The organism is Paenibacillus sp. J2TS4, from assembly GCF_018403245.1.
Classification (GTDB): domain Bacteria; phylum Bacillota; class Bacilli; order Paenibacillales; family NBRC-103111; genus Paenibacillus_L.
Genome location: NZ_BOSH01000013.1, coordinates 57,672 through 115,342 on the forward strand (window position 1 = coordinate 57,672; position 57,671 = coordinate 115,342).

At 49.5% G+C, this 57,671-nt stretch carries 39 protein-coding genes and 2 pseudogenes (2 of these 41 cut by a window edge); 30 read left to right on the top strand and 11 right to left on the bottom strand.

Annotated features, from left to right (window positions below; all coding sequences use genetic code 11):
- From KJS69_RS22600 to arcC, 4 genes and pseudogenes are all read left to right on the top strand, one after another.
- Positions 1-40, top strand: a pseudogene (locus tag KJS69_RS22600) (RtcB family protein); its annotated part reaches 107 nt to the left of the window's first position; the annotation flags it as partial.
- 2 nt (positions 41-42) lie between these two features.
- Complete coding sequence (locus KJS69_RS22605; RefSeq protein ID WP_249730670.1) at positions 43-1,362, top strand: AAA family ATPase; 1,320 nt, start codon at positions 43-45, stop codon at positions 1,360-1,362.
- 317 nt (positions 1,363-1,679) lie between these two features.
- Entirely contained in the window at positions 1,680-2,498 is an 819-nt protein-coding gene (locus KJS69_RS22610) for a glycerophosphodiester phosphodiesterase (RefSeq protein ID WP_213586065.1), read from the top strand.
- Positions 2,499-2,620: 122 nt separating this feature from the next.
- Positions 2,621-3,574, top strand: coding sequence for a carbamate kinase (arcC, locus tag KJS69_RS22615; RefSeq protein ID WP_213586066.1), 954 nt, complete (start codon positions 2,621-2,623; stop codon positions 3,572-3,574).
- Positions 3,575-3,693: 119 nt separating this feature from the next.
- On the opposite strand, the gene KJS69_RS22620 is transcribed toward arcC, so the two are convergent.
- Positions 3,694-4,386 carry a GTP pyrophosphokinase gene (locus KJS69_RS22620; protein ID WP_213586170.1) on the bottom strand — a complete coding sequence of 231 codons (693 nt, stop codon included), beginning with the start codon at positions 4,384-4,386 and terminating at the stop codon, positions 3,694-3,696.
- Positions 4,387-4,573: 187 nt separating this feature from the next.
- Here KJS69_RS22620 and KJS69_RS22625 point away from each other — a divergent pair, with 187 nt between their 5' ends.
- Both KJS69_RS22625 and KJS69_RS22630 read left to right on the top strand, forming a co-directional pair.
- Positions 4,574-4,720, top strand: coding sequence for a hypothetical protein (locus KJS69_RS22625; RefSeq protein WP_213586067.1), 147 nt, complete (start codon positions 4,574-4,576; stop codon positions 4,718-4,720).
- A gap of 83 nt (positions 4,721-4,803) precedes the next feature.
- Positions 4,804-5,715 (top strand): dienelactone hydrolase family protein, encoded by a 912-nt coding sequence (locus KJS69_RS22630; protein ID WP_213586068.1) that lies wholly within the window; start codon positions 4,804-4,806, stop codon positions 5,713-5,715.
- A gap of 325 nt (positions 5,716-6,040) precedes the next feature.
- On the opposite strand, the gene KJS69_RS22635 is transcribed toward KJS69_RS22630, so the two are convergent.
- The gene (locus KJS69_RS22635) at positions 6,041-6,820 is read right to left on the bottom strand and encodes a class I SAM-dependent methyltransferase (RefSeq protein WP_213586069.1); all 780 of its coding nucleotides are present in this window, start codon (positions 6,818-6,820) and stop codon (positions 6,041-6,043) included.
- Positions 6,821-7,309: 489 nt separating this feature from the next.
- On the opposite strand from KJS69_RS22635, the gene KJS69_RS22640 reads away from it, so the two are divergent.
- The 8 genes from KJS69_RS22640 (at position 7,310) to KJS69_RS22675 (ending at position 19,247) form a co-directional block, all read left to right on the top strand.
- The gene (locus tag KJS69_RS22640) at positions 7,310-8,353 is read left to right on the top strand and encodes a LacI family DNA-binding transcriptional regulator (RefSeq protein WP_213586070.1); all 1,044 of its coding nucleotides are present in this window, start codon (positions 7,310-7,312) and stop codon (positions 8,351-8,353) included.
- A gap of 109 nt (positions 8,354-8,462) precedes the next feature.
- On the top strand, positions 8,463-9,635 hold the full coding sequence (locus tag KJS69_RS22645; protein ID WP_213586071.1) for a Gfo/Idh/MocA family protein: 1,173 nt from the start codon (positions 8,463-8,465) through the stop codon (positions 9,633-9,635).
- A gap of 43 nt (positions 9,636-9,678) precedes the next feature.
- Positions 9,679-10,638 (top strand): ABC transporter permease, encoded by a 960-nt coding sequence (locus KJS69_RS22650; RefSeq protein WP_213586072.1) that lies wholly within the window; start codon positions 9,679-9,681, stop codon positions 10,636-10,638.
- A 12-nt stretch (positions 10,639-10,650) separates the two neighbouring features.
- Complete coding sequence (locus KJS69_RS22655; RefSeq protein ID WP_213586073.1) at positions 10,651-11,532, top strand: carbohydrate ABC transporter permease; 882 nt, start codon at positions 10,651-10,653, stop codon at positions 11,530-11,532.
- Between the two features lie 52 nt (positions 11,533-11,584).
- Positions 11,585-13,183, top strand: a complete 1,599-nt coding sequence (locus KJS69_RS22660; protein WP_213586074.1) for an extracellular solute-binding protein — start codon at positions 11,585-11,587, stop codon at positions 13,181-13,183.
- Positions 13,184-13,267: 84 nt separating this feature from the next.
- Positions 13,268-15,643, top strand: coding sequence for a DUF4091 domain-containing protein (locus KJS69_RS22665; RefSeq protein WP_213586075.1), 2,376 nt, complete (start codon positions 13,268-13,270; stop codon positions 15,641-15,643).
- Between the two features lie 62 nt (positions 15,644-15,705).
- On the top strand, positions 15,706-16,545 hold the full coding sequence (locus KJS69_RS22670) for an MBL fold metallo-hydrolase (RefSeq protein ID WP_213586076.1): 840 nt from the start codon (positions 15,706-15,708) through the stop codon (positions 16,543-16,545).
- A 1,319-nt stretch (positions 16,546-17,864) separates the two neighbouring features.
- On the top strand, positions 17,865-19,247 hold the full coding sequence (locus KJS69_RS22675; RefSeq protein ID WP_213586077.1) for an L-cystine transporter: 1,383 nt from the start codon (positions 17,865-17,867) through the stop codon (positions 19,245-19,247).
- A gap of 227 nt (positions 19,248-19,474) precedes the next feature.
- Here KJS69_RS22675 and KJS69_RS22680 read toward each other — a convergent pair whose 3' ends face one another.
- The 7 genes from KJS69_RS22680 to KJS69_RS22710 all read right to left on the bottom strand — a co-directional run bounded on the left by KJS69_RS22680 (position 19,475) and on the right by KJS69_RS22710 (position 27,380).
- Positions 19,475-20,308, bottom strand: a complete 834-nt coding sequence (locus tag KJS69_RS22680) for a carbohydrate ABC transporter permease (RefSeq protein ID WP_213586078.1) — start codon at positions 20,306-20,308, stop codon at positions 19,475-19,477.
- 13 nt (positions 20,309-20,321) lie between these two features.
- Positions 20,322-21,254: a carbohydrate ABC transporter permease gene (locus KJS69_RS22685; protein WP_306434426.1), complete on the bottom strand. Its 933-nt coding sequence runs from the start codon at positions 21,252-21,254 to the stop codon at positions 20,322-20,324.
- Between the two features lie 78 nt (positions 21,255-21,332).
- On the bottom strand, positions 21,333-22,646 hold the full coding sequence (locus tag KJS69_RS22690; RefSeq protein WP_249730671.1) for an ABC transporter substrate-binding protein: 1,314 nt from the start codon (positions 22,644-22,646) through the stop codon (positions 21,333-21,335).
- Positions 22,647-22,913: 267 nt separating this feature from the next.
- Entirely contained in the window at positions 22,914-24,047 is a 1,134-nt protein-coding gene (locus KJS69_RS22695) for a GntR family transcriptional regulator (protein ID WP_213586079.1), read from the bottom strand.
- A 275-nt stretch (positions 24,048-24,322) separates the two neighbouring features.
- Positions 24,323-25,072 (bottom strand): YebC/PmpR family DNA-binding transcriptional regulator, encoded by a 750-nt coding sequence (locus KJS69_RS22700; RefSeq protein ID WP_213586080.1) that lies wholly within the window; start codon positions 25,070-25,072, stop codon positions 24,323-24,325.
- A gap of 216 nt (positions 25,073-25,288) precedes the next feature.
- Positions 25,289-26,584, bottom strand: a complete 1,296-nt coding sequence (gene murA, locus KJS69_RS22705; protein WP_213586081.1) for a UDP-N-acetylglucosamine 1-carboxyvinyltransferase — start codon at positions 26,582-26,584, stop codon at positions 25,289-25,291.
- Entirely contained in the window at positions 26,571-27,380 is an 810-nt protein-coding gene (locus KJS69_RS22710) for a DeoR/GlpR family DNA-binding transcription regulator (RefSeq protein WP_213586173.1), read from the bottom strand. Before KJS69_RS22710 ends, murA begins: the two co-directional genes overlap by 14 nt.
- Positions 27,381-27,780: 400 nt before the next feature.
- Between KJS69_RS22710 and KJS69_RS22715 the strand changes: the two genes are divergently transcribed.
- Complete coding sequence (locus KJS69_RS22715) at positions 27,781-29,052, top strand: copper amine oxidase N-terminal domain-containing protein (protein ID WP_213586082.1); 1,272 nt, start codon at positions 27,781-27,783, stop codon at positions 29,050-29,052.
- Between the two features lie 117 nt (positions 29,053-29,169).
- On the opposite strand, the gene KJS69_RS22720 is transcribed toward KJS69_RS22715, so the two are convergent.
- Positions 29,170-35,637 (bottom strand): S8 family serine peptidase, encoded by a 6,468-nt coding sequence (locus KJS69_RS22720; protein WP_213586083.1) that lies wholly within the window; start codon positions 35,635-35,637, stop codon positions 29,170-29,172.
- Positions 35,638-36,548: 911 nt separating this feature from the next.
- Between KJS69_RS22720 and KJS69_RS22725 the strand changes: the two genes are divergently transcribed.
- The 11 genes and pseudogenes from KJS69_RS22725 (at position 36,549) to KJS69_RS30325 (ending at position 52,730) form a co-directional block, all read left to right on the top strand.
- Positions 36,549-37,097 carry a YdcF family protein gene (locus KJS69_RS22725; protein WP_213586084.1) on the top strand — a complete coding sequence of 183 codons (549 nt, stop codon included), beginning with the start codon at positions 36,549-36,551 and terminating at the stop codon, positions 37,095-37,097.
- 106 nt (positions 37,098-37,203) lie between these two features.
- Positions 37,204-38,376 carry an ROK family transcriptional regulator gene (locus tag KJS69_RS22730; protein WP_213586085.1) on the top strand — a complete coding sequence of 391 codons (1,173 nt, stop codon included), beginning with the start codon at positions 37,204-37,206 and terminating at the stop codon, positions 38,374-38,376.
- Positions 38,377-38,503: 127 nt separating this feature from the next.
- Positions 38,504-39,265: a Cof-type HAD-IIB family hydrolase gene (locus KJS69_RS22735; protein ID WP_213586086.1), complete on the top strand. Its 762-nt coding sequence runs from the start codon at positions 38,504-38,506 to the stop codon at positions 39,263-39,265.
- A 610-nt stretch (positions 39,266-39,875) separates the two neighbouring features.
- Positions 39,876-42,590: a phosphodiester glycosidase family protein gene (locus tag KJS69_RS22740; RefSeq protein WP_213586087.1), complete on the top strand. Its 2,715-nt coding sequence runs from the start codon at positions 39,876-39,878 to the stop codon at positions 42,588-42,590.
- Between the two features lie 196 nt (positions 42,591-42,786).
- The gene (locus KJS69_RS22745) at positions 42,787-43,671 is read left to right on the top strand and encodes an ABC transporter permease (RefSeq protein ID WP_374706708.1); all 885 of its coding nucleotides are present in this window, start codon (positions 42,787-42,789) and stop codon (positions 43,669-43,671) included.
- Positions 43,672-43,684: 13 nt separating this feature from the next.
- On the top strand, positions 43,685-44,569 hold the full coding sequence (locus KJS69_RS22750) for a carbohydrate ABC transporter permease (protein ID WP_213586088.1): 885 nt from the start codon (positions 43,685-43,687) through the stop codon (positions 44,567-44,569).
- Positions 44,570-44,892: 323 nt separating this feature from the next.
- Positions 44,893-46,524 carry an extracellular solute-binding protein gene (locus KJS69_RS22755; protein ID WP_213586089.1) on the top strand — a complete coding sequence of 544 codons (1,632 nt, stop codon included), beginning with the start codon at positions 44,893-44,895 and terminating at the stop codon, positions 46,522-46,524.
- A 136-nt stretch (positions 46,525-46,660) separates the two neighbouring features.
- Positions 46,661-48,985 (top strand): phosphodiester glycosidase family protein, encoded by a 2,325-nt coding sequence (locus KJS69_RS22760; RefSeq protein ID WP_213586090.1) that lies wholly within the window; start codon positions 46,661-46,663, stop codon positions 48,983-48,985.
- Positions 48,986-49,885: 900 nt separating this feature from the next.
- Complete coding sequence (locus KJS69_RS22765; RefSeq protein WP_374706706.1) at positions 49,886-50,653, top strand: YHYH domain-containing protein; 768 nt, start codon at positions 49,886-49,888, stop codon at positions 50,651-50,653.
- A 307-nt stretch (positions 50,654-50,960) separates the two neighbouring features.
- Positions 50,961-51,458: pseudogene (gene pduL / locus KJS69_RS30320) on the top strand (phosphate propanoyltransferase); the annotation flags it as partial.
- Between the two features lie 171 nt (positions 51,459-51,629).
- Entirely contained in the window at positions 51,630-52,730 is a 1,101-nt protein-coding gene (locus KJS69_RS30325) for an acetate/propionate family kinase (RefSeq protein ID WP_249730677.1), read from the top strand.
- Between the two features lie 84 nt (positions 52,731-52,814).
- On the opposite strand, the gene KJS69_RS22775 is transcribed toward KJS69_RS30325, so the two are convergent.
- Positions 52,815-54,113: a DUF6612 family protein gene (locus KJS69_RS22775; protein WP_213586092.1), complete on the bottom strand. Its 1,299-nt coding sequence runs from the start codon at positions 54,111-54,113 to the stop codon at positions 52,815-52,817.
- Positions 54,114-54,629: 516 nt separating this feature from the next.
- Here KJS69_RS22775 and KJS69_RS22780 point away from each other — a divergent pair.
- The 4 genes from KJS69_RS22780 to KJS69_RS22795 form a co-directional block, all read left to right on the top strand.
- Positions 54,630-55,649, top strand: coding sequence for a DUF7309 domain-containing protein (locus KJS69_RS22780; protein WP_213586093.1), 1,020 nt, complete (start codon positions 54,630-54,632; stop codon positions 55,647-55,649).
- A 199-nt stretch (positions 55,650-55,848) separates the two neighbouring features.
- Positions 55,849-56,211, top strand: a complete 363-nt coding sequence (locus KJS69_RS22785) for a GntR family transcriptional regulator (protein WP_213586094.1) — start codon at positions 55,849-55,851, stop codon at positions 56,209-56,211.
- A gap of 6 nt (positions 56,212-56,217) precedes the next feature.
- A complete protein-coding gene (locus KJS69_RS22790) occupies positions 56,218-57,114 on the top strand; it encodes an ABC transporter ATP-binding protein (RefSeq protein ID WP_213586095.1) in 897 nt (298 codons plus the stop codon).
- A protein-coding gene (locus tag KJS69_RS22795; protein ID WP_213586096.1) for a hypothetical protein crosses the window boundary here: on the top strand, positions 57,111-57,671 show its 5' portion. Its footprint extends 120 nt past the window's final position; the window shows 561 of its 681 coding nt (coding positions 1-561); it begins with the start codon at positions 57,111-57,113; its stop codon lies beyond the right edge, outside the window. The genes KJS69_RS22790 and KJS69_RS22795 overlap by 4 nt, the downstream gene beginning before the upstream one ends.

Sequence of the window (57,671 nt, forward strand, 5' to 3'; positions counted from 1 at the left end):
GGCCAAATGCAAGCCGCTGGCGACGGTTAAAGGAGCTTAATATTGAATAGAAAAGATCATATTATTATTGCCGATACACTGCCGCACCGCCAGGAGCCTTCCCTAGTTGCCTTTTCGGCAGACAACAGCCGGGCTTCGTCATACTACACCGATTATGCTTATGTCATTCAGGGAATTGAACAATGGCTGGCAGACAGGTACGGATGGGAGGTTCGTTCCTACATAAGTGATGACGGGAACGAAGAATACTGGGCCCTGCTGGAGCAAGATATCCGCTCCAATCACCCGGAAGCAGAGCGGGTTGCACAAATTTACGAACAAGTGGAAGCCAAGGCATTTGCTTATCATTCTGATGGCCCGGAGGCCGGCTATCAGATTTTCCCTTCTGTCCGGAACAATGTGTTCGCTTATCCCGAATGGCGAGTGGCTGTCGCGCGGGTGCCGATGTTCGGAAATCACGGAATGTATACGGAGGACTTCATCTTTGCCGAGAGTGACCTCGATCTTCGCCGATTTCTGGACTACACCCGGCAACGGCGCAGAGAGCTGGACCGACGTCAGGTGACCGTATTCACGGATGGCCGTCACGGGATCGAAACCGGGCTGGAGCCTATCACCAGATTGGTCGATCGGGAGGAGGTCGTCATGAATCCGGAATGGAAGAAGCAGATTTTTCGTTCCATTGACCAATTCTTCTCCGAGGACCGCGGTTTCTTCCAAACCTTTGAAATTCCGTACAAGAGGGGAATTTTGCTCTATGGGAAGCCCGGGAACGGGAAGACGACGCTAGTTAAATCGATTGCCGGAAGCGTTCAGGCCCCGGTTGCCTATTGGCAAATTACGGAGCATACTTGCAGCGATTCGATTCAAGAGGTTTTTCAAGCTGCTGCGGTCATGGCTCCCATGATCCTGATCATTGAAGATATCGATTCGATGCCCGAGCAGGTGAGGTCATTCTTCTTGAATACGCTGGATGGGGCCACCTCCAAGGAAGGCATCTTCCTGATCGGGACGACCAATTATCCGGAACGGATCGACCCGGCCTTAATGAACCGCGCCGGACGATTCGACCGGGCCTATGAGATTAAACCGCCGAATACCGAACTGAGACAGGCTTATTTGAAGCGTAAAGGAATGCAGAAGCTGTTGGGAGAGGAAGGACTGCAAGAAGCAGCCCGGCTTGCGGAAGGCTTCTCGTTTGCACAGCTGAATGAATTGTACGTGTCCGCTGCGCTAGAATGGTACTATGAGAAGAAGGTCGATATTGGTGAATTGATCGGCAATATGAAGTCGGAGCTTCATAAAGGACGCACGCAAGGATGGCTGCGGGACGCGGAAGCGAAGGTGGGCTTTCACACTTAAATCAGGAGAAAAGGGGCTGCTCTACAGGTCACAGAAGACCGTGGGACAGTCCCTTCTTGTCATTATAAGGATTTATAAGATTCACACTTATAATCATGCTTATAGTCATCGCGAAACGTCAATCCACCGTTAAAAGGACTGCGGCAGCCGTTTACGCTTGCTACTTGACAAGTTTGTTTAGGTAGGTAAAGATGAGCATTAGGAAATGGATACCATCATAATAAATTCACTTAAAGTGAATGTTCACAAAGCCAACTTTCGGATCGAAAGTAGCCTTTGTGAGCGGCCTCTATATTTAACCAATGGGAGTGACGAGAATGGGGAAAAGAGACAGCAACATTTATTGGCAAGCGCACCGCGGAGGCGGAGCCTATGAAGCGCCGGACAATACGATGGCCGCGAACCGGTACGCCTGGGAACTGGGCGGTATTCCCGAGGCGGATGTGCGTACGACGAAGGACGGCGTCATCATTTGCTTGCACGATGCAACGCTGGAACGGACGACTACGGCGCCGGATGAAATCAAAGAGCTTCCTGCTTCGCAGCTGACTTTTGAAGAAATTCGCCAATGGGATGCCGGAGTCAGATTCGCCGAGAAATTCAAAGGGGAAAAAGTACCGTCGTTAGAAGAATTGTTCGTTGAAATGCAAGGTCATCCGGAACGTATGGCTTACCTTGATCTAAAAGAGGTGGATCTGCGCCAGCTTGGCGCTTTAATCGATCAGTATGACGTTAATCGACAAGTGATCTTTACACATAAGCTTCAGGAAAACTGCAAGAAAATGAAGAGCATCGCTCAAGGAGTCCAAAGCATGCAGTGGATTGGGGGCAGTGCGGAGAAAATTCGCGAGACATTTGAAACGGCTCTGGCTTCCGGCTTTGACGGATTGGATCAAGTCCAGCTTCATTTGCACAATAATAGCGAAGCGGGCGGCTGGCCTTATGCCATTGACGCTCAGTTTTTGCAGTACGCGTTGGAGAAAACAGACCAAGCCGGGATAGACCTGGAGGTGCTTCCTTTTGAGATTGACGGGCTTGCCATTGAAGGACTGCTCGACCTGGGCATACGTTGGTTTGCAACGGACGAGCCTGCAAAGTTCCTGGAATGCGTGAACGGATGGAAGGCTAAGCAATAGTCGGATTTTGTCGACGGAAATCAGATTTTTGTTTGTATGTGAGCGTCCGGCAGGTATAATGAGATAGAGATTAAAGCTAAGTCTAGAGATATAGTTTGGATAGTTTTGGAGGGAGAGAATCTTTGAATAGCAAGACGATACTGGTCGCGCTTGGGGGAAACGCCATTTTACGGCCAAAACAAGAGGCAACTTTTGAGAATCAGCTGGCCAACGTGTCCGCAAGCTGCAGGATTCTAGCCCGCTTAATCGAGATGGGCTATCGGCTGATCATTACACACGGCAATGGACCGCAGGTTGGGAACATTCTGCGCCAGAATGAGGAAGCACGGAAAGTGGTTCCGCAAATGCCGTTAGATGTATGCAATGCCGAAAGTCAAGGATTAATAGGCTATATGGTTCAACAATCGTTGCGCAATGAACTGGAATTAATCGGGGTAAGCAAGTCGGTGGTCAGCCTGGTGACCCGTGTGGAAGTTTCGCCAGACGATCAGGCGTTTCAGAATCCGACGAAACCGATCGGGGCTTTTTACAGTGAAGAAGAAGCCAAGGAATTGATGAAAGACAAGGGTTGGATATTAAAAGAGGACGCCAATCGAGGTTGGCGCAGAGTCGTTCCATCCCCGCAGCCGATCCGCATTCTGGAAGCGGATATCATCAAGAGAATGGTAGACCAGGACCAGATTGTCATAGCCTGTGGCGGTGGCGGGATTCCGGTCGTACGCAAGACCGACGGAACGCATCGCGGAATCGAAGCCGTGATCGACAAGGATCACAGTGGATGCAAGCTTGCCCAGGAAGTAGGGGCGGATGTGATGCTGATTCTGACGGATGTGGAGAATGCTTATATCCATTACGGCCGTCCGGAACAAAAGGCCCTGACCCGGGTTACGATTGCTGAGCTGGAGAAGTTCAAGCAAGAAGGTCATTTCAGCGAAGGAAGCATGAAGCCTAAAATCGATGCGGCCGCCCGCTTTGCTGACTCGGGAGGAACCTCGATTATTTGCTCGCTGAATCACGCCGACCTTGCTCTACAAGGAGAAAAAGGAACGCTTATTGTGAAAGAAGCTAAAGTTTGATTAACGATCACAATAGACCGGCAAGATCATATTATAAAGCGGACAACGCCCTCTTGGGTGTGTCCGCTTTATTTTTTTGCCTGGTTCCAGCAACAGTCCGATCCGCTGGCAGCGCCGGGCTAGGATAGAAATTTCGAGGAAAGAGCAAGGGTTAACGTTTGCTGCTCCTCTTCCGCTTCGGCCGGGTCGTTAATTTTATATTGCTGAATTTCTTCATTAATGGCGAGCATCTGCTTATCCAATAAATTCACGAGAGAGGCGGATTCCCGCAATTGGTCAGTCAATTCCTGGGGAATTTCACGCTGAAACTTGTAGAAAATTTTATGCTCCAGGCTCGCCCAGAAATCCATCGCAATCGTTCGAATCTGAACCTCTACCTTTACTTGCTTTGTCTGATTGGCAAGGAAAACCGGAATTTCAATAATGAGGTGAAGGCTCCGGTACCCATTCGGTTTGGGGTATCTAATGTAATCCTTGACCTCGAGGACGTGTACATCGCTCTGCTGGCTCAGGATGTCCACAATTTTGTAAATATCCGTGGAGAAGGAACAGATAATCCGGATTCCGGCAATGTCGTGGATGTGCCGGGAAGCGCTCTCCAGCGAGATCTCCAGTTCTTTCCTTTGCAGCTTTTTAACGATGCTCTTAGGTGATTTAAGACGAGATTTAAGATGCTCGATCGGATTGTAGTTATGAATAAACAGAAACTCTTCATTTAAAATCTTTAACTTCGTATTGACTTCGTCCAGTGCGAATTTATAAATTAATAAAAAATTTTTCCACTGGTTCAAATCCTGGATGTCCAAATTAATCACTCCAAAGCTAGGTCCATTTTACTGACTCCCGTTATTATACATCAAATCGATTAAATAGAAATGAACAGAAAATGAAAAGAGCCTTAAATTTGCCGGAAATTCGCTTGGATGCCAAGTTTGACGTACAGCTCAGGATAGTTAATGTCCAGGTCGAGTCGACGCCTGGCCTGGTGCCGTCGTGCGCATGAATCGTCAGACGGTGGGACGGGCCGATGACCAAGGGAGCTTTACTTGGCAGCTGCAGGCCAAAAAGGGAGTTAACCGGGTTATCGTAGAAGCAGAGCATCATCAGCGAAGGACTCGCCAAGAAATTATTTCTGTGCTAGATTGATCATAATACCTTATTTTCCCTTTTTGGTGCCTCTCGGAGGTCAATAGGGCGGTGGAGATGATCAATTATGAGGAGGTCCCTTCATGAACCCGTCACAGGAAGAGCTTAGAGAACAGCTTTACCGGCTGCTAGGAGATTTGCCGGATCGAAATTTTCCCATCGAGGTGCAAAGAATAGCGGAAGAAACGAGAGAAAAGTATGACCTGGAGAAACTGCTCCTGCATTGGAACGGGCTGGAGCCGATTCCGGCTTATTTTGTCCGGCCCAAGGAGGCTCGCGGCAAGCTGCCGACGATTCTGTTCAACCATTCCCACGGAGGAAATTATGCCCTTGGCAAGGACGAACTGCTTCAAGGAAACAGCTATCTGCAGAATCCGCCCTATGCCGAGCAGTTGACCCGTATGGGGTATGCGGTTCTAAGTATAGACACCTGGGGCTTTGGCGAAAGAAGGGGCCGCACGGAGAGTGAATTGTTTAAAGAAATGCTCTGGAAAGGGCAGGTTCTTTGGGGGATGATGGTGTACGACAGCCTGCGGGCGATCGATTATTTGGTCACTCGCGAAGATGTAGATGAGGAGAGGCTGGGGACGCTGGGGATGTCTATGGGAAGCACTATGTCCTGGTGGACGGCTGCTCTGGACAGCCGCATCCGGGTATGCGTCGACCTTTGTGGTCTGACCGACTATCAGGAGCTGATTCGTGCCCGCGGGCTGGACGGCCACGGAATTTATTATTACGTTCCCGGGCTGTTAAAGTCCTTTACCACCTCCGAGATCAATGCGCTAATAGCTCCTCGTCCCCATCTGGGACTTGCCGGCAACTATGACAAGCTGACTCCGGCGGCAGGTCTGGATCGGATCGATGCCCATCTGCGCAGAGTCTATCGGGAACAAGGGCATCCCGATGCGTGGAGGATGGTTCGCAGTCCGGGAGGGCATCTCGAAACGGCAGAGATGCGCGCAGAAGTCATTGCCTTTTTAGAGCAATGGTTGTAAGAACTCGGCTCCAGCTTGCAATCAGGTGCTTGATGTTCAATCTCCTTCTAAGCAAATGGAGGAGGATTGAAGTGCAAAAATGCCTCTTAAATTATAACTTTTCCCGAAAATGGAGATTAAAGCGCAAAAGTACCCTCTAAATGGGTGAAATCATCGTTTTTTTTAAATCGGGGAATATAAAGAGCATTTTTACACCTTAATCTCCAAAATGGCTAAATTGGCAGAATTGAGGTGTACAATTGCACCTTATTTTGGTTACTTCCCAATGCAGATAGGGAGCAGCCCCTCCCGCTGAGCCCGAAACTCTAATTTGAGTTGCTGCGGCTTATTTTTTGACTGCTTTCCACAGGGTCCATCTGTCCTTTTCCGTAATCGGCAGGTGTTCGTCGGCTATATGCTCCCTTATATAAGCCACAAGGTCAGTCAGCTGATGGTCGTCCAGCTCGTGCAGAATGGAGCGGCCTGTTCGGTTTAATAGATCCGCTGCAAGCCTGTCAAAATTTGAATGAGTTTTTCTGGATTCCCACAGTTGGAATTCTTCTATGGGCTGGAACCCGGCCTTTTCCAAGGCAGCTACAACTTCAAAGCTGGAGTGTCTGCGCGAATTTTCGAAGGAGGCCAGCTCCGGAAACTTGGAGAAAAAAAATCCTCGAATATGGGTGGAGCTCCCCTCCACAAGGCAGTCCTCAGGTGTTCGGTCCTGAACAATCAAACATCCCCCTGGTTTTAAAATTCTATAGGCTTCCATAAAGCACGAAGACAAATCATCCACATGATGAATGAGGGCCCTTTCCAACACCACATCGAAATGCTCGCTTGCTAAAGTGGTTTCGAGCGCATTCCCTGACACAAAGCTTATATTATTATAGTCCCGGCAATTTTGCTTGGCTGAAGACAGGATCTGTTCTGAAAAGTCTACTCCCACAACATGGTTCGCCCCCAAATCCGCCAAAGCCTTGGAATAGATTCCGCCGCCGCAGCCCACATCAACAACCTGCTTGTCTTTAACATTAATCATTATTTGGATTTGATGGATCCATGTGACATCGGCTTCTCGCATGGAATAACTGGAGCGGTTTTTCTCCGCCTGAAAGTCCATAGGCAAACTAATCCTCCTCCTTTTAATCTAGTTTCATTATACGAAACTAGGTTTCGTCATTCGGTATCCATTATATATCAATCTCCATAAAGTTCCAAGGCTTTAATGCCAAAAATATGGCTTTGGCCTTCTACGGCTATCTTTACAAAAGCTTAGTACCTGTCTGACACTCCGTTAACAAAAGGCTTGTATATTGAACTTGTATACAAAAAGAAGATTTTTGGGCCCAAACTCTTTGCGTCAAAATCGGAAAAGGACAGCACAATGAAAGGGCCTGTTGAAGCAATGTTATTAAGTAAAATTCAGATAAGACTTGCCGAATTCTTCTGACACTTTAAATGGATTTAAATAAAAAAACCTTTGACTTTGGGGCAAAACGCTGATATTATTGCTTTGTATTATTGAATTTGGCCCAAATTTGTGCAAAATAAGAGAGAAAAGATAGCGTTTTCATTGGCGGGTTAAGACTAAACGGATAAAGGAGAGTAGGGAAAGATGCCTACTTTAAAAGAGATTGCTCAGCATGCCGGTTTTTCTATTTCCACAGTTTCCCGTGTCCTGAACAACGACACGAGCCGGCACATCAGCATAGAAACAAAGACGAAAATTTGGAAAGTAGCCAAGGATTTGGGTTATGTTGCGAGTCAAACAACCAAAGCTTCCACGCGTAAAACAGCCACGGGCGGGAGAACGGACTTTCGGCAAGTAGGCTGCATAGTATCGGTCCCTCAGAACAAATATAATCATCCTTACTTTTCACCTATTCTGGAAGGAATTGAAAAGAAGCTGTCCGAGCTGAACTGCTCCCTCGCTTACGTCATTACGATGAATGAGATTGAAGGAGAGAAGGCGATGCGCAGGCTGCTTCAGGACACGAAACTGGATGGCCTTATTATTGTCGAAGGGATTAACCAGGAGCTTTATGAAACTATTAAAAAGCTTGTTCCGGCTATCGTTGGCATTGATATAGCCGATCCCACCGTTCCTGTCATCTCCTATGATCGGGTGCAAGCGGCCAAAGCGGCCGTACGGCATCTGATGGGCCAAGGGCATCGGCGAATCGGATTTATTGGAGGAGCAGGGATGACTGGAGACCTGGAACGCGAGAAAAGATATCGCGGTTATCGGGAGGCCTTGCAGGAAGCGGGGATGGAAGTGGATGCACGCTGGGTCATCAATGCGGGCTGGGATGTCAACGTAAGCTATTCGCGTATGGTTGAATTGCTGGATACGGAGGCCGAGCTTCCGACAGCGATTTTTGCCGCGAGTGACATGATGGCGATCTCGGCCATGCGGGCTGTGACGGAGCGGGGCATGCGCATCCCGCAGGATATGGCCTTTGTCGGATTGGATAATATTGAGGTGTCTCAATATACTTCCCCGCCTCTGTCGACGATTCATATTCCTAAAAGCGAGATAGGCATGATGGCAGCCAAAGTCCTGGTCGATCAGCTGGATGGGAACAATCCTTTGCCCTTCCGATTGCTTATGCCTTTTCAACTGCTTGTCCGGTCATCGTCCGATTTTATGAAAATTTAGGAGATAACAGATAGAGATTACCCATTTCATACTATATTTTTTTTCGTTGTTAGCCAAAAGGAATTGTTTTTGGGCCCAAATTATTTAACGTTGAAAGAAGGGAATCCACTTGAAGCAAATACGAATAGGGGTTATTGGACTAGGGTGGCGAGCAGGGGTCACCAAATATTGGCATCGGCCGGATGGCCGATCGGTCGTAGTCGCAGGCGCAGATCATGATCCGGCGCGGCTCGGCAAATTTCGCGAAAGAATCAATCCTGACGCGGATGTGATGCTGGATTATCGAGAACTGATCGAACGTAAAGATATCGATGCAATCGTCGTCATGACTCCTGATCATTGTCATGACGAGCATGCGGTGGCCGCACTTCGGGCGGGCAAGCATGTATACTGCGAGAAGCCTCTGGCGGTTACAGTGGAGGGCTGCGATCGCATATTGGAAGCCTGGCGGGAATCCGGCAAACATTTCATGATCGGCTTCAATATGCGTTACATGAATATGTACCGCACCATGAAGGAGATCGTCGCTTCCGGTGATATTGGGGAGGTGAAGGCGGTCTGGGTGCGCCACTTCGTAGGTCTTGGAAGCGATTACTATTATCACAGCTGGCACGGCAGCTCCAAGAATACGACCTCGCTGCTGCTGCAGAAAGCGTCTCACGATATCGACATCATCCATTGGATTACCGGCCGCTACACGAAGAAAGTGGCTGCATTTGGCGGGGTCGATTATTTCGGAGGCAGCAAGCCGAATGATTTAACCTGCCCGGAATGCGCGGAGAAGGAGACTTGCCCGGAAGCTCGCTTCGGCCCGCTGACCCAATGTGCTTTTCGCGAGGAAGTCGACGTGGAGGACAACAGCATGGTCTTGATGGAGCTGGAGGGCGGAATCAAAGCCTCCTACATGCAGTGCCACTTTACGCCGGATTATGAGCGGAGCTATACCATTATCGGAACGGAAGGGAGGATTGAAAATTTCGAGTCGAATAATCAGGTCATTGTGAAAGCAAGAAAATCGAACACATGGCGGGATTTATCGGATAAAGTTTACAACATCCGCAAAGCGGAAGGCTCTCATAACGGTGCCGATGAGAAAATTTGTGAAGATTTTCTGGACATGATTCTGCAAGGCAAGGCCCCGGTCGCTCAGCCGATCGCCGGCCGGATGAGTGTAGCGGTCGGATGTGCCGCAACCGAATCGATGAGATCAGGCGGCAGAGTGATTCCGGTCAAGGAGCCGCAGCCGTGGATGCTTGGCTATAACGAATCGTTGGTTCGATGAACCCGGGCAGACGCACAAAGAACGGAGTAAGGGGGGCGCGTTTTTGGATAATACGGCGGTTTACACGAAGACCGATGTACCACGACGTCCAACGAAATGGAAGGCATTCAAAAAAACGATACAAAAAAACTGGGATCTGTACCTGCTTATCTCTCCCGTCATTATCTACTTTTTCATCTTTGACTACATACCGATGTACGGGGTGCAAATCGCGTTCAAAAACTTTATTGCAGCCAAAGGGATATGGGCCAGCGATTGGATCGGATTTGTTCACTTTAAACGCTTCTTTGACAGCTATTATTTTTGGCGCCTGATCTGGAATACATTAGGCATCAGCTTGTACCAGTTGGCTATCGCATTTCCCATTCCGCTGCTGCTTGCTCTGCTTATTAACGAGGTGGGCAACAGGTCTTTCAAGCGTATTGTACAAACCGTTACCTATGCGCCGCACTTTTTGTCCACGGTTGTCATGGTCGGGCTCATATTTATCTTCCTGTCGCCGCAAAACGGAATCATCAATCATCTCATCGTCTTCTTTGGCGGCGAACCGATCTCTTTTATGACCGAATCCAAATGGTTTAAAACGATCTATGTGTTTTCCGGAGTCTGGCAGGGGATGGGATGGAGCTCCATCATATATTTGGCGGCGCTTTCAGGAATTGATCCATCTCTCCATGAGGCGGCCCGGGTAGACGGGGCAAGCCGGCTGCGCCGTATATGGCATATTAACCTGCCGGGGATTATGCCGACGGTTGTTATTCTGCTGATTCTGAATGTCGGTCAGATTATGGGAGTCGGCTTTGAAAAAATCTATTTGATGCAAAACAATTTGAATATCGAGAGCTCGGACGTTATTTCCACCTATGTGTATACACAAGGGATTGTCGGGGCGCAGTACAGCTTTGCCGCGGCCGTAGGATTGTTCAACTCCGTTATCAACGTCATTCTGCTCGTAACTGTCAACAAAATTGCCAAAAAAGTGAATGAAACCAGCTTGTGGTAGGGAGGGATAACGGTGAAAGAAACCTTTGCGGATCGTCTGGTAGGGATCATCATCTATGCAGTGCTTGCCATCATTCTCCTGATCGTCCTCTATCCGCTCGTTTTTGTAGTCAGCGCATCGATCAGTGATCCGTTGTCGGTGACTAAGGGAGAGATGTGGTTATTCCCGAAGAACTTGTCCTTTATAGGGTATGAGCTTATTTTTGCCAATAAAGAAATCTGGATTGGATACAGGAACACGATTATCTATACGGTGGTCGGAACAACGGTCAATCTGGTCATGACGATTATGGCGGCCTATCCGTTATCTCGTAAAGACTTCACCGGCCGCAATGTCATTACGGCTTACATTGTGTTCACCATGTTTTTCAGCGGCGGACTGATCCCGACTTACCTGCTGATCAAAAATCTCGGCATGATCAATTCGATGTGGGCGCTGATCATTCCCGGAGCCGTTTCTGTCTGGAACATCATCATCATGAGAACCTTCTTCCAGACCAGCATTCCGAATGAAATTCAGGAATCGGCCTCCATCGATGGTTGTTCCAATTTACAGACTCTGTGGAAAATAGTGCTTCCGCTTTCCATGCCGGTCATTGCTGTCATGATCTTGTTTTACAGCGTCGGTCATTGGAACGCCTATTTTAACGGTCTCATTTATTTGAATGATCGTGATAAATATCCGCTTCAGCTGTTCCTGAGGGAAATTCTCATTAAATCGGAAGTGGATAATATGGCAGGCGGCATGGACCTGTCGGTGCAGAAGCATTTGATGGAAGCGGAAGCGATCAAATATGCGATTGTCATCGTCGCCAATTTGCCGGTTCTGATGGTCTATCCGTTCTTGCAAAAATATTTTACCAAAGGATTTATGGTCGGTGCTATCAAGGGCTAGCTAGACGTCCTTGTTCACAAATAGACATTCAATCAGGGAGGTTAATATGGTTATGCAGAGGTTGAAACGACTGACTTCAGTAATGCTTGCGGGTGTCATGACCGCAGGACTGGTCTCGGCTTGCGGGGATAAAGGGGGAGGCGGAGCAGTGTCTCCGGAGGGAGACAAGAACAAAGGAGTGGCCGAGCAGCCGGCTGTCAAAACGGAAGGATTTCCGATTGTAGAGGACCCGATCAAGCTGACCTTCTTTGCCGGCAAAGCGCCATCCGCTCCGGCCAACTGGAATGATCTTCCCGTCTGGAAGAAATACGCCGAAATGACGAATGTCGAGGTCAATTTCCAGCTGACCCCGACGGAGAGTCTCGCGGAGAAACGCAACCTTGTCCTGTCCGGAGGAGATTATCCGGATGCGTTCCATACCGCCAGGCTATCGCCGGTGGATGTAATGAACTATGGCTCTCAAGGCATTTTTATTCCTCTTAATGATTTAATAGACGAGTATGCTCCCCATTTCAAGAAACTGCTGGAACAGTACCCGGAGGTGAAAAAAGGCCTGACGATGCCGCACGGCAATATCTATTCCTTCCCGACGTTCTACGATCCGGATTTCAAATCCGTCATCATTGGGCAGAAGCTGTGGTATAACCAAAGCTTCCTGGATCAGCTCGGGATGAAGGAGCCGGAAACGACCGATGAATTTTATGAATACCTGAAGGCGGTCAAAACGCTGAATCCGAGTTATATTCCCTATGCGGCCAGCAACTATGGCTCCCTGCTGGATGAAGTCAAAGGAGCCTGGGGGCTTGGCAACCGCGGAACGGCCCATCGGATGGATATCGATCCGGAAACGAAGGAGCTGCGGTATATTCCGGCTTCCCCGCAATTCAAGGAAGTGCTGGAGTACATGAATAAGTTGTACACAGAAGGCTTGTTCGTCGATAATCTGCTGACGATCAAAGGTCCGGAAGTGAATGCCCTGATGGATGAAGGGATCGTCGGCTCCTCGGTAACGAACAGTCCGCACGCCATCAGCGGAGTGAATATCGAACACTTTGTAGGCGCACCGGTTCTTAAAGGACCTCATGGCGATCAAGTTTTCTCAAGAGCCCGCCCATCGCTTATTGATCTCGGAGCCTTCGTCATTACGGATAAGAACAAGCATCCGGAAGCAACGGTGCGCTGGATCGATTACTTCTACAGCGAAGAGGGCAGCAAGCTGTTCTTTATGGGAATCAAAGATGAGAGTTATGTGGAGAAGCCCGACGGTACGCTCGAATATACGGAAGAGTACTTGAAGGAACCGTCGAAATACGTTTCCTTTGCGGGCGGATTCTATCCTGCGATGCTAACCTCCAACACGTATAAGGGGGGAGAGTCCACGCCGGAGAGTATGGAAGCCGCAGCCAGGGTCGAGGCTTACTGGCCGGAAGAAGTATGGCCCGCCTTTACTTTGACCCAGGATGAGCTGAACCGGTACACTCCTCTGCACACCGACATCAACAAGTACGTGGATGAAATGACGGCCAAATTTATAACCGGAGATGTTTCTTTTTCCGAGTGGGATAAATATATCCAGACGATCGAGAAGATGGGATTAAAGGAGTACAAGGAAATATATACCGCTGCTTACGAACGATACAAAAACAACTGATAGCGCTAGATTCTTTCCCGGATCGTTCCCCTCGGTCCGGGAAGGACTTCATCTAATACAAAAGCCTACAAGGGAGGAATAGTTATGTTTCGAAGACGTAAATCGATTTCTGTTTTGCTGGCTATTGTACTTCTGTTGTCTTGTCTTCCGGTCGCTTATGCGAAGACGGAGCCGTTATTCGACGTATGGGTACCGACCAACACGCATAAAATGATGCTGGATGAGCCGTTTCCCGCTAATGCGGACCAGGTAATGAAGCTTGAGGCTGCCCGCAATGAGTTCGAAAGCGGTCAAGTGATCATCAAGGCGGGGAATGAGCCGCTCAGCAAGCTGCAGGTTTCCATTAGTGATCTGAAGCTGCAGGGCGGCCCGGCCAAAATAGGGAAGGAGCATATTGAACTGTTCCGGCAGCATTATATCGAGGTAACGACCTCGACGACTACTGCATACCCCAAGGGATGGTACCCGGATGCTCTCATTCCGCTGGATGGCAAGCTGGAGGTAGCCGCAGGACAGAATCAGGGAATTTGGGTCAAGGTATACGTGCCTAAGGGGACACCGGCCGGAATATATACCGGAGAAATCCAACTGCATGAAACGGGAAATCCGGTACGGATTCCGGTTGAATTGACGGTGTGGGATTTCGAATTGACGGATGAAAGCCATTCCAAAACGGCATTTGGCGTCTGGGGCGGTCCCGTCCAAGAGGCTCACGGAAATGTGCAGGGGGAAGAAGCCTGGCGCTATATCGAGAAGTATTACTGGGCTTCGGTCGAGCAGCGTCTTACACCGGGATACTTGCCCATTCCGGATAGAGATATTGATGACTACGTAGAGCGCGCATCCCGATTCATTAATGATCCTAGAATATCTGCTTACCGCTTGCCTTATTATAAAGATGCGCAAGGGGAGCCGGACACACAGAAGATCAAAGAGCTTATCGATAAGCTAAGGGAAAGAGGCCTGCTGGATAAAGGATATTTTTATATAAGCGAAATCGACGAACCGGTACCGCACCCGAATGCTTCGAATAATTACGATCGGGTGAAGGTCATTAACGACGCCTTGAAGCAGGCGGCCCCGGATGTCCCGCATCTGGTTACGATTCAACCGCTGGATGAGCTATTGGGGGAGGTGGATATCTGGTCTCCCGAAATAGATAAATATGATTATGATTTCGCCCGGGAAAGACAAGCCGCCGGTGAAGAAATATGGTGGTATACGAGCGTCTTCCCGAAGCACCCGTTCCCATCCTACCATTTGGATGATGATCTGGTGGGAGCCCGTCTTCTTCCCTGGGTGCAGCACGATTATGGCGTAGAGGGCACATTGTATTGGGCTACTACGCAGTTTCAGAAATATGATGCCGCACAGAAAAAATATGTGAGCCGGGATGTATGGACCGATCCGCTCGCTTTTCCAGGGGCGAACGGGGATGGGTATTTGTTCTATCCCGGAACGGAGCTCGGCATCGACGGTCCGATTGGAACGATTCGTCTGGAAGTGCTCCGGGAGAGCATGGAGGACTATGAATACTTATGGCATTATGAGCAGAGGCTGCATGAAATCGCGGCAAAGCTTGGGATAGAGGATACTTTCTCTTATCGCGATGCGATCCGGCCATTCTATGACCGGTTGTATGAGAACATCAAAACCTTCGAAGAAAATCCTGAACTCGTCATGCAGGTTCGCAGAGAAATTGCCCGGGAGATCGCAGCTCCGGAAACAATCCCGGTATTGGTCGCAGTCGAATCGACCACCGTAGGCAGCCGAACAGTGACGGTGTATGCGGCCCAAGACTCCCAGGTGACATTGAACGGCACACCGATGCCCCTGACCAAGCAAGAGACCGGGCATGACCAATTCTCCCAGACGCTTGCCCTGGAGCCGGGTCTTCATAATATAGATATAGTCGTCACTCAAGACGGTGTCACCAAGCAGGTTCATCGTGAACTGGCGGTATATGAATTTGACACCCCTTATACGATACCGCTGAATGATGTGGAGACCGAGGAAGCCGTCAAGCGATTCACTTCATCGACAGTTAGCCTGAGCTTGTCGGACGAATATGTGACGGAAGGGAATCATTCGATGAAGGCCGTTTTCCCGGCCGATGTGAACTTTCCCAATTTCCGCCTGCTCGAAGCAGGTAAAGGGTTTCGCAGTGCAGACTGGTCATCATTCGATGCGCTGGAGTTCGATGTTTTCAATCCGGGCGGCACCACTCAATTTTATGTCAAGTTCCATCAGTTGAACGGCAAGACGGATGATGCTTTTATCCAAACGGTGAGAAGCAATCATGGAAAAACGGTGCGTATTCCATTGAGCAAGGTCGATCTGGATATTACTCAAATGAAGGGGATTGAAATCTGGGTCTGGCGGCATACCCTTCCGCAAACCTTGTATTTCGACAACTTCCGATTTGTATCCACCCAGCCTGGGGAGTCGATGGCTCCTTGAGCTAAATAACCGGTTAAGATAAATTTAGATAACCATGTCAAACGAAAGGAGTGTGGCAGATCATGAAGCTTACTTTTCTGGGAACCGGGGCGGCCGAGGGCATCCCTTCCCCGTTCTGCGATTGCGACACATGCGAGCATGCCAGGGCGAATGCAGGGCGCAACATTCGGAGAAGGCAAAGTGTCGTTATCAACGACCATCTGCTCATCGATCTTGGTCCGGACCTCTTCGCCTCTTGTGCGCAGTTAGGGCTGTCTCTGTGCCAGATCGAAACGATATTGATTACGCACAGTCATCTGGACCATTTCGATCCGAGCAATTTAATTATGCGTGCCAAGGCGTTCCGGTTGTCTACAGAACTCCCCGAGATCCCGGTGATCGCAGGCCCCTCGGTATGGATGAAATGGGACGAATCCGGAGGCAGCGACCAGAAAGCGCAAATTCGCAGAACCCCGATATTGCCGGGACGGTCTGTGGAGGCCTCCGGATATTCGATCCGCTCTATTGAGGCATCCCATAACTCCCGGATCGGAGATGCGATGAATTACATCATCGATGATGGCAAGGTTACGCTTCTGTACGCCTCAGACAGCGGCATGTATTCGGAGACGGTCTGGAAGGAGCTGGACGGGTATCGGTTCGATGCCGTTGTGCTGGAAGGTACGATCTGGGGCCGCCCGTCCGCCAGAGAGCATCTGAATGAGGAGGATTTCCGAAAGATGCTGGAGCGCATGCGGGAAATCGGAGCGGTTACCGATCAGACGATGGTGATCGCGACCCATTTTTCTCATCAAGGATGGGCCGGCCCGCATGAGGAAATCGAGGCCAAGGCGCAGCGGTTAGGCGCCCTGTGCGCTTATGATGGATTAACTCTTCATATCGATCCAACCGAAGAGAGTTAGAGAAAGCCATTTATTAAAGAAATAATGTGAGCCGAGTGCGGGAATTCGCACTCGGCTCATGGCGCTTGGAGGCACTTGGAGGCACCTGGCACAATGGTTGCGCACCAGAGCTATCGCTTGGTGAATTTATAAATTTTCGAGGTAGGAACAGCCTTGTACACATTCGGAAAAAGTGTCAATTACCTACAAAACTGCATGTCTTTTGGCCGATTTAATTGAAATAAGCTAAAGACATGCCAATCTGCAGGTCAATTTACCCATTTGGCCGATTTTTGATTTTTGTCGGGAAATCACATGTATTTCTGCACGTCTTCTTTGTTATTTATCGATTTCTCTCTATTGACATGCAGATCTGCATGTCCATTTGTGCTGTCAGCGATTGCCGCAATCGTGAGGGGAAGAAAATCCGGAACAGCAATGGCGTCCTGCAAAGGAACGGTCATCCGATTATATTTTCCAGCGAGCTGAGGTAATTAAATAATTAACGGATTATGGGTAGCCTAATAAAAATATACATATAAAAATGGTTCAACCTAATAATCAGTGCTTGATTTTCTTTCGCCACCAAACAGACTGGATTTTATACAGCTAAATAAGCCAGATCAGACGATTTTTGGCAATCTAACTGGAAATCATACAGCTAATTCGGTCCCAATCTATCCAATCCCTCTTTAACCCCATTTCTAACGGTAGGTTTTACATTTAGTCCGGAGATCTAGCGAGATTTAGCGAGAATTAACTACATCAATTACATTTAATCGGACCATCTGGAAGGCCAATCTATCAAGTGAAATTCTAATAAGATAAATCTGTCAAGGATGGCCTGTTAAAGTCAAGGACTGATTATGGTTTTGAGCCATAAAAATGGCTCAAAATAGAAATAAGCGCTTGACGAAAAAGTCTAACGAATCGTAGTATGCTTAATCCGCGAAAAACGGGCGGGTTTCGAACCTAACGAAACAGAGCAACGCTAATGTGACGAAAAAAGAGGAAGTGAAGCAAATTTCGGGAAATAACGATACAGACATTCGTTAGTGATCCAAACCCTTAAATTTAGCCCCTATAACGTTACCAGAGTTCGTTAGATGGGTCTGCATCCTGTCAAGCACTGATTTTGAGGTTGAGCCATAAAAATTACCAGCATTTATAGTAAAATTTGCTGCTTCACGATAACAACAAGAGGTTGAAGCAGCGGGGCACTTTATTGGGAAACGAAATAAAAAACAAAATCCAACTTGACAGGTAGGAATAATTGTAATATAACTGTTTACATCGGAATATGATTATAGTGCGCCGATTAAAAAGTGGGAGTGGTCAACATGGTATGGACAATTGTCAATATTATTGTCATGCTTTTGCTCATTGCAGGATTATATGTTATGCAAAGGAAGCATGTTTCGTTTTCCAAACGGGTGTTTGCCGGTTTGGGGGTAGGGGTCATATTTGGACTTGTGCTGCAATTTATATACGGAACCCAGTCCGATGCGCTGAATACATCGTTGGAATGGTTTAATATTGTAGGCCGGGGCTATGTTAAATTTTTGCAAATGGTTGTTATGCCTCTCGTATTTATTTCTATTCTAACGGCTTTTACCAAAATGAAGGTTACGAAAAATTTTGGGAAGATAGGGCTGCTGATTATCGGGATTCTTGTCGGTACAACGGCGGTAGCCGCTGCGGTGGGGATTACTACCACAACCGTATTCAATCTGGAAGCCATTCAAATTGAAAGTGGAGATGCTGAAGTTTCTCGTGGAGAGCAATTGGAGAATCGATTAGGCGATCTTCAGAAAATGACCTTCCCGCAAAAAGTACTTGAGCTGCTGCCGGAAAATCCGTTCCGCGACTTTACGGGAGCCCGTGCCACCTCGACGATAGCGGTCGTTGTGTTTGCGGCATTTATCGGCTTTGCTTTCCTCGGAATCCGACGAAAACAACCGGAGCAGGCGGAGCTTTTTCAGAAAATTATCGAAGCTTTCTATGCGATTATTATGAGGGTCGTAACGCTTGTGCTCCGATTAACTCCATATGGAGTTCTGGCGTTGATGACCCGAGTAACAGCGACGACTGACTATGAAGGAATCTGGAGGCTGGGCAAATTCGTCGGCGCTTCTTACGTAGCTCTGATCATTATGTTTCTCATTCATTTGCTGCTGCTTGCTCTGGCTAAGCTTAACCCGATTACTTATGTCAGAAAGGCCATCCCCGTGCTTACGTTTGCCTTTACTTCCAGAACGAGCGCCGGGGCTCTGCCTTTGAATGTCAAAACCCAAACCCATTCCTACGGGGTTTCGGAAGGCATTGCGAACTTCTCGGGCTCGCTTGGGCTCTCGATCGGGCAGAATGGATGTGCCGGGATCTATCCGGCTATGCTGGCCGTTATGATTGCGCCGACGGTCGGAATCAATCCGCTGACGCCTTCCTTCATTATTACGTTGATTGCCGTTGTGGCGATCAGTTCGTTCGGAGTAGCGGGTGTGGGCGGGGGAGCCACTTTTGCCGCGCTGCTCGTCTTGTCCGCATTGGATCTGCCGGTAGCTTTGGCCGGGCTGCTCATCTCCGTTGAACCGCTCATCGATATGGGGCGTACAGCGCTCAATGTCAGCGGCAGCATGGTCGCCGGAATTCTTACCGGCAAGGCGACGAAGGAACTGGATTTGAACATATATAATGATGGCGGCAAGCAGCAATTGGAAGCTTGACCCGGCATTCCAATTTGGCTACGGAAGGCGGAAAGTCTTTCCGGCTATCTGAAAGCTTCGCTAACTATTGGAAAATTCATATTATGAGGCCCGCATGAATCTTTCATGCCGGGCCTTTACTTTTTCGAAGGCCTTTTGGCTGCTATCCCTTTCGCTCAGTTTTTGTGGGAGCGAGCTCCGGGTTTATATTGGTTTGAAAGTTAACCGGATGGGTGGAATTGAATTCCCTATCCTTTGATTCCCGTGAACGTAATTCCTTGGATAAACGTTTTTTGCAGGAAGAAAAAGAGAATGACAACCGGCATCGTCATCATCGTCGCGACGGCCATCATCAGCCCCCATTCCGTTCCTTTCTGATTCTGGAATTGCTGCAGGCCGAGTGACAGGGTGTAAGAATGCTCATTCGTTAAATACAGCAAGGGTCCGATAAAATCAGTCCAGCTGTTCATGAATTGGAACAGGCCGACGGCCAGCACGGCCGGCTTGGCCAGAGGCAGCATGATGTTCCAGTAGATGCGGAACTCTCCGGCCCCGTCGATGCGGGAAGCATCCAGAAGGTCATTCGGCAGTCCGAGGAAGAACTGACGCAGCAGAAAGATGAAAAAAGGAGCCCCGAAAAACAAGGGGACAATCAGCGGCAGCGGAGTCCCGACCCATCCCAATTTATTAAACAAAATAAACAAGGGAATCATCGTAACCTGACCGGGAATCATCATGACGGCCACCGTTATGGCAAACAGCAGATTTCTTCCCTTCCATCTCAGCTTGGCGAAGCTGTAAGCGACCAGAGGGCAAGAGAGAATCGCCCCCAAAGTGCTGAATACTGTAATGATGAGAGTATTTCTGAGATAAGTGAAGAAGGGGATGTAGTCCACGGCATCGATATAATTTCGCCAAGTAAACGGTCTGGGAATCCATTCGGGAGGCCAAGTGTAGATTTGGGTCGGAGGTTTAAGGGAGGTCGAGACCAGCCAAATGAACGGAATTATGAAAAAAATGGAGGCTGCCAACAGAACGGCATGAGCCAGTATTCGCTTCATATGCTTTGTTTTTTTGTTCATCCTTGAGCCCCTCCTACTTGCCTTGATAGTGTACCCAGCGCTTCGAGGTTGCAAAAATCAAGACGGTCAGCCCCATGATAACGATAAATAGAATCCAGGCCATGGCCGAAGCATAGCCCATCTTGAAATATTTAAACCCGTTATCGTATAGATGCATGACATAGAACATCATCGAGTTCGCCGGAGTCCCTTGCCCTTTTGTTAATGTGTAGGGCAGGGTGAACTGTTGGAATGCCCCAATGACTCCCATAATCAGGTTGAAGAAAATAACGGGGGTCAGCAGCGGAACGGTAATGGTTCTGATTTTCTGGAGCCAGTTGGCCCCATCCACATCAGCCGCATCATAGTAATCTTGTGGAATATCGTGCAATCCCGCCAAATAAATGATGACCGACTGACCTATTCCCCATAGTGACATCAGAATAAGCGACGGCTTGGACCAGGCCTCGCTCCCGAGCCAGGCGGGTCCTTCGATGCCTATCGAGTTCAGCACTCCGTTGACTAGGCCGAATTGAGGATTGAGCAGCCACATCCATAGGACAGCCAGGGCCACTTGGGGCACCAGGGTGGGCAGGAAATAGAGAGTGCGGTAGACGGCCATGCCCTTTACTTTAATGTTTAAAAAGAGAGCGAGCGCTACTCCGAACAGGATGCTCAGGGGAACAAAGAATACGGCAAAATAGAGGGTGTTATAGACAGCTGCCCAGAACACGTCGTCCTGAAAAAGCTGCCGGTAATTTTGCCAACCGACAAATTCCCCGGGCTCCAGAATACTGTAGCTCGTAAAGCTGAAATAAATGGAGGACAAGAGCGGAAATGAGAAAAAAAGCAGCAGTCCGATCAGCCAGGGTATAGCAAATAACCAACCGTACAGGTTTTCCCTTCTCGTCACCCGATTCCGGGTAACCGGCTTTGGAGTAATGGTGATAATATCCGTTTTCGACACAGGCAACGGCCTCCTTCTCGGCTAAAGATAAGGACGGGCAAAGAACGGCTTTCTAGCGACTTTCCCCGTCCTCCTCATTTACTTATTGATTTCGTCATTCACTTTCTTGCTGACGGCTTCGAGAAGCTCCTGAGGGGTGCCTTTTTCATGAATGGCCATATCTCTGGCGCGCGCCAGTTCATTCCATAGCAGCGATCCTGCCGAAATAACCGGACGGTGATGAGCATTGGGGAGGATGTCTTTAAATGGCTTCATGATTGGATCGTCTTTATGGAGCTCGTCGTTCACTGATTTAATCGAGGCGAGATTTCCGGTGGTCTCACTATAGATTTTCTGGCCTTCCTTCCCTGCAGCAAATTTAATAAATTCCCAAGCGGCGTCTTCATTCTTGGCTCCTTTGGGAATAATAAAGCTCCAGCCTCCGGCCCAAGTTGTGAAGTTATCTCCCGTAGGGGTCGGAATCGGGGCCACGCCGTAATTGAGATCCGGCTTATACAGCTTGATTCCGGAGGTGCGCCAAGGGCCGCTTACCGTCATGCTCAGCTGTCCCGTCAGAAAAGGATTCTCGGCCGCCGATCCAGCCGAATCCGTGAAGGCCGCAACGTCCTCTATGTTGTATTTCTTCGCGAAATCCACCATCCACTGCAAAGATTCCACAACCTGCGGATCCTCTGCGGTCACCTTGCCGCTATTCTTGTCGTAGAAATCTCCTCCGAAGGACCAGCCCCATGTATAAATCCAACCTTGATCATACCAAGGGATGAAGCCAATCCGTTCAAATCGCCTCCCTTCCTTTTTAGTTAATTTTTCCGCCGCTTCTTCCAGTTCTTTAATGGTCTTGGGCGGATTTTCCGGATCGAGTCCGACTTCCTTGAACTGATCTTTGTTATAGAAAAGCAGGCGGGAATCTGTATCCATAGGCAGGCCATACAGCCTGTCTTTATAAGTAGCCTCATCTTTGGCAAAAGGATAGTAATCAAAGGAGTCGATATTGTCTGCATTCGCTCTGTCCGTCAAATCGGTAAGGGAACCGCGTGCGGCCCAGGAACCGATTTCAAAACGGTCAAAAAAAGCAACGTCCGGGGGATTGCCTCCGGCAATGGCGGCGAGCAGCTTTTCGTTCTGCCCTTGGCCTTGCTGTGCAATATAGGTGGCCTCTACTTTAATGTCGGGGTTTTGCTCGTTGAACGCTTTCATAATTTTATCCAGTCCGTCTTTCTCGGTATCTGTAGTTCCATGCCAGAAAGTAATGGTTGTTGTTTGGCCTTCGGATTTCCCGGGGGCGGGGTCTCCGGGTTTCTCCGCCTGTTGGGAGGAGCATGCGGCAAGTGCTCCAGCTATGGCCAATACACTAAGCAGTGATCCTGCGGTCCGTTGAATGCTCATCTTCATTGAATAACCTCCTGTTTTTGTAATCGCTAACATAAAACAGTGGAATTCTGCTGGTCCTGGAAGTAATCTTAAGAAATATTTATCTTAATCCAGATTGTCATGCCCTCCTTATCACGTTGATATACCTTATATACTACTTTCCTATAAATGGTATGTCAACATATTAATTAGTATAAGAACCAGCGTTTTCTATAAGATGAGCTGTTTGAAATGAGAAAAAGAGAAGCCGCCGGCTAATGCAGCTTCTCTTCCCAAATGCTTCTCGAATTACATGAGAGGGGGGAGTCTTTCGACAATTTGGAAGTCTACCGTCGTATGCGGAGGGACGGTTAATCCGTCCAGTTGGGCAATAAGGTGCTCAACCGCCAATTCGCCGATTTTTTTTTCGTCCTGGCGAATATGGGTGAATAGAGGCTGCCCTAAATAATTATTGGCCGAATCGAAGCAGACGACCTCGTATTGATCCAGCGGCTTCCCTAAAGAATGAAGCACCTGCATCAGGTATGAAGCGATGCTGAATTCCGCAGTGACGAACGCTTTAACATCGGGATTTCGTGCAATAAATTTCGTTAACAACTCGTTATCTTTGTTAGAATCGTTCTCGTAAAGATTGCTGGGAAGCGTACTGGTCAGACTGGTCAGGCAGTAGTCCGGATTGAATTTCAAGCCTTGCCGTGTAATCGCCATCGTATATCCCTGCAGTCTTTCCTCGAGGGCGGATGTGTTTTTTTCGGGTGGGGACAGGAAGGCGATCCGTTCATGGCCTTTGTTGATCAAATAGGCCGTTAACTCCTGAGCGGCTCTTTTATTATCGGTATAGACAGCGCATACCGGGATGCCTTTCCAATAACGGTCAGCCAGTACGACCGGGAAGCCGTCCAGTACAAGACGCAGCAGCTCTGTGTTATAATGCTCGCCGTGAATAGGAATGACGATCAGGCCGTCTACGCCAAGATTGACCAGCAATCGGATGGCGCGCTGTTCTTCCTCGCGGCTTCCGGTTGTTCTGGTGATGAGCAAGTGGCACTTTTGCTCTCTGCATTTTTTCTCAATCGTGCGCAGCAGAGTGGCTCCGTATTCATCGGAAAAATTGGGAGTAATAAATCCGATCATCCGCCAATCCTCTTCGGTTGAGGGAGGCGCCTTTATAGCCTCGGCGGCTTGATTATGAATGACCCAGTCGGGCAAAAGATCGGACACGAACGAGCCTTTTCCTCTTATTCGCTTAATGACTCCCTCCTGATTTAATTTTTCCAACGCTTTTTTGGAGGTGATGCGGCTGACGTTGAACTGGTCCGCCATTTCCTTCTCCGAGGGGACGCGGTCACCGCTATTCAATCTCTTAGTGCGGATTTCCTGCAAAATATAATTGTATAACTGTTCATACAATGGAATGTCCATAAAAACCACCCTGCCCGTTATAGTTGGTATATCAAGTATATAATCCACTTTTAATTATAGCAAACTAATATGGGTAAGCGGTCGATCCATTAGATGATATTCACTAATGGGAGAGGCTTCCTTGCTCTAATTGCAGGGGGGATGAACCAAGAAGGGAATAACGGGAGGGGAGAAGTCAGATGCCAAAGAAGGGGGATCTCTGTCGTTCCAAATGAAAGAGCAGCGTGCCGTTCGTATGTCGGCTACGTTGCTCTGTGCCCCACCATGGTATCTGATTACAGCTTAGCCATCACTTCTTCGTCCATGTCGAAATTAGAATGGACATCCTGAACATCATCATTATCCTCCAGCGCATCCATCAATTTCATCATCTTAATTGCATCTTCCTCTTCAAGCTTCACCGTAGTAGCCGGGATGAGGCTGAGCTCCGCTTGCTGAAACGTATAGCCGTTCGCCTCCATGGCTTGCTTGACGCTGTCAAAGCTTTCGGGCTCGGTCGTGATCTCCGCGACTCCGTCTTCTACGCGAATGTCTTCAGCGCCGGCCTCCAGCGCCTCCATCATTAGAGTATCTTCATCCGGACCGCCTTCCTCTAATGGGAGAGAGAGCATTCCTTTACGGCTGAACAAGTAGGAGACGCATCCGCTTTCCCCCAGATTCCCGCCGTATTTCGAGAAGATGTGGCGGACATCCGCCGCTGTCCGGTTGCGGTTATCGGTGAGGCATTCCACCATGACGGCTACGCCCGCGGGGCCGTACCCTTCATATATAATTTCTTCGTAGGTTACACCCTCCACATTCCCGGAGGCTTTCTTGATCGTATTCTCTATGTTGCTGTTAGGCATGTTGTTCTGTCTTGCTTTTTGCAGCGCGGTTTTGAGTCGGAGATTCGTGTTCGGGTCGTCTCCTCCGCTACGGATGGCTGCGTATATTTCTTTCGAGATTTTAGTGAATGTTTTCCCGCGAAGGGCATCCTGGCGTCCTTTGCGATGTTGAATGTTTTTCCATTTGGAATGTCCGGCCATCCCGGGTCGCTCCTTTCTTAATTGAACCTCTGTCGTATACACGTTGGATATGATAATTGCTACTCTTTATCGTATCCAACCCGAAAGGGAAACGCAAGAAACAACCGGGAAGAACTTAAATTTCCGTCCATTTACGCGAAGGCGGGTTTTGGTTCATCCTATTTGGTATACCTGCTTAAAGTGGAAGCGCGAATAACCGTTCCTGCTGTTGACTTACTACTTGGCGTCACAAAGCTCCCTGCCGTCATGATCATGGGTGGAATCGTGCAAGGTTATCTTGGCGCCGAGTGAGGTGAAGGAATGGACTACGTCTTCATATCCCCGCTCAATATGTTGGACTCCTGTTATCGTTGTGCAGCCTTCGGCCATCATGCCGGCCAGGATCAGGCTTATGCCTGCCCGAATATCGGAAGCATGAACCAAGGTGCCCCGCAAAGTATGGCCGCCTTTAATAAAGGCGATGCCGGAACGAACATCAATATCTGCCCCCATTCTTTTTAACTGCTGCACATGATGAAATCGATGCGGGAAAATCTTTTCATGGATGATGCTTTTCCCGGGCGCTTTTAAGAGGAGGGAAGTTAACGGCTGCTGTAAGTCCGTTGCAAACCCTGGATACATAGCCGTGCGGATTCTTGCAGCCTTGATATTTCCATCCAGGTGAGCGGTAATGGCATCGTCTTGAATGTCGAAGCTCAGGCCGATTTCTGTTAATTTGGCCATACAGGAACGGAGGTGCTCGGGAATGACATTACGCAAGGTAATGGCACCGCCCGTAATGCCCGCAGCCATCAGGAAAGCTCCGGCTACGAGCCGATCTGGAATGACGGTATGCGTACAGGCGTGCAAATAAGGGACGCCTTCAACCTGGATCGTATCCGTTCCGGCACCGGTAATCCGGGCTCCCATTTGGATTAGGAAGTTGGCCGTATCCGTTACTTCCGGGTCCCGCGCCGCATTATGCAGGACGGTACGCCCTTTCGCGCGGACTGCGGCTAATAGACTGTTGATGGTTGCCCCCGAAGAGATCGTGTCGAAATAGATGGTCGCCCCTTTAAGCTCGCGTGCTTCCACTTCATAATAATCCGGATGGAGCGTCAGCTTCGCTCCCATCATTTGCAATGCTTTATAATGCTGATCGATCGGGCGGCTGACAAAATCATCCCCGCCGGGATAGCCCACCGAAACTTTGCCAAACTTGGCGAGCAGGGCGCCCACAAAATAATACGCCGTTCTGAACATGGAAGACTTCTTCGGATCGATAACAGCATGTTGGATGCGACCGGGGTCAATCGTGACGAATCCGGCAGAATCGCGGGTGATTTGCAATCCGATCTCTTCGGCAATTTCGGAGATCACCTGAAAATCGGCAAGATTCGGTATGCCCTGCAACGTTACCGGTTCATCCGCCAGGCAAGAGGCTGCGAGCAGCGACAAGGAGCTGTTCTTGGATCCGGGTATCGCAATACACCCTTGCAACCGTGCTGTTTGTTCTACTTTAAGGTACCTCATCTCGATCACACTCCATGTCTTCATCCTTGTCGGCGTAGATGACCCGGACATCCCGGCTTTCGATTTCGCGAATCACTTGTCTCGGGGCTTCAAGATCCGTAATGAGCGTATCAATTCGTTCAATTGGAATCGAGGTTACGAACATTCTGACCCCGATTTTCTCATGCGGGGCTAAACAAATTTTCCTTCGTGAAACTTCTGAAAGAGCATGAGTGAATGCCGCTCCTTCGGGGGTGGCCGTACTAATTCCATTCGCCGCAATCCCTCCGCCAGTTATAAAGCATATGTCCAGTGTGAACTTGCGGATCATTTCGATGGCAAGCGTATCGATCATAGTCCCGGCTGAAGGCTCCGGCCTCAATTTACCGCCAATCAGATAGCAATCGATGTTGCGCAGGCTCCTTATACGGTCAGCGATTTTTAATGAATTCGTGACGACCGTAAACGGAATCTCCTTGGGGAGGTACTTCAGCATTCCATATTGAATGCCGGCACCGCCGATAAAGACCGTATCATTAGCATGAATAATTGAGGCTGCATGTCGGGATATCGCGTTCTGATGCGGCGCTCCTTCGCCATACCGCAAGGATTCGGGTTGGGGAAGGGTTCGCACCTGAAGCAGAGGAACAGCGCCTCCATAAGTTTTTTGAAGCAAGCCTTGCTCCTCCATAATCGTCAAATCTCTGCGCACGGAGTCGATAGAGATGCCGAACATTTCCGCTAAATCTTTAGCAATGACTCTTTTGTTTGCCTGAAGCAGGTCTACAATTTTTTGACGGCGTTCTTCCGCTAACATCAACGTGGTTTCACATCCTCAATACTTGTGGTAGAAAAGAAAAAGTTAAAATATACCCCATTTTATTCATTATGTTTCATTATTGTCAATGTTATTATTCATTATTTTTCATTATTTTGGGTTATATTTACATTTATGCCGGAGAGTCAAATAATTACATTGTAAGATTGGAAAATAAGCATCATGAGTGGGGCTAATCCGCTCTCTAAAGCCATCTTCTCATACAGAGAGAGTTCGGACTGGGAGTAGATCTTTAGTCCTTGCGAGCACAACGATTTGCATCTTAAGACTTGGTCGGAGTAAGTAGAAAGTTTCATTTTCGCTATTGGAAAAAGGGAAATTTTATGCGACGTCGAAACCTGAGGTTATTATCAGACAAATGGAGGGAACAGGCTTAATTATGAATTTAATGTGGACAAAAAGGACTAACGCAGTTTTATCGGTCATTCTATCCTTGGCCGTATTGTTAGGGGGCGCTTTACTTCCTGCAGAACGGGCTTATGCCGATGCATTCATCGACGAAATGGATGGGATGTATCAAAGGCTGTTGGATCATTATTCCAACCAATATGAAGCTGATAAAGAGCAGGTGACTAATGAATATAATTGGCTGCTCGCCATCTTATCAGAGGAACAAGAGAAAATGGCGCAAATAGTGGATGCGGATCTGAAGTATCTGACGGATATATTCGAGGATGATTATAACAGTTTAAATAAGCAGTACGGAAATCAGCGGGACTATCGCGACAAACTGGCCGAGTACAAAAGACAAATTAATCCTAACTATTCGTCCGGAGCCATGTGGAACTACAACAAAACGATTAACCGAAATTATTCCTCCAGCGCGCATTGGACTTTCGATAAAGAGACCAACCCGAACTATAGTTCCAGTACGATGTGGACTTATAGCAAGACGACCAACCCTCATTATTCAAGCAGTACGATGTGGGAGTATACCAATACGGTCAATCCGAATTACTCTTCCAGTCTTATGTGGGGACTCAAAAATGAAAGCAACTCCAACTACTCCTCGAGTACGATGTGGAGCTATAAACATGGCAATCTTACGTTGGCCGATGCCCGTAAGAAAATGGATACTATTTTGACCCAGGGAGCGGATGATTTGCAGGAGGCGAGGGATAAGGCCATGACCTCCATAACCAAGACCCGCCAAAAAACGGTCGATACTCTATTCGACCTTCGGGATAAGACGGCCCGCACATTTCTGCAAACACGCTCGGAATCATTGGAGACCATCCTTTCGATCCGGGAGAAGCATTTTGGCAGCCGCTTGGAAGTAGAGCCGATCGTCATTAAGTTCGATCCTATTAAGGTTCTGATTGATCAAAAATTGATCTCATTCGAGCAGCCCCCGGTAATTATTGAAGGAAACACGCTGGTGCCGATGAGAGCTATCTTTGAAATTCTTGGTGCGACGATTAAATGGGATCAGGAAAATTACTCGGTGACAGCGACCAAGGGAATTCAGACGATTGAATTGAAAATCGGTGATAATAAGGCCCTGCTTAATGGAGAGACGATAGAGCTGGAGGTTCCGGCTCAATTGTTCAATTCCAACACGATGGTTCCGGTCCGCTTTATCAGCGAATCGTTGGGAGCCGATGTGAAATGGGACGGCATGACCCAGACTGTCGTTATCTCGACGAAATAATACAATATATCTGTCCATTATGACTTTCGTCAGGAATGGAAAGATGACGCCCTTGCTGGGCGTATATCAGAAGAGGTCCTGCGGAGAACAATCCGCAGGACTCTTTTGAAGATTATATTATTTCCGCTCCAGGGCGCGCATCAGGACGACTACAGCTTCCGCACGCGTCGCCTCAGCTTCCGGGAAGAAGAGATTCCCGCCGCGGCCATTCATAATGCCTTGCTTTTGCACAGCATCCACCGCCGCTCTGGCCCACTCGGGAACCGCGTCCTTATCCGCAAAGCCGGGGGTCGGCTCAGTAGGGGCGACCAGTTCAAATCCTCTGGCTATTATGACAGCCATCTCCGCACGGGAAATTGGAGCGTTCAGCCGGAAGCTTCCGTCGTCATAGCCTTCGATAATGCCTGCCTCTACAGCCCTTGCAACAGCTTGATGCGACCATGCACCCAGCTCATCAAGGTCGGTGAAAGCGAGTTTGTGACCCGTACCTTCCAGCTTCAACGTCCTAGCTACCATGACAACAAATTCAACGCGGGAGACCGCTCTGTCAGGTTTAAAGCTGCCGTCGGGATATCCGTCGACCATCCCCAGGACCGAGGCCTGCTTCACTTGATGTTCCGCCCAATGTCCGGCCAAATCTTTGTAATTAATACCATTATCAAAGCTTTTATCCTTGTCTTGTTCTTCCTCGGGTTTTTGCCGCTTAACGTTTAGTTGATAGCTTTTCGTCGTTCCGTTCTCTGCCCGCACAATCAGCTCAAACGGATTATCGCCCTGCTGCAGACTGACCTTAATTCCGCTGCCGATGGCTTGATCGTTTAGCATAACCTTGGCCGCTGCGTGAGCTGCGCTTGCTCTGAGCTCGACCTCAGCCGCTTCTGTCACCGCCGTATAGACCGTATGATCGGCTGCAAACGCAGGAACAAGGTCTATCGTCTTGTCGTTTGCCCGCACATTAAGTTCTTTGAGGTCAGCATTGGCCGATAACAATATACCGTTCCCGATCCAACCGCTTCCGGTCGATGCCGGAGTCTCCGTAGTTACGCGAGCGCTAAGCCCGTCACTTTCATTGCCGGCTTCATCATAGGCTCTGACCTCTAAAGAATAGGTCGTTCCAGCCCGGAGCCCCGAGAGCTCCCATTGGTTCACATTTCCCGCTACCTCGGCATATACCTTATCGTCTACATAGATTCGGTATGCCGCCACAGCAACATTGTCTGTCGCCGACGGCCACGAGAGCTTCATGCCGGTTTGGGTAATCTGTGAAATCGTCAGCTTGCTGCCCTCAGGCCATTGCGGCGCTTCCGTATCTTCGGACGGCAACTCAGGCGCAACGACTACAGGAATCTCTTGCTGATGACGAGCGTATTGAACGATGATCTTCCCTTCGCCTTCACCGATCGCTGTCACTTGCCCATGTTCGTTAATGGCAGCCACCTTGTCATTGACGGAAATAAATGCGGATTGTTCCGTCACCGTTTCATAACGTGTCTCCCATCGGGTACCCGAAGCATCATAACCGTATACCTCGGCTGTGACAGTCAGCGCAGCGCTCTCGCCCTGTTTCATAACGAGTTGCAAAGGTGTTACTTGAATCGACTTAATTACATCCTCCGATGACGGAGTCTTCGTAGTGACACGAGTGCTGAGCCCGTCGCTTTCATTGCCGGCTGCATCATAGGCTCTAACCTCTAAAGAATAGGCCGTTCCGGCCCGCAGCCCCAAGATCTCCAATTCGTTCACATTTCCCGGCACCTCGGCATATGTCTTATCGTCCAAGTAGATTCGGTATCCTGCCACAGCAACATTGTCTGCCGCCGACGGCCACGAGAGCTTCATGCCGGTTTGGGTAATCTGTGAAATCGTCAGCTTGCTTCCCTCGGGCCATTGCGGCGCTTCCGTGTCTTCGGACTCAGACGGCAATGCAGGCGCAACGACTACAGGAATCTCTTGCTGATGCCGATCGTATTGAACGATGATCTTTCCTTCACCTTCACCGATCGCCGTCACTTGCCCATGTTCATTAACGGCAGCCACCTTGTCATGGACGGAGATAAATGTGGATCGGTCGGTCACCGTTTCATAACGTGTCTCCCATTGGGTACCCGAAGCATCATAACCGTATACCTCGGCTGTGACAGTCAGCGCAGCGCTCTCGCCCTGCTTCATAGCGAGTTGTGAAGGCGTTACTTGAATCGACCTGATTTCTTCTTCCTCTTTTTTCCCGATTTCAGTAACCATCCCCCGAATGAGGAAGTTGCCTGAAGTTTTATCCGATTTTTTCCATATTTCGTTGCCAAGTATGAACGAACGCCCCGCACTTGGAGAAGTCTCGTCCACTGCAAGACCAGGAACGTCAGGATAGTTTCCGGACTGGATATAAGCGATATAGAAATCGCCGCTCAGAATGACCGGATGGGGAAAGAGCACCTCAGTCCATATTCCGTCTACTCGGGCCGTTCCTTTATAAGGTCCCGCGATCATTCGGCCCGCCAATCCGTCCGCGTCGTTATCTGCGAACAAAGCATATTCAAAGTCGGTTCCTCCCGGATACGGCCAACCGCCGGTAGAGAAATAGAATTTGGCCCCTGTCACCTGAACCGGCCGGTCGGCGGTCATTCTGACCCCGTACGCATTGCCTCCGGTAGAAAACGCCACTGCATTATCGTCATAACCTTCATCGTAAGCAAGCTCTTGCTCGATTCCCCATAAAGGAGCGAGCACCAGGCTTTGCTGCGCTTCTTTCCCGCCTTGGATAACAACCGGCATTGTTGCCGGATGGAAGCCTTTGGCTGCTGCGGACAGTTGATACTGCCCTTCATAGGCCTCCAGTTCGAATTTGCCGTCCTCGCCGGTTAGCGCCGCCGGAGCTTGCGTATCTTCCAGCAGCTTGATACTGGCTCCCGCCACCGGATGGCCTGCAGAATCGGTTACAATGCCGACAATCTTGCCTTTAGAGAGCGGCTGAAGCCTGGCGTCGATCTGCACAACCTCGCCCCGTTTCACCTGAACCGAAGTGGTGTACGGATGGAAGCCGTACGACTCCACGATCAATTCGAATGTCCCTTCCGGATGACGGATAACATATTTACCCGTTCCCCATTCCGTCCGCGTTGATTGTCCGGTTTCTTTCACAGTTACCGTTGCATTAGCCGGCAGACCCGACATTGCAGCCAGAGAGGCGGTAGAAGCTTGCATAGCAGCAGCGGCCCCGCGATTAATATTGCGAAGCGACGGGGCATCTTTCGATGTCAGGACTGCTTCATTATCATTGTTCTGCCCAACCATACTTTCCATGCTCGGTATCTCTGAAGCAGGCTCCTCATTCCACTCTTCTTCCATTGCAGTCTGGGATTTGACCGGATCTGTCTCCCTCACTTCAAAATCGTCAATATACCAACCGGGTACATATATAGAGTTCTTGCTGACCATGCGAAAACGGATGTTCACTTTATGGCCAATAAACTCTTCTTTAATTTTAATTTCTTCCAGAAACCACCATCTTTGCGGGCGCTTATTGTCGTATCTGTTTGTCAATTGAAACAGCGGAGTCCAGGTTTGCCCGTCATCCTTGCTTATATCGACGTATCCGCGGTCATCATCGTCAAACTGAAACCAGTTCTGATAATAGATGACCGCCTTTTTCGCTTCCGTAAGATCGATTTCCGGAGAGACCAGACTGCGCTCGCCATTCCGGCTCATATCCCCGGTAAGATTGGTGCCCCATGCTTTCTCGCCCGAAGGAACCTTTCCAGGCCCTTTCGTATAGCTCTCGGACGGAGTTCCCCACTGCCAGTCATTGTCCTCGCCTTCAACGGTCCAGCCATTGTCTTCGCCTTCAAAATCATCGCTGAAAATTTCTGTGCCGCCGGTAAACGTCCAGGATACTTTTTGCGATGGCGCGCTTTCCTGCAAGCTGTACGTAACGGATTTGACGTAATAGTAGTAGGTTCCTTTTTTCAGTTCGGGTTTATCGATGTAACTGCCGGTGTAATAGATGGCAGATGACAGCGTAACACCGATTTTTTCGAATGTTCCCTCTTCTCCTGTCGAGGAACGGTACACCGCATACTCTTTGATCGATTCATCTTCTATTTTGTCCCAATTCACAATCACATCGCCCGGAGCGGTTGACCGCGTAAGGACATTTTGCGGAGCCGGAGGAATGTCTTCATCGGGCTCGACAAGCTCGATATCGTCAACATACCAGCCATTGCCGGTACTATTTTTTCCGCGCAAATTAAAGATGACAAAAATCCGCTCGCCCCGGTACGGGGAGAGGTCAATGAAGTCGGTCAGCCATTCCCTGCTTTTGTACGTATACAGCTTGGCCAAATCATATTCGATATCCGAAGTGCTGGTGCTGCCCGCCGGCATCACCCCGACCCATACTTCAGCCGTATCGTTAACAGCCGACATCCAGCTGCCTAATTGATACCAGTGTTTGTACGACAAAATGGTATGCTGATTGTCTCGCAAGTCAATTAGCGGCAGCACCATAAGGCTCTCCGTACCTTGCGGATAGTCGCCGTCAAGATACGTTCCGATAACTTTTTCACCGGAATAAGCTGCATTCGGACCGCTCAGCGGTTTGCCCCATTGCCACACGCCAGGATCGCCGCCAAACTCAAACCCGTCGATATTCGTTTCAAAATTCTGCCTGTACCCCAGCTTCACGCCTTCGGACACTTCCGTCTTTACAATCGGCAGCTCGCCGATATTGCCCGTTACGTCCTCCGCCTGAATGCGGTACTCCATTCCCGGCGGTGTAAGCTTGCCGACAGGAATCTCCGCCTCGTAAGAGCCTTCCAGACGATCGCCCGCTACAAGCGTCATCGGCAGAACGCTCCACTCCTCTTGTCCTTGGGAGCGATACTGCAGCTCAACCCGGTCGATGCCTGTATGACCGGTGACTTTGGCGGTTAGCGATTGATCTGCTGCATTAAACATCAATGGTACAGGAGAATGCTCGATCACAGGTTTGACATTATTGCTCCCGTCTATGGTAACTTGTCCTTCAATCGTTCCCAGACCAGGGGGTATGAAGGATGAGATCGCCTGAAAAACGTTGATCTGGCCCCGGCCATAGCCATTATTAGGAGTCTGGGGAAATTGCGCATCCACCAGCGGCTCTGTCGTTGAGCCGATGATTTCTTCCAATTGATCAACAGTGAGTGACGAGTTCGCTTGCAAAATAAGGGCCGCTGCGCCCGCCACATGAGGGCTTGCCATCGAAGTTCCGCTTAACAGCCCGTACGTCCCGCCCGGCAACGAAGACCGGATGTTGACACCGGGAGCCGAAACGTCGGGCTTCGTCTCTCCGTACGGCGAAGGTCCGAGCAAAGAAAACGAGGCTAATTGTTTATGCCGGTCCACAGCGCCAACCGTATAAGAAGACGGGTAGTTTCCCGGAGCCGGAACAGAGCCGGGACCGCCCGAATTCGCAAGCGATACGTTGCCCGCCGAGAATACCGGCAAAATATTGGCAGCGCGCCAGGCATCAACGATTTCCAGAAAAAATTCATTCTTGCCCGCGCCGCTCGACCAAGAGTTATTCACGATATCCGGCGCCAGTTCGGGATGCAATTCGCCATTCGCATTGCGCGGAGCCAGAATCCATTCTCCGGCATCCAGAATCCCCCGGTCGGTAGCTTCGTTGTTGGAGTCAAAGATGCGGACCGCAATCCATTGCGCTCCCGGTGCGGCGCCAATCCGGTTGCTTCCGTCCGGCTCGCTTCCAACCATAGTACCCATGACGTGTGTGCCGTGACCGTCTTTGTCATAAGGGAGTTTCTTTCGTTCATACGTGGCATCATACCAGTGAAGATCGGGCTGCGCAGACATGACCCCGTTCGTAAAGCCCCGCCACTTCGACTGGAGCGCCGGATGGGTGTAATCGACTCCGGAGTCCAGGTTGGCGACTACAATGCCTGTCCCGGTATACCCCATATCCCATGCTTGCGGCACGCTTATATTTTGCAGATTCCACGGAATCGCCTCGCTATGGCTCTCCATGCTCTGTTGCAGGGGAAATTCATCCTCTGTCCCCTCCTCATAAGCAAGCCTGTGCGTCCGGTTCGGCTGAATCGCTTCGACTTCGTCATAGGCAGCGAGCCGGTTCATGACGGCTTCATTACTCGTTACGGCCAGCACATTGACGATGTAATAGGATTGATACTCCTTGACCTCTCCCAATGCCTGCTGCTTGTCCAAATATGCAATCATACCCGATTGCGACTCGTCCGCCGTATCCTTCAATGCATTCATCACTGCATTTCTTACCGTAATCTTCGAGGCATGCGGCGTCTCATTTTTCATGATCGACAGCTGAGTCGCCTGCCTGGATACTTTCTCCACATCGAGTTTATCCTTCAGGACAACTAAATAAGTAACAAAAGGTTCCCTAGTAAACGCATCTTTTACCCCGGCATCAATTTTAAGGCCCGAATTAACGGTCTTGCCGGGTTCGTTTCTTTGCAGAACTTCTGCTTGTGCGGCAAAAACTGCAGAAGGAGCAAAAGAAGAGATCAGAATAAGGAAAGATAGAATGGCTAATAGGAATGATCTGCTTATGACTTTGAACACTTAAAAGCTCCTCTCGTTTTAATGAATCGTTGCGAAATGAATAGATTCGTCATTTCACTACTTCTGCGACTCTATGATGCTATGAATCTATGTCAATATAGGCCCGCACTCTCCTTTCATACTAAAAACAATAGGCCAAATTATTTTTGATTATACCAACTATTTTGCATTTGGTAAACTTTATTTTTTGAACATGCCGAGGAATAATAATGGTGGATCATAGAGGGTATACGGATTATCGTATGGAAAACTACGAATAAAGGAAGGGCTAGATGAGTGCTAGTAGAAATCAATAAATCCATATTCGCTGCGAAAAAAAGTAAGGTACCTGATCTCTTCTCACTCCAGTCCCTGCAAGGTTTCAAGCTGATTTTCGCTCTGCGAAAGTTGAGTCAATAATAAGAAGAATGGAGTGGGCTATATGCTGACCTGAAGTCCAACATTTTATTGCTTATAGTTTCCTTAACAAATCCCTATCTACAATAGGTACATGAAGTTGTCCTTGTTAAGAAGCCCTGACTTCAACTCACGATAGCTAGTAAATGGGGGAGGTCACTTAAAGAGATTGACAATAAGATTTTGCAAAATCATAAAAAAGAGTATTGCCATAATGAAAAATCTCTTTTAGAATGATACTTAATCAAATTGATTTAATAAGTATTCGTGTTTTTTAAATCCGTCTTAGTTTTACCGGTGAAATTTGTGATGTTTGAAATAATGGAGGATATGAATGGGCCGAAGCTGCAATAAGCCTTACTCCCTGGGCTTACTCCCTGTGAAGAAATTTCAACATCCATGAGAAAGTAAGTCAAGTACATCGTAGAAAGGACTAGCTCAATTTGGTCATTTTGTTAAGCTTGCTAGGTTTACTCATCGGCGTTCCTCTTATCTATTTTGTATGGATGCATGGAATGAGAGGAAAGCCTCGGGATGCTGATGCCCTAGTTGTGTTAGGCTACCGATGCGAGGGCGGGAGGATGGATCCTCTGCTTGCGGAAAGATTGGACACCGCTTTGGCTCTTTGGAAACGGTACCGATACCGCTATATGATTTTATCCGGAGGAGCGGTCGTCTCTGATCTTACGGAGGCGGGTATTATGCGGGACTATCTTGTTTCTCAGGGGGTTGACGCCAGACGGATTTTACTGGAGGAGTATTCCCGGAACACTGTGCACAATATCGTTAATTGCGCCATTTTGATGAAACAGCATCGTCTGCAATCATGTCTATTCGTCTCCAATTCTTTTCACCTTCGACGCATGAGATACATAAGCAAGCGGCTTCATATTCCGGCTTCCTTCTATGCAAGCCGAAGTATATCGGCGATTGGAAGGCAGTGGAAGCTGACATTTCTGGAAATCAAGGCATTTCGTCTAACCCTTCCCTGGTTGGAGAAAGCAAGCAATTGGGAACAGAAGGGATGGATGGGAAATACTAAGTCCCGCTCCACGGCTGGCTGACCGATTTTGCTGCTTTCATTTGACAACAAGCGGATAGCAAGGAAGAATAAAGCCAGGGGTTATGGAGGATTCGATTCCAGTTTTCCAGGAAAGGGAAGGTTGCTACATGCAGACGAATAGGAACAAGACCGCGAGCAGTAAGCTTCTGAAATCGATTAATCAGCAAAGAGTACTGCGTCTTATTTTTACCGAGGGCCCTATATCTAGGGTGGAATTGGCAGAGAAGACCGGTTTAACCCAGCAGACCATCACCAATATCGTTAATCGGCTGCTGAAGGATGATGTTGTTCAGGAATTGAATCCCGTGGCCAGCAACGGAGGCCGCAAGCCGGTTCCGATTATGGTTAAAAGTGAAAATCTTTACGCTATCGGAATCGAAGTGGCTATCCGGTATGTCCGCGGAATGCTGATGGATTTTTGCCGGCGTCCGGTGAAGGAAGTCATCGTAGATGTCCCCGTCTATGAGAACGATGAGCACTCTGTCGCCTATATCCAGCAAGTGATCGACGAGCTGTTGGAGCATGTGACCAACCGCAATCAATTGAAGGGGATTGGCTGCAGCATTCAGGGGCTGGTGGATTCCAAAAGGGGAGTCGTTATTTACTCGCCCGGTTTAAGGTGGAGGCAGTTCCCGCTGCAGGAGCGTTTGGAGGAAGCCTATGGCTTGCCCGTTTATTTGGAGAATGACGCCAATTTGCTCGCGCTCGTAGAAAATCTCAATGGCCGGCTGGCGGGGTCCCTTAACAATCTGACGGTTAAACTGGATTACGGAATCGGCGGAGCGATTGTGACGAATGGACAGCTTTCGGCTGGTGCGACTCATGTGGCAGGGGAGTTCGGTCATTATAAAGCATTTGACGGAGAGGACGCCCGTTTATGTCACTGCGGTGCCACAGGCTGCCTGACCACTTTTGCATCGGCGAGCGGGCTGAAGCGCAATGGAGGATATACGCCGGCTCAGCTCCTGCAGGCTTTGGAGGCTGACGAGCCGAACGCTCTGAAGCTGTTTGGCAAAATTGAGGCGGCCGTTGGCCGGGCTATCAGCAATGTGATTACTATTCTGAATCCGGATCATGTTCTGTTGACGGGTAAGATGATTGATGGGCTGGGAAAAAGGCTCATTCCGGCGTTGAACCAGCGAATTATGGAGACGGTGCCGGAATCGTGCCGTGACGTTAATCTGGTTTACCTGCCCCGCACCCCGGAGGAATCGAGTTCGGCTGTTGGCCTGGTGATGAATCATTTTTTTGATGTACCGGTGGATAGACTCACTCTGTAGATAACTGGCGGGCCAACAACACAGAAATTTAGGGCGCAGCAAACTCGGACCCAGCTTGGTAACCTATAGGAAAACCTAACTCCAATAAACCAAAACATAAAAGGAATGAAGGGAGAACACGACAGTTATGGCTAATTATCGGCTGTTGGCACTCGATTTGGATGGAACGCTGCTTACGGAGGACAAAAAGATAACCGCAGAGGCCCGGGAGTGGATTCATCGGGCGACGGACGCCGGAGTGACGGTCATCTTTGCTACCGGCAGAGGGGTTCAGACTACAAAGGCGTTCTGGGAGGAGCTTCGTCTGGAAACTCCTATGGTCCTGCTTAACGGAGCGGAAATATGGAGAAAGCCCGGTCAGCTGGAAGAGCGCCGTTATCTGTCCAGGGATGAAATCCGCAAGCTTCATTCTCTGGCCGTGGAGGCCGATGCCGGGTACTGGGGCTACAGTGTGGAAAGCTTGACAGGCAGGAAGGATTGGACGGATGACATGTTCGAGCGGGACTGGATGAAGTTTGGCATGCGTCATGACGATCTGGATGTCATCGACCGACTGAGAAAGACGGTTCGCAGTTGGGGAACTCTCGAGGTGACTTGCTCGGCTCCCATTAACATGGAAATTTCATGCAAGGGAATCTCCAAGGAAAGCGGTGTTCGCCATGTGTGCCAGATGCTGGGCATCGGTATGGAGGAAGTGATGGCTGTCGGTGACAACATGAATGATTTCCGTCTCATTCAGTCGGCCGGATTGGGAATTGCTATGGGCAATGCCGATGAGAAGCTCAAGCAGGCGGCAGACGGTGTTACCAGTACGAATGAGGAGAATGGAGTAGCACAGGCGATTCAACGGTACTTGCTGGGTGACGGACATGAGCGTCTATACGCTTAGCCATGCTGTGACAAGGTCCAAAAGCAATGCGTAACGTTACGCGTCAGACGGTGTTTTCCTAAATCTACTGCAAAAATACATGCAAATTGGCAATAATCCAATATAATTCGAGGATTGAATGTAAAAGTACAGTGAAATAAACGTTTTCATAGGAATATAGCCCTGTATGGCTAATTTTCACTGCACTTATGCAGTAGATTCGTAGTTTTGAAGCTAAACAGCTCGAAAGCACTGCACTTTTGCAGGCAATCGTTGGCAATCGATACTTTTCGCTAGATTTTCAGTCGAGATTGGATTTATGTGGTGAAAACCACTCAGCCGTGTAATCGGATTCATATGGGGTAACCACTTAGACGGGTATTGGATCATGCGAGGACAACCACTTGCCGTGTGTTGAATTCAGGTGCATTTTTGCTCTTCATTCAGGCGTTTTTGGGCTAGATCCTCTTATAAGGTGCAGAAATACCCTTTAATCCCGCATGATTATAAAAATAACTGTTTTCGATGAATTCGGGTGTACTTTTACCCTTCATTTATCAATTCGTTAAAAATATGAAAATTAAGAGGCATTTTTGCTCTTCATTTAGCATTCCAAAAAAGGAGGGAACGGATGAAGAAGGAACCATTGCGGGAAGACCGGACGATTCAATCGACCGGCCTGTTACAAACAGAGACAGTTGGACGCACTATGGACACAGGAAGTAACGGCCCGATGACCGAAAGCGGCTTAACCGAGAGGGAGGCCACGGCAGGAACAGAGGCTCCGAACAGTCAAGCCAGGGACAGACCGGAAGCTTCCGGCTGGGAGACGAAGCAGGAAATCGCCAGTTGGATCGCGCCGGGCATTACCTGGTTCAGGCGAACACTCGCTTATGGAGAAATGCGCCAAGCCGCTCATGTGCTGGAGATTGATCCAGCGGAACGTTATCTTCAATTGAAGCCTGTATCATCAGGGGGAAAGGTAACGAGGCTGGAAACCGTCGGCCGACTGCTTGGAGAGCTTCAGGCGGGGGCGGAACAAAGCCAGGTGATCGCCGGAGTTAATGCGGATTTCTTCAGCTCTCTGGGCGTTCCCTCCGGATTGCAGATGATAGATGGAGAAATCATTACGTGTCCCGCTCTGACCAAGGTACTGCTCGCCGTTGCAAAGGACGGAACGGTCCTGATCCGAAGCAGAGTGGCCCTCCAAGCGAGGCTTGGCATGGAAGGGAAGGAGACAGCCCCTCTGGAACTGGACCGGATTAATCGGACTCGAACCTTGAATCATACGAATGACGCTTTTATATATACGTGGAGGTTCGGGGAATCTACCCGGACTCCGCCAGGTGGCGTCGAGGCGGTGCTATCCGTTGAGGATCCGGACTATAAGCTCATTCCCGGACAGCCGTTAACGGGAAGGGTGGAAGCGGTCGAGGAGGGCGCGAACAGCAAGCTGACCCGGGGAAGCGTGGTCATATCGGCTACCGGAGATAAAGGGAAGTGGCTCCGGCAGCATCTGGTCCCCGGCATGACAATCCGGTTAACCGCCGAGCTTGACCAAGGCCTGAATGCCGCCCGTCAGGTCGTCTCGGGCAACTCCACTCTCGCCTTCGTCCTGCTGCAAGGCGGCCGAATTCCGGAATCGCTCTTCGATCCGGATGTAGCCTGGAACAGCGATCGGCATCCCCGCACGATGCTGGCCGTGAAGCAAGGCAAGCTGTATGCGGTGACGATCGACGGACGGCAGCCGGGCCATTCCGACGGGGTGACGCTGGCCGAGGGCGCCGCCTACCTCCAGTCGCTGGGCATGGAGGACGCCATAAACATCGATGGCGGCGGCTCCACCGCCTGCTACGTCCGGCGCCCCGGCGACCGGCTCCCGAGCCTCGTCAATCGGCCCTCCGACGGCTTCGAGCGCGCGGTCGGCAACGCCCTCGCCGTGCTGACGACGGCGCCCGCCTCCGGCCTCGCGTCCCTGGCGGCTCTGCCGGAAGCGCCCGTCCGGGCCGCTCCCGGCAGCCGGCTCCCCTTCACCGTCAAAGGACGGGATGACTATGGCCATCCCGTCCCGGTGGAGCCGGACCGCCTGCAGTGGGCCGCGGATGAGGCGGTCGGCGCCGTCGACGCGGCGGGCGTGCTGACCGCGGCCAGCCGGCCCGGGTCGGGCACCGTCACGGTTCGCTGCGGCGATGTATCGCACGCCTGGGAAGTGACGGTCACCGACCGCATCGCCCGGCTGGCGCTCGAGCCGCCGGCGGCCGTCGTCGAGCCGGGCGGAACGGCCGCGTTCCGGCCGCAGGCGTACGACGCCGACGGGCAGCCCGTCCGCATGTCGGCGGAGGTGCCGGCCTGGTCGGCGGACGGCGCCGTGACGGTGAGCGCGGACGGCGTGGCGCAGGCGGCGGATGCCGCGGGCGAGGGCTGCGTCGTCGCGGAGTACCGCGGACTCCGGGCGGAAGCGGCCGTCCACGTCGGGAAGCCGCCGCGAGTCGTCGACGGCTTCGAGTCGCTGGACGGGCTGCGCGCCTCCGGCGTCCGGGCCGTCCCCGGCTCCGTCACGCTGACGAGGGTCGCGCGGCCGCAGCCGGTCCGCTACGGGACGTTCGCCGCGAAGTTGACCTACGACTTCACGGCCGTCTCCGGCCCGTCCAGAGCCGTCGTGGACCTGCTCGACGAACACGGCGAGCCGGGCAGGCCGGTGGAAGGCGAGCCTTGCCGGCTCGGGCTGTGGGTCTACGGAGATTCTAAAGGTCACCGACTGCGAATGAGCCTGGCCGATACAAGGCAGGTTCGCCATCTGACCTTCGTTCCCGGAACGATCGCTTGGACGGGATGGAAATACGTTTATGTGGAAGTGCCGCAAAACACGGTTTTTCCAGTACGAATCCTCAATCTGCACCTGCTGGAGACCGATGACACGAAGAAAGATTCCGGCGTTCTTTACTTGGACCAGCTCCGGGCGGAGTACGTAGATCTGGACGAGGATGTCGAAGGACCGGTTTTCGGCAGCCTGACTCCTCCGCCGGGAAGCGTGCACAAGGGATGGCCGCAGGAAATGGGTGCGATCGTATCCGATGAGGGAAGCGGAGTCGATCCATCGTCCATAAGAGTATGGATGAACGGGACCGCTGCATCCTATAAATCTAGTAAACAGGGCGGAAAAACAAGGATAATTTTGACCGAAAGCTCGGTTGGGCGAACGTCCTTATCTGATGACGGCGAGGTGCGAATTCGGATAGAAGCGTCCGATATGTCACGCAATCCGGCCGTCCCCGCCGCCGAGTGGACCTTTCGGATGGAAGCCGAATCCAGTTCCCATCCTCGTAATCTGCCATCGGAACTATGAGAGCGATGATAAAGGGGCACCCGAGAGAATGATGGAGTTAGTCTCGGCCCCTTTCGCAAGCCCTGTTTTTAGGCAAAAGTGATAACGTTTACAAAAATGAATAGAGGGTGAGTCCTTTTTGAAAAGCGCTCAGTTAAACAAAGACGTCGCTGCTCCGGTCTTAAAAACCGGCACCGGGAACCGGGTTTGGAAGCGTATTCGCAAAAACTGGGATTTGTATTTGTTAATCCTTCCCGTGTTTGCCTATTTTATTATTTTTGAATATTACCCGATGTACGGCGTTCAGATTGCCTTCAAGGATTTCCTTGCCACCAAAGGAATACTGGGAAGCCCCTGGGCGGGATTCAAACATTTTGAACGCTTTTTTGACAGTTACTATTTCTGGAGACTGATTAAAAACACGTTAGGCATCGGTTTATACGAGCTGGCGGTAGGCTTTCCCGTTCCGATCCTGCTGGCGCTGATGATTAACGAGGTGCGGCTCCGTTTTTTCAAGCGGTTCGTCCAGACGGTCACCTATGCGCCGCATTTTCTGTCGACGGTCGTAATTGTAGGCATGTTGTTCTTATTCCTCAATCCGCAGAACGGAATGGTGAATCACCTGATCCGGTTGTTCGGAGGGGATCCGATCTCCTTCATGACCGAGCCGGCCTGGTTCAAGACGGTCTATGTTCTGTCCAGAGTCTGGCAGCAAATGGGCTGGAGCTCGATCATCTATTTGGCGGCCTTGGCCGGAGTCAATCCGGCGCTGCATGAAGCGGCCAAAATAGACGGAGCCACGCAGCTGCAAAGAATCCGGCATATCAATATTCCGAGCATTATGCCGACGATTGTCATCCTGCTCATTCTGAACATCGGCCGGATTTTAAGCGTAGGGTTCGAGAAGGTTTTCCTGATGCAGAATCCTCTCAATATGGAAGCGTCCGATGTCATTGCGACCCACGTGTACCGGGCGGGAATTCTGGGAGCGGAATACAGCTATTCTGCGGCTGTCGGGCTGTTCAATTCCGTCGTCAATTTCATCATGCTGATAGCTGTTAACTATATTGCCCGCAAAGTCAACGACACGAGCTTGTGGTGAGGAGGAATCAGGCGTGATTAAACCAAGTTTGGGAGACCGCATTTTTGCCATAACGATTTACATTGTTTTGAGCTTGATTTTATTAATTGTCATCTACCCGCTTATTTTTGTATTGAGTGCGTCCATCAGTAATCCGGAGTATCTGCTGAGAGGAGAAATCTGGCTCCTCCCCAAGGACATTACGTTCGACGGCTATGTCAAAGTATTTCAAAACAAAGATATCCTCAACGGCTACAAAAACACGATTATGTATACCGTACTCGGAACGGCGATCAATCTGCTCCTTACGGTCATGGCTGCGTATCCGCTGTCCCGCAATGATTTTTACGGGCGCAATTACATAACCGCGCTGATGGTGTTTACGATGTTTTTCAGCGGCGGAATGATTCCGATGTATTTGCTGATCAAGGATCTTCACATGCTCAATACGATTTGGGCGCTGCTCTTGCCCGGTGCCGTGTCGGTTTACAACGTCATCATTATGAGGACCTTCTTTCAGACCAGTATTCCGAATGAAATTCAGGAAGCCGCAGCGATTGACGGCTGCTCCAATATCCAGACGCTGCTCAGGATCGTGCTGCCGCTCTCGGCACCGATTATTGCCGTTATGGTTCTGTTCTATGCGGTCGGTCACTGGAACGCTTTCTTCAATGCCTTGATTTATTTAACGGATCGGGATAAATATCCGCTGCAAATTATTTTGCGGGAAATTCTCATTCAGGAGAACATGGACGAAATGACCTCCCGAATCGACGAGGACATCATTAAGCATATGATGCAGGTCGAAGGGCTGAAGTATGCGGTCGTCGTCGTCGCGAACCTCCCGGTGCTGCTGCTCTACCCGTTCCTGCAAAAATATTTTGTCAAAGGCGTCATGATTGGAGCGCTTAAAGGATAGACGGCTATAGCGTCGAGCCAGCCTTTCTTCTTCTTTTAGAAGTAACCCTTTATCAACAGTCTCCATAGAGGAGCTGAGCTTATCGATTCCCGATTGTCCCTATTGGATTCACTTTTTATCATTACAGAGTTTATAAGTTCCGGGGCTCCCCGCAAAGTATTGTATAAACCCCTATCGAAGTAGAGTCAGGAAGCTCGACCGCGATTAGAGGAAGATTTAGACGCCGACCCCTGTCAGGGTGCGGAAGGAATAAGCTTCGAAGGCCACAGTTCACTTTGTGGGGTTATTTAACATATATTCATTAAATTTAGGAGGGTTTATGTATGAAAGCGAAAAAATGGACATCCGTAGCCTTGGCTATGGCTATGACGGTACCCCTGGCGACCGCTTGTGGAGACAACAAGCCGGGGGCGGGAGATGGAGGCAAGACCGACGGAGGAGAGCCGCAGGTGAGTGTCAATGTAAATGAGAGCGGATTCCCGATTGTGAAAGAACCGGTCAAGATGACTTTTCTGGCCCCTTCATCCTCGACACCGGATTGGAACGACGTCCTGGTCTTCAATGAGTACAAAAAAATGACGAACATGGACATCGAATGGCAAATGATCTCCAGCGACGCGCTGAAAGAGAAGACGAACCTGATGCTGGCCGGAGGAGATTACCCCGATGCCTTTCACTCGGCGGGCTTGTCGACCAAAGATTTGATTAACTATGGCGGGCAGGGCACTTTTATTCCCCTGAACGACTTGATCGAACAGTATGCTCCCAATTTCAAAAAGCTGCTGGAAGAGCATCCGGATATTAAAAGAGGCCTGACGATGCCGGACGGCAACATTTATTCGTTCCCGCGCATTTTCGATCCCGAGTTTCCTTCCGTCATGATGGGCTGGAAGCTGTGGATTAACAAACAATTTCTCGATAATCTCGGCATGAAGGAGCCCGAGACGCTGGATGAATTCTATGAGTATCTGAAGGCAGTCAAGGAACAGGACCCGAACGGCAACGGCAAGGCGGACGAAATCCCGCTCTCTACTTCCGGAGATACCAATCTGCTTCATTTGTTCAAAGGCTCTTTTGGCTTGGGAAATCGCGGGACGATGCACCCTTACGTCGACATGGATCCGTCCGCGAACAAGCTGCGCTTCATTCCGGCGGACGACCGCTTTAAGGAGATGCTGCAATATTTAAACAAGCTGTATCAGGAAGAACTGATCAACCAGGATTTATATACGGTGAAATCCGAGGAGATTTTTGCAAGAGGGTCGCAGGGATTGTTCGGCGCGGCTATCGTCACGAATCCGCGGACGGCGTATAACCAGGAGAACTTTATCGGCGCCTCCATTCTGGAAGGTCCGCACGGGGACAAGCTTTATTCCAACTATAAAGCATCCTTGGTCAACATCGGCGCTTTCGTCATTACCGACAAAAACCCCGACCCTGCCGCAACGGTCCGCTGGATCGACTATTTCTATGGGGATGAGGGAAGCAAGCTCTTTTTCATGGGGATCCCGGGCAAAACGTATGAGGAAAAAGCGGACGGAACCGTCGACTATAACGATTTGATCAACAACAATCCGGACGGGCTGACCTATACCCAGGCGATTTCCAAATATATGACCTGGCGCACCGGCGGTTACCCGGCGATTGTTAAAGAGCAGTATTTCAAAGGCTCGGAGGGCCAGCCGGATTCGATCGAAGCGACCCGCAAGGTGGATAAATATTTCCCTGAAGAAGTATGGGCCCCCTTTAACTTTACGGTGGAAGAAAGCGAGAAGATGGCTACTCTCGGAGCGGACATTGAGAACTATGTGAAGGAAATGCAGGCTAAATTTATTATCGGCCAAGCTTCCTTTGACCAGTGGGACAAGTATATCGAAACGCTGAACAAAATGGGACTGGATAAATATATGCAGATTTACGAGGATGCCTACAATCGTTACAACGAAACGAAGTAGTACGGCCAAAATACAAAGCCGTCTAGTCCGTACGCCGTGCCTAGACCCAATACATTTAATCGGTAATTAACTTGATTCCAAAGCACTTAACCCGATATCACTTATTCCCCCTGGGATACAAAGGAGGCTGTTTTTCATGATGAATTGGAAAAAAAGCTTGGCCCGAACGATGTCCGGATGGCTGGCCGCAGGCTTGCTGTTCACCGCAGGCCCGTTATCGCTCCAGTCTGTCCCCGCTTATGCGGCATCTGAGGTAAGAACCGTTAGTAATACCGGGTATGATCTGATTCATGAGCAATCCTTTATGCTGGCTCCCGGAGTCCGGCATACGAGCCGGACGATGGAGCTGGGCGGCAAGAGACAGTCGCTGCAAATGATGGAGATCGACACCACCGATCCGTTTACCGAGCTGAAGGCCGTATCTTCCCGGGGGGAGGTGTCGAATCAGGAAACGGTAGGCTATATGATCCAGGAGCAGGAAGCGCTTGGCCAGCGGGTGGTAGCCGGAGTGAATGGAGATTTCTTCAGCTCTGTAGGTGTTCCATCCGGCCTGCAAATAACCGACGGAGAAATCATCACCTCTCCGTCGACGATTAAGACGCTGCTGCTTGTCTTGCCGAGCGGAAGGGTGAAGTTGGAGGATTCCGTGACGATGACGGCTACTCTTACCGCTCCGGACGGTGAAGTTCTTGCCTTGAACATGATCAATCGGACACGGATTCCATCGCATGACAACCATGCGTTCTTGTTCAGCCCCCGGTTCGGTTCATCGACCCGGACTCCGGAAGGCGGGGTAGAGGTTGTGCTGGCTGCAGCTAGCCCGAACGATCGGCTCCAGGCCGGTCAGCGTCAGCCGGCAACGGTGGAATCGGTGCGGGAGACGAACGACACCCCGATATCCGAAGGCCAATTCGTCCTGTCCGCTTCCGGACCGAAGGCCGATTGGGTGCGGGAGCATTTGACCGCGGGGGACAAGGTTCATATCGACGTCTCCTTTGATAAAGGAGTGAACCAGGCCCGGCAAGTCCTATCCGGCAACTCGACATTGGGGAAGGTCCTTCTCAAGGATGGAGAAATCCCGGCCGATATTCTCGACGAGACGGATAAGAACAACACAGATATACACCCCCGAACGATGCTCGGGACTAAGCAGGATAAGTTGTTCGTCGTTGTGGTGGACGGGCGGATGCCGGGACATTCGGACGGGATTACGTTGGCGGAAGGCGCTCAGTACCTGAAGTCTTTGGGAGCGGATCAGGCCATCAATATAGATGGCGGCGGGTCTTCCACATACTATGCCAGGCTGCCCGGCGATTCTCATCCGAGTCTGCTGAACCGCACGTCGGATGGACCGGAAAGGACCGTTGGCAACTCCTTGATGCTTTTTACCAAAGCTCCCGTATCGAAGCTGGCTTCTCTTGTGCTGGAGTCGGAACTTACGGGCCCTTGGCAGGATGCTTCCTGGCCGGACGCCCCCATAGCGGTCGCTCCGGGCAGCGAAGTTCAGCTAATCGCTAAAGGATTGGACCGTCATTATAATCCGGTTGCGCTGCAGCCCGAGGAGTTAAGCTGGACGGTAGAGGGCGGCATCGGCACGATAGAGGCGGACGGCCGCTTCAGGGCCGGGCTGGACGAAGGAAGCGGACGGGTCACGGTGCAGAGCAAGAAAGTTACCGCTTCTATGGAAGTGACCGTTACGGACAGGCTGTCCAGGCTGGAGCTGTCGCCGGTTGATTTCGTTATCGAGTCGGGGGCTGTAATGCCTATGAAAGTGAAGGCGTATGGAGAAGACGGCCGGCGAGTAGCGCTTTCCCCGGACAGGGTGGTCTGGTCGAGCGAAGGAGGCATCGGCTCCATTGGGGAAGACGGGGTGCTGACCGCGACTAGCGGCGAAGCCGTCGGAACCATTAGCGCCCAATACGGTTCCTTGACAGCAGAAGCCCGGGTCCAGGTCGGCCCCTCCCCGATCATAGAAGATTTCGAGAGCGGTGAATGGATTCGCGGGTCGGAAGTGCGTACGGTGCCCGGCTCCGTGCAATTGAGCCTCGTGGAGGAACCGGAGCCTGTCCGCTTCGGGCGATACGCCGGCAAGCTTACGTATGACTTTACTGGTACGGAAGGAACTTCCGGAGCGTACGTTCAGTTTCTGGATGAACAGGGGGCTGCCGGCCGGATTATCTATGGCCGGCCCCAACGGCTTGGGGTCTGGGTATACGGGGATGCGATGAAGCATCACTTGAGAATAGGCATCACCGATGGCACCGGCAGCAATAAAATTTGGAACCTGACATCGGCAGGGGGGATTAATTGGCTGGGATGGAGATATGTTTCCCTCCAGGTGCCCGAAGAGACCGTCTTTCCGATTAAAGTCCGCAATATCGTGATCGAGGAGAAGAATGTGAACAACAAAACGCCAGGGGTACTTTACTTCGATCAATTTACTGCGGAGTATGCCGACTAATCCTTGATTGATTTGCAGACTGGACAAATAAGCAAAAGAACAAGAAGAACAAGAAGAACAAGAAGAACAAGAAGAACAAGAAGAACAAGAAGAACAAGAAGAACAAGAAGAACAAGAAGAACAAGAAGAACAAGAAGAACAAGAAGAACAAGAAGAACAAGAAGAACATTAAAGCGCTCTATGTACTTGGTTGCATAGGGCGTTTTTTGTATTCGGCAAGTCCATTTTCACGATGGTTGCCAGGCGGACGATTATATCGTAAGCGCCCTAACTAGTCGTTAGAAAGCCATGAAGCCGTTGGAGATTGAAGTCATTAGAGGATTGGAGTCATTAGAGGATTGGAAGCCATTGGAGGCCATTGAAGGCCTCCGGTTTATGCTGGAAGGAGGGAAGAAAGGTCTCGGCAGATAGGGTAAGAGCGAATGGATAATTAGAGAGAAATTGTCGATTGGAATTGGAAGCAGGGCGATCCTTTCTAAATGAAGTGCAAAAGTACCTCTTAAATGCCCGATTCTTGTGAAAATCGAAAATGAGGTGCAAATGTGCTCTTTAAATGGCTAAAATCGGGGATTTATCCGAAATCGCAGAATTAAGGTGTATTTTTGCACCTTGATCAGATTAAACTACGAAAACGACAAAATGAGAGGTACTTTTACACCCTAATCACCGCAATATCCATCACAATTGATTACCTGCAAACATGCAGTTCGGGAATACACTAGATAACTGGTCTATCGTTCTGCGCAGTTAAAGAGCGGGATAATGCCTCGTTTGGGAGCTTCGCCCGCGATCCTGTTTATCGTTTGGTATTATTAATCGGCTGATCCCTCCCGAAACCTCTTGTCTAATTCAGGAAAAAATTGTAACATTTATGCGATGAAATAGAAAAGAGGGATTGAAGTGAGAAAAACAATAGTAGGCGCAGCAATGGCAATGGTAATGGTAATGGTATTGATCCTGTTGGGAGGGCCGGGCTGGCAAGCGGAAGCCCATCCGGGAAGGACAGACAAAAACGGAGGGCACACCTGCAGGACGAATTGTAAGCAATGGGGGTTGAAGGATGGAGAATATCATTATCATAATGGAAAATCTTCCTCCGGTTCTACAGGCTCCAGCTCCCAAAGTACGGGAACAAGCGGGTCCGGCTCATCGCAATCTAAACCTTCGTCCTCCTCTTCCGGTACGGGGGCTGCCGCTTCGGAAGAGAACACGTCTTCAGCCAAAGCTGTCAAAGTATCGATTCCTTCGTTTAGCGTTAAAATTAACGGGGAAACGGTGGAGCAGCAGGAAAGCTTGTATCCGCTTTTGGTTTATAAGGACATCACCTATTTTCCAATGACCTGGAACTACACCAAGGCATTAGGATTGAACATGAGCTGGGATTCCGACACCGGATTTTTCATAGGTCAGAGCGAAGCTCCGGTAGAGCCGTATGAACCTGAGACAGGCGGGCGGAACGAATCAAGAGAGGAGCATACAGCCCAATATCCCGAATACAATATTTTCGTGAACGGCGAGTGGTTGAATAACGGACAGGAGGACTATCCTGTGCTGACCTTCCGGGAGATTACCTATTTTCCGTTAACTTGGGAGTTTGCCGTAGAGCAGTTTGGCTGGTCGGTTCAGTGGAATGAAGTGGAGGGACTGTCCATTCAGACAGCTCAATAAGACAACCTCCCTAGCTATTAGGCTTGCAGCGGGTTGACGAACAGTCGTTTTTAATCCAAAAGGAGAACGAGACTCCGACCAGGAGTTTTTCTTACATACAGCTTAGACTAAAAGACCTATTTGGCGAAAAATGACGAATTGTGGCTAAAGGTTGACGAAAATGTTTGAAATATTTTTCACAAAGTTGTTTAACCACTGTACAGAAAGGGGGAAAACAGGTTTAATGGTAGTATAAGCTGTAGCATAAACGGCTTGCCTTCCATAGTACTAAAATATTATTAATAATGCAGAATGGATGTGAGCGGGAATGAAAGTACCTGTAGGAATCTCCAACCGTCATATTCACTTGAGTCAAGAACATCTAGACCAATTATTCGGACCGGGCTACCAGCTCAACAAACTGAAGGACTTAAAACAGGTCGGTCAATATGCCGCAGAAGAAACGGTAACGCTAGTCGGTCCCAAAGGAAAAATTAATAATGTACGGATCCTCGGACCGGTGCGTAGAGAGACTCAGGTAGAAATCTCCCGTACAGACAGTTATCTTCTCGGTGTGGACCCGCCGATTAGAGATTCGGGCGATCTGAATGGAAGCCCTGGAATCACTATACAGGGACCCTGCGGGGAGGTTTTGCTTGAGCAGGGAGTCATCCTGGCTTTCCGTCATATTCATTTTTCGACCGAGGATGCAAAGAGCTTCGGGATACATGACAAGCAGTTCGTCTGGGTGTCGGTAGGAGGTGCCCGTTCGCTTATTCTTGAGAACGTTCTGTGCCGGGTTCATCCGGACTATCGTCTTGAATTTCATATTGACACGGACGAAGCGAATGCGGCCGGATTGCGAAACGGGATGGAATTGGAGGTTATCGTTCCTTACCGGGCGGAAGCAACGTATGATGAGCTGCGCCGCAAGGAGAAGCAATTGGTTCTGGTATTGAATTGCGGAAGCTCTTCGGTTAAATATAAGCTTTACGAAATGCCTACGAACAAACTGCTCGATCACGACTACCTGCAAGGTGTGAAGCAGAACGAGCAGGAGAACGTCATTCGCAGCATCATTGAGAAGTTCTCGAACCATGACATCGCATTAGTCTCCCACCGGGTCGTACATGGCGGTGAAGCCTTTGGCAACTCTGTCATTATCGACGACGAGGTTAAGGAGAAGATCCGTCAATACGGGCGGTTCGCGCCGCTGCACAATCCGGTGAACCTTAAAGGAATCGAGCTGGCGCAGCGATATTTGCCGAATGCGATTCATGTCGCTGTCTTTGATACCGCCTTTCACCAGACGATGCCGCCGTCTTCCTACTTGTATTCGATCCCGTATAAGTATTACGAACAGTACGGGATTCGCAAATATGGATTCCACGGCAGCTCCCACCGGTATGTCATGCATCGTGCGGAGCAAATTATGGAGACGCCGAAGGAAAAGCTGCGTCTGATCAGCTGTCATATCGGCAGCGGGGTCAGTGTTACGGCCATTCGCAATGGGGAATCGATCGATACTTCGATGGGAATGACCCCGTTAGCCGGACTTACGATGGGGACGCGAAGCGGAAATATCGACCCGGCCGTTATCCCGTATATTCAGGAGATCGAGGGGACGGATTCTGCAGGAGCAATCAATATTCTGAATACCGAAAGCGGACTGCTGGGCGTATCCGGGGTATCGGGTGATCTTCGCGACGTCATGGCTGGAGCCAAAGCGGGCATTAAACGCTGTGAGCTGGCGTTGCAGCTGTTTACAACCCGGCTGCATAGCTATATCGGTCTCTATCTTGCCATACTGAATGGCGTAGACGGCATCATATTTACGGCCGGAATTGGCCAGAACAGCCCGGAGGTGCGGCAGAAGGTTTGTAACGGACTGGAATTTTTCGGGGTCATTCTTGATCCGGAGGCTAACCGGACGATCAAGAGCGAGGGCTTTATAAGCAGCCGATATTCGCCGATCAAAGTCATGGTGATCCCGACTAACGAAGAGCTGATTATGGCTACCGATGCCTATCAATTATTCGTCAATACCCCTGAGCCGCCGCGCCCCATCCAACCGACCCCTCCCGTTGAGAAGGTGTAGCGATTCGCATTTATTCGCAAAGAAAGAGGCCCTCCGAACAAGGGCCTCTTTTCTTTCACCATATTCTGTTCCTAATTGTCTGTCTTATTGTTGGAAAGCGCTCATGAACTCCTCGGGGTCGATTCCTTCATACTCCAGAAGCTGGAGGAATTGCTCCGGATCGACGCCTTCATTAACCAGAAGCTCAAAAAATTGATCTACAGTCATGTTTTCTGGATCAATGTCTGCGAACAAAGCATCCCAGTCGATTTCTTCCAGACCACCAAAGTCCAAGTCCCCATTATCTAAATCGTAGTCATAGTCATCCGTAGAGCCGTAGAGTGAATCCATCTTTTCAATAAACTCTTCCAGCTTGACGGCATCGGAAGGAATTCCGATTTTGAATTCCACATCTTCGTTGATGTGGTCATATTTCGTGTCCCCTTTTAATCCCAGCTTGAACGAATCACTGTCCATATTCATATCGACATCCAGGTTGAAGGACTGATAGTTAACGAAATCTTTTTTGTTAAGAACGGTCAAAATACTGAATTCATTAATGTTAATCGATTTGCGAATTTCATCTACGGCTTCCTTCATCTCGCCAGAGGTCGTTGCTTCGAGTTCTTTTTTAGCTTGCTCGATGTCTTCCTTGCTCAACTGGAACAAGTCCCTGTATTTGTCGCTGCCGAGCAAATCGATAATTTGCGGCGCCGTTTTCTCGATCAATGTTTGGACCGTTGCTTCCAGATTTTCATCGGTAATAGTAAATTTAACGATATTTTTTGCTTCAATGCCTTCCGGCAAATTGGCTTCGTTCTTTTTCAAGAGCTTGAGGTGGGTTTCTTCTTCAAAGCTTCCCAGTAGAATTTTCATCATTTCCTGACCCAATTCCTGCTGCTTCTTCACGTCCAGAACGTCTGGAGTGAACTCTTCCCCGAGCTGCTCGCTCAGTTCCTTCATATCCAGCTCAATAAATTTGCCTTCTAATTCCGGAGGCAGCATTAACATGGGGATGCTGGGGATTTTCACCCACATTTTATCTTGAGTAATGACCAGCGGAATGCTGAATATCATTTCCATGTCGCCTTTGAGATTCAGCTCCAGCGTCATTTCCAACTGCTGCGGATCTTGCTTGAAAATTCCGGATGCCTTAATATCGGCGTTTTTCAGAAAATTACTGACCATCGCCATTTCTGGCTGGGCGCTTAATACATCGTCCGGAAAATCGATCGACATCGACATTCCCATATCGAAGGTACCCGATTTCATGTTAACCGTATTGGCCAGACCTGTCTCTACTGCGCTCTTGGCCGACGGCTTCTGTCCGCATCCCGCTACTACAAGAACAATAGAAAGCATCAATGCGATAAAAAACCCCATACTTTTTCTTTTTACTGCCATATTTTTCTTCTCCACTCCTTTTACAATCGTACAACCGTAATAAAAAACAATAGCTCTTCGATAATACCATAGACTCTCCAGTAGAGGAATGCTCCCAAAGAATCGAAATCTTGTCTAAAAGTTGTCTATTCATTATAATAGCGCTTTCCTTTTATTGCTTTAAAGCGGCTGCTTCACATCAAAATTTAGCGTATTTACGCATTTTTTTGTAAAATTAGAGTCCGCAAATGAGGATAAAAATGACAAAAGTAATTTATGAAAAAAATAATGAAAAGGAACGGTTGCAAGCGGTTTATTAAGAAAATGAAATTTATTTATATAGGTCTAAATACCTGTTTATTGTAGTTCATAAATAAAATCGTTTTGGAGTCAACTGCATCAGATTCATTAAAAATGTTTCATTTTTAGTTGAATGCCTCGTGTTTGTTCCGAGCCCGTCTGCATACTAATGTAAAAATGCAGGAATGATCTGATGGAATCCTGAGGGGTCATCAGACGTACAAAGGGGACACGGACATGAATCCTGTCGAACCGACTTTGCTAGAGTGGAAGAATTGTATACAGGCCGCGTTGCAGTTCAAAGAGAAGCGCTGTTGGACGTGGATAACGGACGAAATGATTTTCGGAGTGCAAAACCCTGAAGATGGTCAAATCGGTTATTGCTGTGTTATGGGCACATCCGATGAAATGGCGGCCTTGTCGATCCATTTGGGTAGCGAGGGACTCGAAGGACTTCAGCGAATTCGTAGAGAGGATCTTCTGGCGGAAGAGTTTATGCATATTCAGTACGGTTTGATCCTTTCCTTCGAAAGCAAAGAATTGCTTGAGGAGCAAGAGATAACGCTAATGAACTTGCTTGGATGGCAAGGAGGCAGGCAGGGGTGGCCTTGTTTGCGTTATTTTGAGCCCGGATTTGTTCCGTGGTTTCTAAACGGTGCACAGGTCCGTTTTATGACAATCGCGTTACAGCAGGTAATTGAAATAGCTGAAAGCTTCCGCTTCAGGCCAGAGCGAATACGGCAGGCCGGCTCTTCCTATTATTTGGTGCGTACTCCGCTGCTGCAGAACGGCCGGTTGATCTGGACGGATCGATGGCTTGAGCCGAAACCGGTCGTGCGAACTCCGCTTCGTGCGGTGCGGTTCGATGAGCTGCGTTTAAGAAAACTTCAAAAATCACTTCCTAAACGGCTGGGCGTTTGGGAGCTCGATTACTTTTATTCTCCCATACCTATGAGGGGCAAGGACAAGCCATATTATCCTAAAATGTGTTTGATTCTGGATCATACTTCCGGGCAGATTCTGCTAAACCATCTGGCGGAAACCGCAGATGATCGGTCAGAATTCGTGGAGCAATGGCTCGAAATGATGCTGAGGCTACAAGGGAGACCCTATACCCTGCTGGTGCAAAGAAGCGAAGTGATGGATTGCTTTGGTGCAGCTGCCCGTGTGCTCAATGTTCGTATGGAACGGAGTCCTCAACTGCTTTATCTGGAAGAAGTCAAGATGAATTTATACGATGAATTGGCCCCTTTCTAGTGTGATGCAAAACAGTGGTGATCGATCGGAAGTCGATACGGACGAGAATGAAGCCGGTCTTGCTCAGCAAGCCGGCTTTTTTCTATTTTCCTCATATTAAAGCCCGATTTGCAACGATGATATTGACAAATATGTTCCACGCTTATATAGTTAGTTACATGAGTAATGAACCAACTATGTAACTGAGGAGGGGTAGTAGATGGGATCTTTAATAGATGACAGCCGTCCGATTTTCGTGCAGATTGCCGAACGAATCGAAGACGACATTATTGAAGGGAGGCTGTCCGAAGAATCACAGGTCCCTTCAACGAATCAGTTCGCCTCCTTCTATCAGATTAATCCGGCGACGGCAGCGAAAGGCGTTAATCTGTTAGTGGAGCAGCATATTTTGTATAAAAAGCGGGGGATTGGTATGTTTGTAGCCGCAGGAGCTCGTGAGAATCTGATGGAGAAGAGGAAGGAACAATTTTATGAGCAGTATGTCGTCACGATGATTCGGGAAGCGGAGAAGCTGGGAATTACAGTGGATCAATTGTCGGAAATGATCCGAAGGAGGGGATGAAGCGAGATGAGCTATGTAGTTGAAGTTAACCAATTGACTAAACGATACGGTAAAGTAACGGCCGTCGATAATGTCAGTTTTACTATGGAACCCGGTAAAATTTACGGGCTTCTCGGCAGGAACGGTGCCGGTAAAACGACGATCATGCATATGATTTCTGCACAGTTATTCGCTACAAGCGGGGAACTGAAGGTATTTGGAGAGGAACCTTATGAGAACAATAAAGTGCTAAGTCAAACATGCTTTATTAAGGAAAGCCAGAAGTATCCGGATACTTTCCGTATTATCGATGTCCTGGAGGTGTGTGAGTCTATCTTTCCGAATTGGGATCCGGAGTATGCCCAATTTTTGGCTGAACAATTTCGCCTGCCGCCAAAGCAGAGAGTCAAGAAGCTGTCCAGAGGGATGCTCTCTTCGGTAGGAATCGTTATCGGGCTGGCCAGCCGCGCCCCGCTTACAATATTCGACGAGCCTTATCTGGGCCTGGACGCAGTAGCCCGAAATTTGTTCTACGACCGGTTGATCGAAGATTATTCAGAGCATCCTCGCACCATCGTCTTATCAACGCATCTGATTGACGAGGTAAGCAAACTATTGGAGCACGTTATAGTCATCGACAACGGCAAGCTGATCCTTGATGAGGACGCGGAAGCTCTTCGTGGCCAGGCTTTTACTATTGTTGGTCCCGCATCGAAGGTCGATAGCTTTACGATGGGCAAGGAAACGATTCATCGCGAGCCTTTCGGCGGCTTGGTGTCGGCCGCAGTCTTCGGCCGTTGGGATGCCGTGGACCGAGAGAAAGCGGAAACGATGGGTCTGGAGCTCGCTCCGGTATCTTTGCAGCAGATGATCATCTATCTGACTAACGATAAATCCGCAAGAAAGGCGGTGGATTCCCGATGAATCGGGTACAAGGTGTAGTAAAAATGCACTTTAAGGATAAATGGTTATGGTTTTTCCTCCCTTGTTTGATTCTGTTCTCCAGCTTTATTGTTAATCTAATCATAGGCTATTTCATCACAGACGCGATCTATACCGGGGGAATATCGTCCTTTTACCTTTACATGCTGGTTATGGGGATTATATCGTTAGCCCAATCGTTTCCTTTTGCATTAGGCTTCAGTGTCAGGAGAACCGATTATTTCTGGGGGACTGTGGCTACAGTTGCAGGGGTCGGTGTCATAATGGCGATTCTAATGCTGCTGCTTTCGTTCGTGGAACAATGGACAGGATCCTGGGGGGTGGATTTACATTTTTTCAATCTGCCTTATTTGAATGAAGGGATAGCCGCGGAATTGCTTTGGGTCAACTTTTCCATTATTATGAACATGTTTTTTCTCGGTTTTTTCATCTCCAGCATCTATCGGAGATTTGGCAAATCAGGAATGTTTACCTTCTTCATCCTTTTAATGCTGTTATCGACCGTTAGTGTGTATCTGATTACGTTTAATTATTGGTGG

What these genes read in the sequence shown, in the direction of transcription:
- KJS69_RS22785 (WP_213586094.1), top strand. Translation starts at nt 55,849, where the DNA reads ATGGGATCTTTAATAGATGACAGCCGTCCGATTTTCGTGCAGATTGCC.
- KJS69_RS22695 (WP_213586079.1), bottom strand. Translation starts at nt 24,047, where the DNA reads ATGGACATTCCATTGTATGAACAGTTATACAATTATATTTTGCAGGAA.
- KJS69_RS22670 (WP_213586076.1), top strand. Translation starts at nt 15,706, where the DNA reads ATGAAGCTTACTTTTCTGGGAACCGGGGCGGCCGAGGGCATCCCTTCC.
- KJS69_RS22680 (WP_213586078.1), bottom strand. Translation starts at nt 20,308, where the DNA reads ATGAACAAAAAAACAAAGCATATGAAGCGAATACTGGCTCATGCCGTT.
- murA (WP_213586081.1), bottom strand. Translation starts at nt 26,584, where the DNA reads ATGAGGTACCTTAAAGTAGAACAAACAGCACGGTTGCAAGGGTGTATT.
- KJS69_RS22730 (WP_213586085.1), top strand. Translation starts at nt 37,204, where the DNA reads ATGCAGACGAATAGGAACAAGACCGCGAGCAGTAAGCTTCTGAAATCG.
- KJS69_RS22700 (WP_213586080.1), bottom strand. Translation starts at nt 25,072, where the DNA reads ATGGCCGGACATTCCAAATGGAAAAACATTCAACATCGCAAAGGACGC.
- KJS69_RS22740 (WP_213586087.1), top strand. Translation starts at nt 39,876, where the DNA reads ATGAAGAAGGAACCATTGCGGGAAGACCGGACGATTCAATCGACCGGC.
- KJS69_RS22610 (WP_213586065.1), top strand. Translation starts at nt 1,680, where the DNA reads ATGGGGAAAAGAGACAGCAACATTTATTGGCAAGCGCACCGCGGAGGC.
- KJS69_RS22690 (WP_249730671.1), bottom strand. Translation starts at nt 22,646, where the DNA reads ATGAAGATGAGCATTCAACGGACCGCAGGATCACTGCTTAGTGTATTG.
- KJS69_RS22715 (WP_213586082.1), top strand. Translation starts at nt 27,781, where the DNA reads ATGAATTTAATGTGGACAAAAAGGACTAACGCAGTTTTATCGGTCATT.
- KJS69_RS22725 (WP_213586084.1), top strand. Translation starts at nt 36,549, where the DNA reads ATGAGAGGAAAGCCTCGGGATGCTGATGCCCTAGTTGTGTTAGGCTAC.
- KJS69_RS22625 (WP_213586067.1), top strand. Translation starts at nt 4,574, where the DNA reads ATGAATCGTCAGACGGTGGGACGGGCCGATGACCAAGGGAGCTTTACT.
- KJS69_RS22630 (WP_213586068.1), top strand. Translation starts at nt 4,804, where the DNA reads ATGAACCCGTCACAGGAAGAGCTTAGAGAACAGCTTTACCGGCTGCTA.
- KJS69_RS22755 (WP_213586089.1), top strand. Translation starts at nt 44,893, where the DNA reads ATGAAAGCGAAAAAATGGACATCCGTAGCCTTGGCTATGGCTATGACG.
- KJS69_RS22660 (WP_213586074.1), top strand. Translation starts at nt 11,585, where the DNA reads ATGCAGAGGTTGAAACGACTGACTTCAGTAATGCTTGCGGGTGTCATG.
- KJS69_RS22780 (WP_213586093.1), top strand. Translation starts at nt 54,630, where the DNA reads ATGAATCCTGTCGAACCGACTTTGCTAGAGTGGAAGAATTGTATACAG.
- KJS69_RS22775 (WP_213586092.1), bottom strand. Translation starts at nt 54,113, where the DNA reads ATGGCAGTAAAAAGAAAAAGTATGGGGTTTTTTATCGCATTGATGCTT.
- KJS69_RS22735 (WP_213586086.1), top strand. Translation starts at nt 38,504, where the DNA reads ATGGCTAATTATCGGCTGTTGGCACTCGATTTGGATGGAACGCTGCTT.
- KJS69_RS30325 (WP_249730677.1), top strand. Translation starts at nt 51,630, where the DNA reads ATGCCTACGAACAAACTGCTCGATCACGACTACCTGCAAGGTGTGAAG.
- KJS69_RS22790 (WP_213586095.1), top strand. Translation starts at nt 56,218, where the DNA reads ATGAGCTATGTAGTTGAAGTTAACCAATTGACTAAACGATACGGTAAA.
- KJS69_RS22760 (WP_213586090.1), top strand. Translation starts at nt 46,661, where the DNA reads ATGATGAATTGGAAAAAAAGCTTGGCCCGAACGATGTCCGGATGGCTG.
- KJS69_RS22665 (WP_213586075.1), top strand. Translation starts at nt 13,268, where the DNA reads ATGTTTCGAAGACGTAAATCGATTTCTGTTTTGCTGGCTATTGTACTT.
- KJS69_RS22675 (WP_213586077.1), top strand. Translation starts at nt 17,865, where the DNA reads ATGGTATGGACAATTGTCAATATTATTGTCATGCTTTTGCTCATTGCA.
- KJS69_RS22640 (WP_213586070.1), top strand. Translation starts at nt 7,310, where the DNA reads ATGCCTACTTTAAAAGAGATTGCTCAGCATGCCGGTTTTTCTATTTCC.
- KJS69_RS22710 (WP_213586173.1), bottom strand. Translation starts at nt 27,380, where the DNA reads ATGTTAGCGGAAGAACGCCGTCAAAAAATTGTAGACCTGCTTCAGGCA.